Genomic DNA, 57,671 nt, shown 5'->3' on the forward strand with positions numbered 1-57,671 from the left:
ACGAGGAGCATCGTGCCGGACCGGGAATGGGATGCAGACACCCAGCCGCTGCCGCAGCAAGCACTGCAAGCGAAAAAAGGGCGCGGCGCGGTGTCGAACCTGCAGGGGCGTTACGAGCGGCAACTGCGCGAACGCTTCGACGACGGCTGGACAGGCGACGATACCGAGCCAGCCGAAGCTCCCGCGCTCAAAACCCAGGTCATCCACGAACAGGCAAAGAGCATCCTGAGCCGCAACGCATCCCCCGATGTGCCGTTCAGCGTGTCGCTCAACCCGTATCGCGGTTGTGAGCACGGCTGCATCTACTGCTTTGCGCGTCCGACGCACAGCTACCTCGGCCTGTCGCCGGGTTTCGATTTCGAAAGCAGGATCATTGCGAAGATGAATGCGCCGGATCTCTTGCGGCACGAACTCGCCAAGCCATCCTACCTGCCGGAATCAATCGCGCTCGGCGTCAACACCGACGCCTACCAGCCGTGCGAACGCACGCTGGGGCTGACGCGGCGCGTGCTGGAAGTGCTGCACGAATGCGAACACCCGGTCGCCGTCATCACCAAGACCTCGCTTATCGAGCGCGACATCGACCTGCTCGCGGCAATGGCTGCGAAGCAGCAGGCGATGGCATCGGTGACGATTACCACGCTCGATACGAACATCGCACGCACGCTGGAGCCGCGCGCCGCCGCACCGGCACGTCGCCTGCGCACGATCCGCACACTCACCGAGGCCGGCATCCCGGTCGGTGTGAGCGTCGCGCCGATCATCCCCTTCGTGACCGAACCGGACCTGGAACGCGTGCTCGCCGCTGCGGCCGACGCTGGCGCCGTCAGTGCAAGCTACATCGTGCTGCGCCTGCCGTGGGAAGTGAATCCGCTCTTCCAGCAGTGGCTGCAGGCACATTTTCCCGAGCGTGCGCAGCGCGTGATGAACCGCGTGCGCGATATGCGCGGCGGCAAGGATTACGACGCCGATTTCACCAGCTGCATGCATGGCGACGGCGTATGGGCTGACTTGATCCGGCAGCGCTTCGACAAGGCGGCCGAACGGCTTGGGCTGGGCGAGCGTGCGAACGGGTTTCGCGGATTGGATGCGTCGCGCTTTCGCCGGCCTGCGCCAGTGCGCGTGGCCGCGCCGGGGAACTTCAGCGGCCAGCTCGACCTGTTCCCGCGCTGACCGGGCGGTCGTGCCGGAAGGCGTGTTGTTCCTCGCCGCAGAAGTCAACGGTCCGGCGCCGGCAAGCGCCTTGTAAAGACCGAGCTTGGTGCCGAGACTGACCATCACGCTGCCGTAGTCGGCGGACAAGTTGCCGATGGCGCATCAGCTGGCGGTTATGAAGACCCAGCCTTCTTCCGCCGACTGTTCAAGCGCACGATCGGGTTGGCCCCAGGGGACTACCGCACGCGCTTTCGGATTCCGGATTTTGCGCGTGCCTGAATCCCTCAGCCGACGATGCGGGAAGAAGCGAGCCCGCACCGTTTGATCTGGCTGTGATGGTTACCCATCCGGGAATCTTTCCTACCATCTTCCTATTCCGCGACTCCGTATCAATCCGCGGACCTCTGGAGAAGTCCAAGAGAGTCTGCAAATTGTTGTCTCGCAATGACTCCTCCTCTTCTTGATGCTCTGCCTCGGTCCCGAAGCAGTGTTAAGGCTGGCGCGCGAGTTGGTGCAGCTGCGCTACGAGGTCACCATCGCCCATTACATCGCGCATGATCATGAAATCGATACGGGTGAAGCGAGCTTATTCCAGCAGCTGCGCCAGATACTGCATGCGCATGTCGCCGCACTCGATGGCCGCGTCCCCGGCAAAGGCGCAGCGGCTTGGCGTTTGACGATGCAGCCAGGTCTTCGCCACCGCTCGCAGTTCGCTTGCCGTGCATTGCAATACCCCCGCACGGAACTGATTGCGCATCTGGTCGGTGACGCCGAGGCGCTTGCGTGACCAGGATTGCATGGCCTGCCGGTAGGGCGACAGCGGTTTGTCCAGCTCCCGGACCACGCAAATAATCGCCTCTTCGATACTTTCCTGCGTCATGTCCGCTGCCACCGCCCGCTCGATTGCGGCCTCAAAATCGGCATAGGTGCCGAGCAGGCGCGGATCGCGCGTGGACATCATCCGCACAATTCCGGTCATCGCATCGTAGCTAGCGCCGGCGCCGTAAGCTCCGCCTTCTTCGCGTATCGCACGGTGCAATACTTCATTGGTCAGCCACTCCGCCAGCACCGCACCGGCGGGGGCATCGGGATGCCCGAGCCTGGGCGCGGGCCATGCCGCATAACAGTGATTAACCTGCGCCGCGGCGTGCAGCACGGTATTGGCACGCGCCTCCATGACGAAGGCTTGCGGCTCGGCCAGCGCACGCGGCATATGGTGGATGTGGCGGACGGCCGGCGCCAGCAATGCAGACAACGCCGATGCCGACGGTGCTTCTGCCGCGACAATGACATACGCCGGGCTGGCGGTGATTTTCGCGTGCAATGCCGCGAGCTTCTCCGCGATTACCTGCATGCCGCTGTCATCCTGACTGTGTTGCCGCAGCGAGCGGTAGAACGGAAGGCCTGCCGCGCCCTCCATCACATTCTTGAAGCGCTCCTGCATCGACAGCGGGGCGGTCGCGCCGAGCGATACATAGGTTTCTCCCCTTACCGCCAGCTCGCCGTGCACATCCTGCACATGACTATCGATCAGGAAGGCCATGCGCTCGAACTCATCGAAGCGAGGGGCGGCGATCGATTGCAGGAGCAGCGTCGCCAGCTTGTCCTGCTCCTCCTGCAGCCCCTTCGCGGTGAATTCGACAAAGATCTGCAGCGGCTTGTCCGCATCGACCGGCTGGCTGGCGGCAACATCGATGTTGAAGTCCGGCGCCATCTGCTGGCGCCAGGCGCTGCCTGCTTCATACCCCATCCCGGCGAAGCCCAACTGCGGCAACAATCCCGCATAGAGACTCAACCAAGGCCATTCCTGCTCGCTCAAGTCGGAGATGTCATACAGGATGGACGCATAGGAAATGCCGTTGGTGGCAACCTCCAGCACAACGACTTTTTCATTTGCAGGCGGCACCGGGAAATCCGGCTTCACCAGGGGCGCAACGGCGGACGGCACAATGCGCGGGAGTACATCCTTGTCGACGATCTTTCTTTGCTGCGCCAGCAAGTCTGCCGATTCCTGCTCGATGCGCGCGCGCTCGGCCGCAGTCAGGCTGGCGGCCAGCTCCGCCAGGCGGCGCTCTTCGCGCATTGCGCGCTGCGCAGCAAACCCCGCATCGGCATAGACCGTCGATTCGAGACGGGCCGGCGACGCGATCAATGCCTTGACCATGTCCTTGAAAAACTGTGGATCCTGGATCTCCGCATCGAGCTGGCGCAGGAATGGCTCGACGTCGAACGCAGCGACGATATCTCCGCCCAACATCGCTGCCGGCAGCGCCGACAGCAACAGGTGCAATCCATACGGAACATCGCCGCCATTGATTTCGCGCTGGTCAAAACGGATATTGCGCAATGCGGCCTGCAGCATCGCGGTTGGCACGCCGGTCTCTGCCGCTTGCTCCAGCGCGGACCAGATGTGTTTTCTCGCCTTGGCAACGGCGTTCTTTTTCAGTCCTTCCATGCCGACATGCAAAACCATTTGCCGGGCACCGGACTCCAGATGATTGAACGACGACGGATAACCAAAGCCGGCCGATTCCATCGCGCGCATGAGGGGCGACGAACTGTCGCCCAACAGGCCTGCTTCCAGCAGACTGGCGCGGAAATAAGACGGCGGGTCGACCGCCTCCCCCAGCAGCCACGAGAACTGAAACCCGTATTCGTTTTCCATGCCTTCCTGCGCCGGCGTGACGATGTGGGTCGTGCGCGGCGCAGTCCATGGCGTTGCCAGGTCCGGCCGCATTCTGGGGAAACGTCCGGGCAGATGTGCCAGCACCTGCTCCTCAATCATGCCTTGCACCGCCGCCACGTCGACGCGTCCGGACGTCATGAAAACCGCCTGCGACGGATGATAGTGGCTTGCGTGAAAGGCTTTCAGATCGGCATAAGTCAGATGGGGAATCTCCAGCGGATCCCCTCCGTATTCCACCGCATACGTGGTGCCCTGGAAAAGCTGCTGACTGATGCCGTGATCGAGCGCGCGCAGCGGATCCACAAAGGCATCTTTCATTTCGTTCAGCACGACACCCTGCAGCGACAACTTATCCTGCGCCCACACCAGGCGCCAGCCTTCCTGTTGAAAATCGCAGTAATTCAGCGTCGGGAAAAAGGCGGCATCCAGATATACGCTCAGCAAGTTGAAAAAATCTGTTTTGTCCTGGCTGGCGAATGGATAGACGGTGCGATCCGGGTAAGTGAACGCATTCATGAACGTGGCCATGGAGCGCTTGGCCATGGAGAAAAACGGATCTCGCACCGGATAGCGTACCGACCCGCACAAGGTCATATGCTCGAGAATGTGGGCACGGCCGTCGCTCGACTGGGGAATGGTGGGGAAGGCAACCAGAAACGCCATCTCGGAATCGTCGGTTTGCACATGGATATGGCGGGCACCGGAGCCGGGATCCTCATATTCTTCGATCACGGCATGAAGCTCGGGAACCGGATGGGCACGTTTTTTATGGAATGGCATTGCGAGGGTGTTCGGTATTCAACAATCAGGGAAACTTGGGCGTGATGGAAGGAATTTCCGGCAAGCCCAGACATGGCGCGAATCGTACGCGATTTCAAGAGCATGACAGAGAGCGGCCAGCCACTATACGTCATCAGATAAGCAGAAGGCGCTTCACGACGTGGAGTTGTGAGGTCGGCACTGATTTGTTGGACAACTGCTATACGGCAAGATGCGGTTGTAACGCCCGGGATAACCGGGAGTATATGGGGCAGATTCGGTTCGAAGCTTTGTCGAGTCTGCCTCCACATATTGCACATATTGTGGCAACCAATGTTCAAGGCCCGTCAGACAAAGCAGAATTCAGGATGCAGTGGAGTGGTGAATACAGCTTCCCTTCCAAACGTATCGATCACGACATCAACGAAACGCCCATTCACCGGATCTACCAGCGCGGTAACGCAGGCGCCTGTCGCGGCACGGACATTCGCGATACGGACAAGATAGTTGCCGTACACGGCAGCATCACCTGCGGCCGTGAGGCAGAAATCCCGGTTTTCCCGTCGCGTCTGGAAGTTGTAAAGGCAGCCGGTATCGGCATAGAAAGCGAAAACCTGGTTATCGGCATCCACCACCACATCGCCGTTGGAATTGCCTGTCCAGAAAATGAAAGGCGACTCGTCGTCGTCAAATGCAACTACGCCGACCGATACAGAGCCGCCGCCACAGCCCGTGAGCGCCGCCAGCACGAGCGCCGCCAATGCCTTTCCTGGTCGCATGGAATTTCCTTAACCGCCATAACCAAGGGATGCGAAGAGTGGCATTGTGGTGCTGCGTTCAGCATGGATGGCCATTCCCGCTTGCCAATCGTTTGGACTGCGCCTGCGCTTGCTGATTCAATTCCTGCATTGTTTCATGTCAATTGCGCGGAGGCTCAGCCTCACCGCGCAACAGTCCGAAACCTGCGCACACGTTAACGCATATGGCGCATGTGGGCTCAGCCTCGACAGACGTGAACAATTGTCTGGCTCCGCATATCTGCACGCGTTCATATGCATCGAAATGTGACTCATAGTCCGTAGACCTATAAGTCTCGACGACGGAATATCTTTCCGTCAATTTTTCGAGACTGAAAATGGAACACGAACAGCTCGCCGTATTCGGCTTACGGCTAAAAGAGCTGCGCACCGAGCGCGGACTCAGCCAAGAGGAACTCGGCTCACTTGCGGATCTGGATCGAACCTACATTAGCGGCATTGAACGCGGGACTCGAAATGTAGGGCTCATTAATGTCTTCCGAATCGCGAAAGCCCTCAACGTTTCTCCCGCCGAGCTGTTTAGCGAAACAAAGGCACGCTAATGGGAGTGCGCGCCTTCTATGTTGCAACCGTAAGCGATTTCCTTCAGGAGCCGACTGACTCCATCGTTGGAAAAATCAGCCAGCAGCACTCCCAAGACATTGTTCAGTTACAAATGGGAGCGTGGCTAAGGGAGATTGATCTGCTCAAGCATTGTTTACCTCCCTTCGCAGGCGGGCAAATTCTGTTTGAACTACAAATTCCCCGAATGGGGCGTCGTGCCGATGCGGTCTTGATCTACCAGGACGTCATCTATGTGCTGGAGTTTAAGGTCGGCGCAAAAGTATATTTCTCCCACGATTTGCGACAGACGCACGGTTACGCAATTGACCTTCACCATTTCCATGAAGGTAGCCATAACAAGACGATCGTTCCCATTCTCGTTGCAACCGATGCACCCGCAACGCAGTTCACGCTTTCCCCGCCGGTGGACCACGTCTATCCGCCGCTGCGCGTTTGCGCTAATAATCTCCAAGAGGCGCTTTCATACTGTGTTCACAATGCAGAAGAATCGGCCCCGATTGATTTTCAGAGTTGGTTCAAATCAGCCTACAAACCAACGCCGACCATCGTAGAAGCTGCACAAGCGCTCTACGCCAATCATGATGTATCCGACATTGCTCGAAATGACGCTGGCGCACAAAACCTCCATGTCACCTCGACCGAAATACTGCGAATCGTTCATAAAGCCCGCATAGAAAAGCAAAAGGCTATTTGCTTCGTCACGGGTGTGCCCGGCGCCGGTAAGACATTAGTCGGATTAAACATCGCAACCACAGGCGTCAACATCAAGGACGACGAGCATGCAGTTTTCCTGTCTGGGAATGGACCATTAGTCGAAGTATTGACGGAAGCACTAGCCAGAGACGCAAAAGAACGAAACCCAAACACCAGCAAAGACAAAGAACGACGGAAGGCAGAAGCAAGAATCCAAAACATTCATAGATTCAGAGACGAAGCACTCTCCAATCCAGATAAAGCACCTCCTGATCGCGTTGTGATTTTTGATGAGGCGCAGCGCGCCTGGGATGCGCAGAGCACCGCAAAGTTCATGACGCAAAAACGAGGACAAAAGAGCTTTGACCAGTCAGAGCCAGAGTTTCTTATTAGCGTCATGGACCGGCATCCTGATTGGTGCGTCATCATTGCATTGATCGGCGGTGGACAAGAAATCAATACCGGTGAAGCCGGCCTCAAGGGATGGGTAGACGCATTGCGCAGCGCGTTCAAGCATTGGCACGTCTATTACTCGGACAAGCTGAAGCAAGAAGAATATGCGGGTGGTGAAGTGGAATTCGACGGTATTCTTCAAGCCCGTTCGAGCCCAGCCTTGCACCTTGCGACTTCAATGCGCTCGTTTAAGGCTGAAAAGCTTTCGCATATGGTTCATTACTTAATTGAGAATCGGCCAGATCGAGCTGCAGAATGCTATGCGGCTTTCCGTGAACGTTTCCCGATCGTCGTCACACGCGATATTCAGAAAGCCCGCACTTGGATAACGAGCCGTGCACGTGCAAATGAAACCAAAGGTGTGATTGCATCATCAGGCGGACTCCGATTGAAACCGGATGGCCTCTTTGTGAAGAACAAGATATCTGCGGCTGACTGGTTTCTGAATGAGTCGGACGACGTGCGCTCGTGCCATTTCTTGGAAGACGTAGCTACTGAATTTGATATCCAAGGGCTCGAGCTTGATTGGTGCTTGATCGGCTGGGATGCAGATTACCGTTATATCGGCGGCGTGTTCGAGCATTGGAAATTTACTGGATCAAGCTGGAAGCAGCGAAACCGCGAAGAACAAAAACGGTATCTTGAAAACGCCTATCGCGTGTTACTCACTCGAGCACGTCAAGGGATGGCAATTTTTGTACCTCACGGAAATTCCGTCGATTCAACGAGAAAGCCTCAGTATTACGACGAAACCTATAAATATTTGGTTAGGTGCGGAGCGACGGTACTTGAATAGCCCTATTGCGCCCAATCGAGTTCGCACAAATAAAAACGCCGGTTTTGAACCGGCGTTTTCGCTATGACGACTCCGCAAACGGTCAATTATTAAACGTCAATATTCCCCGCCTGCAGCGCATTAGTTTCGATGAAGGCCCGACGTGGCTCCACATCGTCGCCCATCAGCGTGGTGAAGATCTGATCCGCAGCAATCGCATCCTCAATCTGTACCTTCAACAACCGGCGCACAGTTGGATCCATCGTAGTTTCCCACAGCTGTTCCGGATTCATTTCACCGAGACCCTTGTAGCGTTGCTTCGAGACGCCGCGCTCGGCTTCGTCGCGCAGCCAGTTCATCGCTTCGTGGAAGTCGCGGATCGCGATTTCCTTGGCCTTGTCGCCTTGGCCGCGGCGGACCATCGCGCCTTCGCCGATCAGGCCCTTGAAGGTAGCGGCGGCGGCGGAGAGTACCTGGTAGTCGGGGCCGCGTACGAATTCGGCGTCGATGGTGCTGATCTTCAGGTTGCCGAAGTGGCGGCGCTGCACGCGCAGCATGTGCTTGTCGGAGAGTTCGTCCGACTTCACGACGACTTCGACGCTCGGGTCGTTGATGGCGGCGGCGAGTGCCTTGGCGGATGCGTCTGCATTCTCGCCGTTGTCGAGGTTGAGCGTGACGCCGGTCATGATGGCCGACAGCGCGGCTTCGTCAATCGCCTTGGACAGGCGCATGATGATCGCGTTGGCGGTGTTGTACTGGCGGACCAGTTCGGACAGTGCTTCGCCGATGATCGGTTGCGCGCCTTCGGTCGGGATGATGGCGGCGTCGTGCAGCGCGATCTGCATCATGTAGCTCGCTTCTTCGACGTCGTCCTTGAGGTAGCGCTCGTCCTTGCCGTGCTTGACCTTGTACAGCGGCGGCTGCGCGATGTACACGTGGCCGCGCTCGACGAGTTGCGGCATCTGGCGATACAGCAGCGTGAGCAGCAGGGTGCGGATGTGGGCGCCGTCGACGTCCGCGTCGGTCATGATGATGATGCGGTGGTAGCGCAGCTTCTCGACGTTGAATTCGTCCGGGCCGATGGAAGTGCCGAGCGTGGCGATCAGCGTGGTGATCTGCTCGGAGGACAGCATCTTTTCGAAGCGTGCCTTCTCGACGTTGAGCACCTTGCCGCGCAGCGGGAGGATCGCCTGGAACTTGCGGTCGCGGCCTTGCTTGGCGGAGCCGCCTGCGGAGTCACCCTCGACGATGTACAGCTCGCATAGCGCCGGGTCTTTTTCCTGGCAGTCGGCCAGCTTGGCGGACAAGCCGAGGCCGTCCATCACGCCTTTGCGACGGGTCAGTTCGCGTGCCTTGCGGGCGGCTTCGCGCGCGCGGGCGGCTTCGACGATCTTGCCGCAGATGATCTTGGCGTCGTTGGGCTTTTCCATCAGGTAGTCGGTCAGCGTCTTGGCGACGATTTCCTCGACCGGACCGCGCACTTCGCTTGATACCAGCTTGTCCTTGGTCTGCGAGCTGAACTTCGGCTCCGGTACTTTGACGGACAGCACGCAGGTGAGACCTTCGCGCATGTCGTCGCCGGAGATTTCGACTTTCGCTTTCTTGGCGAAGTCGTTTTCTTCGATGTACTTGTTGATGACGCGTGTCATCGCGGCGCGCAGGCCGGTGAGGTGAGTACCGCCATCGCGCTGCGGGATGTTATTGGTGAAGCAGAGCACCTGCTCGTTGAACGCGTCGTTCCATTGCATGGAGACGTCGACACCGATCATCGTGCCTTGCTCGGAGACCTTTTCGCCGGTGGCCTGGAACACGGTCGGATGCAGGACGTTCTTGTTCTTGTTGATGTATTCGACGAAGCCGCGGGTGCCGCCTTCGAACGCGAAGTCTTCTTCCTTTCCGGTGCGCTGGTCGGTGAGCTTGATGTGCACGCCGTTGTTGAGGAAGGACAGTTCGCGGATGCGCTTGGCGAGGATGTCGTAGTGGAACTCGACGTGCGTGAAGATTTCTTCATCGGCCCAGAAGTGCACTTCGGTGCCGCGCTTGTCGGTTTCGCCCGTGACCTTGATGGGCGAAACTTGCACGCCTTCCTGGACTTCGAGTTCGCGATTCTGCACCACGCCCTTGGAGAATTCCATCTGGTGGACCTTGCCGTCGCGGCGAATGGTCAGGCGCAGCAGCTTGGACAGTGCGTTCACGCAGGACACGCCCACGCCGTGCAGGCCGCCTGAGACCTTGTAGGAGTTCTGGTCGAACTTGCCGCCGGCGTGCAGCTCGGTCATCACGATTTCTGCCGCGCTGCGCTTCGGGTCGTGCTTGTCGTCCCACTTGATGCCGGTCGGGATGCCGCGGCCGTTGTCGGTCACGGAGATCGAGTTGTCGGCATGGATGGTGACGTGGATCTCGGAGCAGTGGCCGGCGAGCGCTTCGTCGATGGAGTTGTCGAGCACCTCGAAGACGAGGTGGTGCAGGCCCGTGCCGTCAGAGGTGTCGCCGATGTACATGCCAGGGCGCTTGCGGACTGCTTCCAGACCTTCGAGGATCTGGATCGAGGATGCGCTGTATTGGCTGCTTTGTTGCGGCTGCGGGGTGTTTTCTTGAGGAATCGCGGACATGGCTGCCTTCTGAAAGAACGGTTACTGCAAAAACAAATCACCTGACAGGCTCCTTCCCCCTTTAAGGGGGAAGGTTGGGATGGGGGTTGAGTGGTTATGCCGAAGTCAGCGTTAAATCGACCTCACTACCCCCACCCTAACCCTCCCCCTGCAAGGGGGAGGGGACCCGTCAGTGGAAAAATTCAAGTTTTCTAAAATGTCGCAAGGGGGCTCGCCATATTCACGGCAGCCCCCTTGCTGTTTTACTTACTAATCCAATCAAATCCGCATCGGCATGACGACGTACTTGAAATCGGCGTTTTCCGGCACGGTGATCAGTGCCGATGAATTCGCGTCGCCGAGCGCGATGTTGATGCTTTCACCCTTGAGGTTGTTCAGGACGTCGAGTAGGTAAGTGACGTTGAAACCGATGTCGATGCTGTCGCCGCCGTAATCGATCTCAAGCTCTTCCACTGCCTCTTCCTGATCAGCGTTGGTGGAGCTGACCTTCAGGCTGCCGGGGCTGATGATGCAACGGACGCCCTTAAACTTGTCGCTCGTCATGATCGCCGCGCGCTGCAGCGCATGCAGCAAGGTCAGGCGATCGATGGTGAAGTTGTTCTTGTAGCCCTTCGGGATCACGCGGGTGTAATCCGGGAACTTGCCTTCGACCAGCTTGGAGATCAGCTCGATGTCGGCGAAGGTGAGCTTCACCTGGTTGTTGGCGATCTCGAGGTCGACCGGGTTGTCCTGGTCTTCCAGCAGGCGCTGCAGTTCGAGGATGGTCTTGCGCGGAATGATCACTTCCTGGCGCGCGAAATCCTGATCGGTCTCCACCTGGCAGAACGCGAGACGGTGTCCGTCTGTCGCGACTGCGATCACATTCTTGCCGTCGACGACGAGCAGCAGGCCGTTGAGGTAGTAGCGGATGTCCTGCTGCGCCATCGCGAAGTGCACCATGTTGAACAGGTGCTTCAGCGTCTTCTGCGGCAGCGTGACCTTGGCGTTGTAGTGCTCGGCTTGGGCGACGGTCGGAAATTCTTCGGCGGCCAACGTCTGCAGTGCGAAGCGCGATTTGCCGGACTGGATAGTCATGCGCTTGTTGGCCAGCGACAGCGACACGTCGCCGGAGTCGGGCAGTGCACGCAGGATGTCGAGCAGCTTGCGCGCCGCCACCGTGGTCGAAGCGATCTCCGCGCCGCTGCCGACACTGGCATTGGTCGTGATCTGCACTTCGATGTCGGTGGACAGGAACGACACTTTTTCGCCGTCCTTGCGAATGAGGATATTGGCCAGAATCGGCAGCGTATGCCGACGCTCGACAATACCACTCACGATCTGCAGCGGTCGGAGAAGCGTGTCACGTTGGGTTTTGACCAATTGCATGCTTTTGTCCTTGTATTAATAGTTAAGACGGAGCTGTTTTTCTGAAGAGCGGACCGGCCGGTAAAAAGCGGAGATCTGTCCGGTCAAACGAACGCAGAACATCCTCTATTTTGACAGAAAAGGGACATTCCCAAGAAACCAAAGTGATGCTTTTTTGCCTTCTTTATAAGGGGTTGCCGCGTCGGCCAATGGCCACTTCTCCTGACGGAAGAAGGCGGTGCTTCAATATTATGCAACCGCCCTTGCCAAGTTATCCACAAGCCGCTAGGCAGCTGTGATTAACCTTTCAGCGTCTGCTCCAACACATGCAGTTCGTGGTTGACTTCCGGATTCTTGCTGCGGTCGGCGGCGATCTTGCGGACTGCATGCAGGACGGTCGTATGGTCGCGGCCGCCGAACAGCTCGCCGATTTCCGGCAGGCTTTTCTGCGTTAGCTCCTTGGCAAGATACATTGCAATCTGGCGCGGACGGGCGATGTTGGCCGGGCGCTTCTTGGAGTACATGTCGGCCACTTTGATATTGAAAAAATCGGCCACGGTCTTCTGGATGTTCTCCACCGAGATCTGACGGTTTTGCACCGACAGCAGGTCCTTCAGTGCATCTTTGACAACATCGATCGTGATGTCTTTGCCATGGAAGCGCGAGTACGCAAGGATCTTGCGCAACGCGCCTTCGAGTTCGCGCACGTTGGAGCGCAGGTGCTTGGCGACGAAAAACGCCACGTCATCGGACAGCACGGCGCCTTCCTGTGCCGCTTTTTTCAGCAGAATCGCCACGCGCATTTCCAGTTCCGGTGGTTCGACGGCGACCGTCAGGCCGGAGTCGAAGCGCGAGATCAGGCGGTCATCCATGCCGCTGATTTCCTTCGGATAGGTGTCGCTGGTGATGATGATTTGTTTCTTGGCTGCAATCAACGCCTCGAACGCGTAGAAGAATTCTTCCTGCGTGCGGCTCTTGCCGGCGAAGAACTGAATATCGTCGATCAGCAGCATGTCTAGCGAATGGTAATACCGCTTGAAGTCGTCGAAACCCTTGCGCTGGTAAGCAGTCACTACGTCGCGCACATACTGTTCTGCATGGATATAGCGGATGCGTACGTTGGGTTTGTCGGCCAGCAGCTGGTTGCCGATTGCATGGATCAGGTGGGTCTTGCCAAGGCCGACGCCGCCGTACAGGAACAGCGGGTTGTACGAAACACCGGGATTGTTCGCGACCTGGATGGCAGCGGCACGCGCCAGCTGGTTGGCCTTACCGGTCACGAAACTCTCGAAGGTGAGCGCCGGGTTGATCTTGCTCTGGTCGCGCTTCTTTGTTTCCTCCATGACAATATCGGCCCGTTCGATCGGGTCGGGGATCTCGGAGGAAAGGTCGAACCCAGCGTTTGCTGCAGCGCTTGCGGCAGCTAGCATAGGCGCGGGTGCTGGCTTCTTCGCACCGTTGAGGCGCGGGTCGAGCACGAACTGCACCTCGATCGGCGCTTCCCAGTATTCGGAGGCGAGCGTTGTAATTCGGTTGGCGAACTGGGTCTTTACCCAGTCGAGCTTGAAGCGGTTAGGAGCAGCGATCCGCAGGCGGCCATCCTCAAAGTCGAGCGGCACCAGCGGCTTGATCCACGCACTATATTGTTGCGGCGTGAGTTCCTGCTCCAGCATCGCGGAGCAAGTCTGCCAAAAATTTTCCATGAATTTTTCTGAATGAGAGGGCGCTGGGTTGAACGACGACCTTCGCATGCTTCCCTGTCCGGCCGCTCGCGCGGCAGGTCGATCCAGCTTTCTGGAGGCTGCGGCAGGGAGCGCCGAAACGGCACGCGCACGCGAAGGGCGTTCGGCGCGGGACGGCTATTCTATACCCGCAACAACAAGTTATCCACAGGACGCATCACATTTCCCAATTAAAAAACTGCTTGCCAATGTGGATAATTTGGGCGTAGACAAGCGACCTGCTTGTTCACGGCTCGTCCGAAGAGCCATGCCTTGCCAAATGAACTATCACTGCCCCGGGCGCTGCCGTCCGAAAGCTAAGTGATTGACAGGTAAGCAGAAATTAATGTCTAATTGCGGGTTCACTGCCTGTTGCGTTTTGTGTCTACCACACAAGAACACAAGACAAGAATGGGCTGCGTGATGATCCAACCCATTTTTGCTGATTAGCGAGACCAACATGAAACGTACTTACCAACCTTCCGTCGTTCGCCGCAAGCGCACCCATGGCTTCCGCGTTCGCATGGCTACCCGTGGCGGTCGTGCTGTGCTGAATGCACGTCGCGCCAAAGGCCGCAAGCGCCTGGCTGTATAAGCCCGGCCGCACCAGCTGCTAGCGTGAGCGAAGATTATTCACGCGATCGGCGTATCGTTAAAACGGATGATTTTTCATCCGTTTTTCGTTTGCGGCCCGTGCAGCGCACTGCGCACTTTGTTCTCTATGCGCGGCCAAACCATCTGAGCCATGCTCGCCTGGGCATCGTGGCCGCCAAACGCTTCGCGCCGCGCGCCGTCACGCGCAATACGATCAAGCGGGTCGCGCGCGAGCTGTTCCGCCAGTCGGCCTTGCCGGCCATCGACTGCATCGTCCGCCTGTCCAAGCCTGTGAATTCCCGTGCCGAACCGGCAACCAGCACGCAACTGAAAACCTTGCTGCGCAAGGAACTGATGCAACTGCTGCAATCACAGAACTCGGCGGAAGCACGGCGATGAAACGTCTTTTACTGCTACTATTGCGCGCGTACCAACTGGGCATCAGCCCGTTTTTGGGCCGAAATTGCCGTTTTTACCCGAGTTGTTCCGAGTACGCGACCGAAGCAATCCGCGAGCACGGCGCGGCGCGGGGCAGCCTGCTGACCGCCAAGCGCCTGTGCAAATGCCATCCATGGCATCCCGGCGGGCTCGATCCGGTGCCAAAGAAGTCGACAGATAAACCGGCGGCAGCATGCGACTGCGGCCACCACTGAATTCCTGATTATTCAAGCTAAATCACTTATGGATATCCAACGTACCGTCCTGTGGGTTGTGTTCTCGTTGTCCCTGGTACTGCTGTGGGACAACTGGATGCGCTATAACGGCAAGCCGTCAATGTTCTTCCCGACGGCGACGCAGCAGGCAGCCAAGCCCACCGCGGGCGGCGCACCCGCTCCAGCATCGGACGTGCCGCAGGCAAGCGCACCGGCCGCCGCACCCTCCGCCGTTCCTGCCGGCCCGGCACCGGTCAAGAGCGAGATCGTGACGATCACGACGGACGTCATCAAGGCCGACATCGACACCATCGGCGGCGAGCTCAAGCGCCTGGAACTGCTCAAGCACAAGGACACGATCGACCCGACCAAGAACATGGTGCTGTTCGATTCCGGCGCCAACGCCAAGCACACCTATGTGGCCCAGACCGGCCTGATCGGTGCCGCGGCCAATCCGCTCCCGAACCACAAGTCGAACTACGCGGTTCAACCCGGTCCGCGCGCGCTCGACGGCAACAACGAGCTGCAACTGGTGCTCGAGGCGGAGCAGGGCGGCGTGAAGCTGGTGAAGACGTACACCTTCAAGCGTGGCGACTACACCATCGGCATCAAGCATGACGTGGTCAACAACTCCGGCGCACCGATCAGTCCGTCGCTCTATCTGCAATTGGTCCGCGACGGCAACAAACCGGAAGGCGAGTCGCAGTTCTACAGCACCTTCACCGGTCCCGCGGTCTACACCGACGCTGACAAATTCCAGAAGATCGACTTCGAGGATATCGCTGACGGCAGCGCCAAACATGCGACCAAGGCAGACAACGGCTGGACCGCACTGGTGCAGCACTACTTCGTCTCCGCCTTCCTGCCGCCGGAAAAAGTGTCGCGCGAGATCTATACGAAGAAAATCGATAACAACCTGTTTGCCGTCGGCCAGATCCTGCCGATGGGCAGCATCGCTCCCGGCGCGACCGGCTCCATGGAAACGCGCCTGTATTCCGGCCCGCAGGAATCCGCAACGCTGGAAAAACTGGCACCCGGTCTGGAACTGGTGAAGGACTACGGCTGGCTCACGATTGTCGCGGCGCCAATCTTCTGGCTGATGGACCAGATCCACAAGGTGCTCGGCAACTGGGGCTGGACGATCATCGTGCTGACCGTACTGATCAAGCTGGCATTCTTCCCGCTGTCCGCCGCAAGCTATCGCAGCATGGCGAAAATGAAGACCGTCACGCCGAAGATGCAGTCGATCCGCGAGCGCTACAAGAGTGATCCGCAGAAGATGAACCAGGCGATGATGGAGCTCTACCGCACGGAGAAGATCAACCCGCTCGGCGGCTGCCTGCCGATCCTGGTGCAGATTCCGGTGTTTATCGCGCTGTACTGGGTGCTGCTGGCGTCGGTAGAGATGCGCAACGCGCCGTGGCTCGGCTGGATCCAGGACCTGTCCGCGCCGGATCCGTGGTACATCCTGCCGGTCGTGATGGCGGTGTCGATGTTCATCCAGACCAAGCTGAACCCGACCCCGCCGGATCCGATCCAGGCGAAGGTGATGATGTTCATGCCGATCGTGTTCTCGGTGATGTTCTTCTTCTTCCCTGCCGGCCTCGTGCTGTACTGGGTCGTGAACAACGTCCTGTCGATCGCGCAGCAATGGGTGATCACGAAGAAGATCGAGAGCGGCGAAGCGGCATAAGCTGCACACCGCTCCCGGCAAAAGGCCCGTGCGTTGCGCGGGCTTTTTCATTTCGGGACTTGCTCTTCATGCTCCGACTGGCAATCCACTCCAACGCACTTGTCACGGCGTGTTGTAATAAGCGGCGGTGCACCTCATATGCATTGTTTCTATTGCCCGGTGGCATATAGCGAACCTACAATCGATTCATGAACTACGACTCTTCTCCCATCGCTGCGATTGCCACTGCACCCGGGCGCGGCGGCATCGGTGTGGTGCGCATCTCCGGCAAGAACCTTTCCTGCGTGATGAAAGCAGTGTTCGGCACCGACCGGCTACAGCCGCGTCATGCGACTTACCTGCCTTTCCGGAATGCTGATGGCAGCGCCATCGACCAAGGCATTGCGATTTACTTCAAGGCGCCGCATTCCTATACCGGCGAGGACGTGCTGGAGCTGCAGGGGCATGGCGGGCCGGTCGTGATGCAGATGCTGCTGTCGCGATGCCTGGAAGCCGGTGAGGAAATCGACCTGCGGTTGGCGCAACCGGGCGAGTTCACGCATCGCGCGTTCCTGAACAACAAGCTCGACCTGGCGCAAGCCGAAGCGGTGGCAGACCTGATCGAAGCCTCGACCGAGGCGGCTGCGAAGTCGGCATCGCAGTCCTTGTCAGGCGTGTTCTCCAAGACCATCCATGAGCTGGTCGACAAGGTCATCCATCTGCGCATGCTGGTGGAGGCGACGCTGGATTTCCCGGAGGAGGAAATCGACTTCCTGGAGAAATCTGACGCACGCGGCCAGCTCGAGCGGATCCGTGCGAACCTGAACGAGATCTTCGAGCAAGCAGCGCAAGGTGCGCTGCTGCGCGACGGACTGAACGTCGTTCTTGCTGGCCAGCCGAACGTCGGCAAGTCCTCGCTGCTGAATGCACTGGCCGGCGCGGAAGTGGCGATCGTGACGCCGATTGCCGGCACCACGCGCGACAAGGTGACCGAGACGATCCAGATGGAGGGCATCCCGCTCAACATCATCGATACCGCCGGCATCCGCGACGCCGGCGACGAGGTGGAACGTATCGGCATCGAAAGGACCTGGGGCGAAGTACGCAAGGCGGATGTGATCGTGCATCTGCTCGACGCCAGCCGCGGGCCGACGCGCGACGACGAAGACATCGTCGAGCGCTTTCCGCCCAACGTGCCGGTGCTGCGCGTGTGGAACAAGATTGACCTGTCCGGCCACAAGCCGGCCGTTGACCGCATGCCGGATGCGACGCATGTATACCTGTCGGCGACGGACCGGCGCGGCATCGACCTGTTGCGCACCGAGTTGCTGCGCGTGGCGGGCTGGCAGCAGACCGGCGAGTCGCGGTTCCTGGCGCGGGAACGTCATCTGCTTGCGCTGAAGGCCGCGCGCGATCATCTCGACATGGCCGCAGAATACGTCGCCAGGGAAAACCAGCTCAACGACCAGGCACTGGACCTGCTGGCCGAGGAACTGCGTATCGCGCAGGACCGCCTGAACAGCATCACCGGAGAATTTACGTCAGATGATCTGCTAGGCGTGATTTTCAGCCGCTTTTGTATCGGAAAATGAGCACGCAGAAATAATTTGTTTTGCGTGAGCGAGCCATCGCCAAAGAAAAATCAAGGGCCGCGTCAAAATGTGCTCCCGTTTGTCTTTTATTTTCAGGAAAAGCGGGGTAGTATTTGGCCACATTAAAGAAAATCCGATTTAGGATCGAAGGAGACAAAAAAGGCCCACGCGGTGAAAACCGGGTGGGCTTTTCGTTTCAGAACGTTTAAAACAGATTCAGGGGACAGGTGTTATGCATTTTTTGTATACCTGTCATCACGAGAATAAAGCGGCGACAGTTGTTGCGCCGCAGTATTATTGCTCCTGTCTCCTCCAACTCTCCTTGAATTGGATTTCGCCCGCAAACCGAAAGGTCTGCGGGCTTTTTTCTGCGCGCTCGGTTTGTGGAAATTCCGTCCTGGAAATGAGGAAGCTCAATATTGCGCTCTCACCCGATGTTGTAATACCGCATAACGAAAAACCGAGGGAGACACATGTTGACTGCAATCATTTCATTGCTTGGCCTGATCACGGCAGGGCTCATCGTCGGGGCGTGCATCAATGTGCTGCTGCAGCTGGATGAAGTGGATCGCTGATTTCCTTGCGTCCCCGCATGCCCCCTTCCCATCTGGCTTGACTCGCCACAAAATGTAAAAACATCAACGGGTTATATCTGTCTAATCACTTTGACAGGAGCCCGATCATGACAATCCGCCTTCCGGATTTTGATGTGCTGGCAGCGCTTCACCGGCAGGATCCGGAAGCGCTGGAGACCTTCCGCAAACATGTGCTCAGGGAAGCGGTGGACTCCGCGCCGCCCGTGCATCGCCCCTCGCTTGAACAGCTGCTTACCCAGATCGAATCCGCGCGGGAAGCCGCAGAGACGCCGATCGAGGCCGCCACTGTCGCCTTTCGCATGATGTGCGACTCGGTCGAGCGGCTGCAACACGGATGGGAGCAGGCTTTGGATGCAGTAGCAGACCTGCAGGCCGCAGTGATCATCGAGCGTGTGCGGGCAAGGAGCGCATTTCCTGCCGACGGAAGGGCGTAAGCCATCACATGGAGGATGGTTCATCACGCGAGCCAGAGAACCAACCTCAACCCGCTACCGTTTCGTTCTGCCCTGATTTTAATCAAAGGCAAAAATGCCTTACGGATCATGGACATGCGTGAGCTTGTACCGTGTTATCCACAATATTGTCCACGGTAAATGTGTTTAACCCGTGGAGCAGGGCATAACCGGCCTTTGCCCGGTGATTCTGGTGTCGATTGCACGCACATCCGAAGTCGCCGACACACACTTCCTTTGCGGTGCGGCTCGCTCCTTGCGAATGCGTCAGTCGACGTTCGCCAGGATGCGGTGCGCCAATGCCTTTGCCTGCTCGAGCGCCTCTTCCGGACTGTCGGATGCGGCCTCGACGGTATGTTGCGCTTCTTCACTGTCGTCGCCATGTTCATGGCTAATCAAGACCACGCCCTGGAACTTTCCATCCTCGCGTGTCTGGATATCGGCTTGGGCGACCCAATCCGCCTTGGTGTATTTGACGGCTGCCATGGCAGTCTCCTTCACACATATCCCCCTAGGACTATGGTCGGCGTGACTTGTTCTGCCGTTCGTGATCGAGATGCGTTGGAACTGCATTGATTTTCATCAACCACAAAAAGCGACGAAAAATCAGAAACTTACCCATCGTTATTCTTGCTTATCCACAGATTTGACCACAAGAAATGTGGGTAAGGCGCGATGGCAGGAAGCAGCTGACGAGGAATTCCGACACGGCATCGGCATGGTGCCGGGGCAAAGCAGAAGACTACGACTACGCCTGCGTCGGACTGGGCCGACACATCAACGCCTCGATACGTCGACGCGCGTTCTGCCTAAGCGGCCCGTGCCGGTCGCCCCTTCGGCAGCACACTGTCGATTGCAACGCATAGCGCGCCCATCGTGGCGTCGAGTTGCTGAAGCAGAGGTTCCAATGCGTCGAGCTGGGCACCGGCGCGAATTGCTGATTCGATCTCATCCGAGGTCTGCCGCACATTGCCCGCACCAAGCAGCGCGGCAGCCCCCTTGACCGAGTGCACCATCCGCTCGGCCTGCACCCGGTCAGCCTCCAACGCCTTGCGGACGCGATCAGCGACATCAGACTGGCTGTCGCGGAAGCGTCCGAGCATCTGCAGGTAGAAATCGCGGTTCCCGAGTGCGCGCGACAGCCCTTCCTGCACATCGATCCCCTCGATCACGAGATCAGATTCCGGCTGGCTGGCGGCCGGGGGAAGCGGAGGCGGTAAAGCCGATACGGCTTCCTGGTCTGCCGGCACGACGTACTGCGGGCACCAGCGGGCCACGGTGCGGTACAGCTCGGCGGGGTTGACCGGTTTGGCGAGATGTCCGTCCATGCCGGATGCGAAGCAACGCTCCCGCTCCTCCACCATCGCATGAGCGGTCATTGCGATGATGGGCAAGCCCTGGAAGCGGGAATCCGCACGGATGCGACGCGTCGCCTCGTGGCCGTCCATTTCCGGCATCTGAACGTCCATGAACACCAGGCCGTAATGCCTCGCCTCTACTGCCATCAGCATGTCGAGCGCGATGCGCCCGTTGGCTGCGATGTCGACATGGATGCCCGCGGCTTGCAGCAGTTCGGCGGATATCTGCTGGTTGATGTCGTTGTCTTCCACCAGCAGGATCGAGAGGTCGCGGAAATGCGGCATCGATTCTTTTGCCGCATGCATCGCCTCGCGCATTTGCGGCGCAAACAGTTCGAGCATCATGTCCGCCAGTGCCGATGCACTGACAGGCTTGGTCAGGACGGCATCGGCACCGGCACGCTCAATGCGATAGCGCGCACCTTCGCTGCTGTGCGCGCTGAGAAGAACCATGCGCGGCGGCGCGCTCAGCGTGCCGTCACCTTTGATCGCGCAGATGAGGTCAACGCCATCCATGCCCGGCATTGCGAGATCGGTGAAGACGACGTCATACGGGCTATGGGCATCGGCAGCGTGAATCATGTCCAGCGCCTCACCTGCTGTGCAGGCAAGGTCGACCTGCACCGGCAGCGCGGCCAGGCTGCCAGCCAGCACGGTGCGCGCACTCGGGTTGTCCTCGACGAGCAGCACACGCATGCTGTCGATGACTGCAGGCATGTCGGGCATCTGGCGCGCTGCCTCGGCGAGCCCGAACCATGCAGTAAAGCGTACGGTAGTGCCGACGCCGACCTCACTCTCGAGGTCTATTACGCCATCCATCAGCTCTACCAGGCGCTTGGAAATCGACAGGCCAAGCCCGCTGCCGCCGTAGCGTCGCGTCGTCGATTCATCCGCCTGACTGAATGCGCGGAACAGGCGCGATGTTTCTTCCCGGCTCATACCGATACCGGTATCGCGCACCGTGAACTGAAGCTGGATCTTGTCGCCACGCGTCTCCAGCCGGCGGCAGCCGACAAAGATCTCTCCACGTTCGGTGAATTTGATGGCGTTGTTGATCAGATTGATCAGCACCTGGCCGAGCCGCAGCGGGTCGCCCACCAGGCCGCGCGGGATATCAAGCGGGAACTGAAAGATATATTCCAGCCGCTTCTCATGCGCGCGCGCGCCGGTAACGGTGGACACATTGTTGAGCACATCGTCGAGATCGAAGCCGACCCGCTCCATGTGGAGCTTGCCGGCTTCGATCTTGGAGAAGTCGAGGATGTCGTTGATGATGCCCAGCAGCGACAGGCTCGCGTTGCGCATCTTCTCGATGTAGTCGCGCTGCTTGGGATCGAGCTCCGTGCGCAGCGCAAGATGCGCCATGCCGATGATGGCGTTCATCGGGGTGCGGATCTCATGGCTCATGTTGGCGAGGAACATCGACTTTGCGCGCGAGGTTTCTTCGGCATGGCGGCGCGCGAGCTCGGCTTCCTTCAGTTCGCCCTGGATGCGCAGGCGCTCTAGTCGCAGACGCTCGACCATGCTTTGCTTGAGGCTGTCCTCCAGCAGCTTGCGCTCGGTAATGTCGGTCATGAAGGACAGCGTCGCCGGCCGGCCTTCCCATTCAATCATGACCGCCGACAGTTGCACCCAGATGGTTTCGCTGGTCTGGTGATTGACGATGCGGAAGTTGTAGTACTGCTCGACATCCTCGCCATGCAAACGCCGCATGTGATGGTCGGTCACCAGCGCACGGTCGTCCGGGTGAATCGCTGTGTCGAAAGGCAGCGCAAGCAGCTCTTCCTGCGAAAAGCCGGTAAGCTGCAGCACGCGCGGATTGGCGAACACGATATGGCCGCCCTGCACGACGAGGATGCATTCGGTCGCATTATCGACCACCTGCCGGTGGTGCTCTTCGGAGACGACAAGGGCCTGCTGCTGGCGGCGGAGTTCGGCTTCCTGGGCGGCCTTGCGCTCCTCGATGTCGGTCAGCGTCACGACCAGGCGGCGCGCACCGCTTGAAAGCGTGATCGGCTTGAAACTGACGAGGGCGGTCAGCAGGGAACCGTCGCAGCGCCGTATCTTCCATTCATCCGGAAGACGGGGAGATTCGGAGAACAACTGGGACAGGAAACGGTCGCCGAGGTCGGCGATTTCCGGCGGCGCCGCCAGCGACCAGTGGCGGCCGACGACCTCTTTCGCGGGGTAACCCAGCATGCGGCAGAACGCGGAGTTCGCCCGCAGGAACAGGCCTTCTTCATCGACGAAACAAATGCCCGTACCGGTGGCCTCGAACGCTGAGCTCAGCAGTTCATGGTCCTCCCGTGCTGGTGATGTTGTTATTGATTTTTCGTTCATCGCGCCACCCTGTTACGCGCACGATAGCAGATTCGTGCGCGACAGGGCTAGCCCGCGGAACCCGGTAGGCGGGCTCAATGCGGGCTCCAGCGGGCTCAAACGGGCACTATCGCGTCGTAAACGACCAGGAGCGGTTCACGAGCTTCGTCAGTACCGGGCAGCCGAAGGTGGCGGGATAAGTGACGGTGCCGACAAACTGCACGTCGTAAGTCGTATTGGCCGCGAGCACCGACGTCGGGACGATTGCCGCGGCGGTCGTCGGGGTGTACTGCGGGTCTTGCGCCGCGGTCAGCGTGCGCACACTGAGGGGCGATCCGCCGCGCGGACTGACGGTGAAGGTCTGCACGCTGACGTTGGCAATGATGTCCGCATGGACGCTGATCGGATAACCGACCTGGTTCTGCCCGGGCACCGGGTCCGGTACCTCAGCGTCGCTGTAGAAGTCACGCTGCACGCGCTGCTGGTTATCAAACGGATAGTTGATCAGGTAATTGATCGATTCTCCGCGTGTCGCGCAGTTCACTGCAATGCCATCGGCAACGAAGTTGGTCGTGAAGTAAGTCATGTTCTGCGCATCGACCGCCATGCCGATACCCGCCTGCCTGAACATCGGCTCGAAGATGACGAAACGATGGTAAATCGCGCCGATCAGGCCTTCTGCCGCATCGAATCCGGATGGATTCGACGTCTTCGAAATGACTTCGCCGTAGGCGTAGCTGCCCTGCGTGAAGGCATAGTTCGCCGCTTCCAGACGACTGACTTTGGCGCTCGGACAACGCGGGTCGTTATTGTTGTCATACACGCATTCGCCGGTAAATCCGGTGCGCCCTTCCTCCTGATAGTGCGTGATTCCCCACAGCTTCTGGTAATCGGAATGCCCCTGCGCGGCAATGTCGACCGTCGTGTTGCGGGTGACGGCAGGCAGGCCGAGCTGCTGGCGGCGAAAATTGAACCAGGTCAGCCCGTCGCTTGCGGTATTGCCGGTGGCCGCCGGGGCGGCGGGTTCGAGCGAAGCGATCGACGCGTTGGTGTTCAACGATGCTCTCGTCGAATCGTCACCGCCGCCTCCACCACCACCGCAGGAAACCAGTAACAGCACTGCCAACAGCGGCGGGAGGACAGGACGGAGGGAGCGAACCATGTATGTTCCTTTAACAAGAAGGGCTCGCCGAATCGAGGAACCCGCAACAGAAAAACCGGGCATTAGATGCCGGTTTAGATGTTCGGTTGCATCGCTACAAGGGAATTTGATGTAACGCAGAAAGTTGCTGTAAAGAACACGAAAATCCGGCTCTGCGGATGATCGGTTGCTGCCGTAGCGTTTTGTTCACGAAGCGCACGTCGCAGACAAGGGAAAGCCATGAGAGGAAGGTCGGGTCCGGGCGCTTGGAGTGCAAACCGATTCCAAGCGAAGGGTTCGTTTTCCAGGCTGGTTCGAACGACGCTGCGTCCACAACAGGCACGCGAGGCGCGAGCAAGCGGATTACGGACATTAATGATCCACATCAAGGCGGAGGCATGGTGCTTGCACAGAGAATTGCCGTGTGGAAATAATTTGTTCAGCCGTCTGCGCCACACGCGCCGTCAGGCATGGCAGATGAACAGGAATCAAAAGGTCCCCCTATGTCTTTATTACAGAACCGGCTTTATCTCTGGCAGAAGTTTGTCGTTTTGGCCGTGCTTGCGGCAGTGCTTACCGCCGTCCCCCTTGTGATGTATCAGAACGAAGCCAGCAAAGCGATCGACGTGGCGCGGGAAGAAGTGGCCGGAATGCCAACAGTGCGCGCGGTGCTCGATACGGTTCTGCTCGTGCAACAACACCGCGGCCTGTCCGCAATGTACCTTTCCGGGAATGACAGCGTCCAGGCACAGCGAGCCGCCAAGCAGGACGAGATCGTCAAATCGATTTCCGCAGCCGACTCGGCGGTTGCGCGCGCCGGCAGTTCTGTCATTGCCGCGCGCTGGCAAGAAGCCAAGGCAACCTGGCTCCCGTTGCAGGAAAAGGTCGCGCAGCGCCAGTTGAGCAGCAAGGAGAGTTTTGCCGCGCACACCTCGCTGGTCGGTCAAATGATGAAAGTCTCCGAGTTGCTCATTGATCACTATGGCCTCAGCATGGATGCACAGCCGGCCACGAAGTACTTGATCGACGCAGCCATCATTCAGTCGCCCGACCTGATCGAAACGCTCGGTCGTCTGCGGGCACGCGGCGCGGCAGTGCTGACAGCCAAGAGCGCTTCCATCGAAGAACGCGCCGCATTGGCGGCCCTGATTGAAAAGGCCAGAGAGCGCTACGCCAGCATCGGAAATGCGCTGGAGAAGTCGTCCGCGCATGAGCCTTCCGTGAAGGGGAAAACGGCAGCACAGCTGCAGGCGGCGCTGGCACAGGGTGACGAGGTGCTGCGCCTGGCCACTGAGCAGATCGTCAACGCAGAGGAAATCAGCTACGCAGGACCGGAGTTCTTTGCCAAGGTGACAGCGGCCATTGGCGAGCAAGTGAAACTCTATGATGCGGCGATGGCGGTGTTGAGCGAATTGCTGGCCGACCGGCAGACATCGCTCCAGACCAGGCTCTATCTGCTCGCTGGCACGGTAGTGGCAATGGCCACGCTTGCTTGCGTGATCGGCCTGCTCATCATCCGTTCCATCACTCGCCCGCTCAAGCAAGCGATTGCGGTCGCGAGGCAGGTCGCATCAGGCAACCTGACCGCACAGATCGACGTGCAGAGCAATACCGAGACGGGTCAGCTTCTGCAGGCGCTCAAGGACATGAACCATGGCCTGTCGAACATCGTGACTGAAGTGCGTATCGGAACCGAAACGATCGCCTCTGCTGCCGGCCAGATTGCAAGCAGTAACCTGGACCTGTCCACACGCACGGATCAGGAAGCCAGCTCTCTTCAGGAGACTGCGGCCACCATGGAGCAGCTCACCGCCACGGTCAGACAGAATGCGGATAACGCGCGCCAGGCCAACCAGCTGGCATTGTCTGCTTCCCGTGTTGCGAGCGAGGGCGGTGAAATGGTTGAGCATGTCGTCGAGACGATGAGCTCCATTAATGCGTCGTCGAAGAAGGTCGTCGACATCATCGGCGTCATCGATGGCATCGCGTTCCAGACCAACATCCTTGCCCTGAATGCCGCCGTCGAGGCTGCCCGCGCGGGCGAGCAGGGACGCGGCTTTGCCGTCGTCGCCTCGGAAGTGCGCAGCCTGGCACAACGCTCCGCAGCCGCCGCCAAGGAGATCAAGGACTTGATCAATGCTTCGGTCGAAAAAGTCGATGCAGGGACCCGGCTCGTTGACCAGACGGGCGCTACCATGGGCGAAATCGTTAACAGTATCAAGCGCGTGGCGGATATCGTTTCAGAGATTGCCGCCGCCAGCGGAGAGCAACGTACCGGTATCGAGCAGGTGAATGTCGCCATCACTCAGATGGAACAGGTCACGCAACAGAACGCAGCGCTAGTGGAGGAAGAAGCCGCCGCAGCCTCGGCATTGCATGAGCTCGCGGGCAAGCTGTCAAACGTGGTCAGCATCTTCCATCTGGAGGGCGAGCCATCTTCGGACCGGCCTGCGAGCGCAGCGCCGCAGAACGTGATGCCGCTTCCCGTACGGGCTGAGCCCCAACTGTTGCGGGCATGATTACTCCGCTTCCTGGTCAGCTTCGGGCGCCCGGGAAGCGGCGCAACAGGCCTCGCTCTCCCACTGCTCGATAGCGGCAGGGCCGCAACATCAGCATCGGCGTCCGCATCAATTCCACGATGACGCAAACCGAAGCCATTGCCTGAACAAGCAGGGCGGGCGTATGGCACCACAGCTGCCGCCGGCTGGTGCTGCGCGACCATGCCGCCCCGCGATTGGTTCATGCAAGACAATGGATATTCCGCCATTCAGGCCGGATCTTCGCGTCAGCCGCAACCTCGCCGCCTGATTCATTGAACAAATTGCTTTTACGGCTGTCCGAGTCCATCGACAGGGAGCGTTCCTTCACCGCGAATGCCGCGCACGATCCGTGGGCTGCGCTGGGCGCCATCAAAGTACAAGTTGAAGTTGCGCCGGCAGGCAAATGCAATACAGCCACGTCCAGCGACTGCGCAGGCCGTTGCCAGCAACAGCCAACCCGGGCACGTTGTTCTGCCGACCTGCATGAGCCATGCCGATAGTCTGCGGTCAAGAACTTCAGGCTTGAAAAGATCCGGCGACACCGCCGCGCGCTGCGCCACGGGCGTTGCTGCGGCCTGATGCGGTTACCGATGCAGGGAATTTTCCACTCTGCAACAAGGCGTCCGTTTCTGTCGCGGCACGACGGCAGCGCTGTAATGATTTGTCGCCGCGATTCGTTTACAGTGTGTTGAATGCATATCGACCTGCCGCATGCGAAAGCGCAGCCGCAGCAGGATGTGTGTTCTGTGTTTTCATCAGCTTGGCTGACTTGCTTATTGGTTCGATTTCATGAAACCCGTTGCACCCGGTACCGTCATCTTCCATCGCCATCGCGGCTATGGCGTCATTACTGCGGTCAACCTGCTGACCGGGTGGGTCTCCGCGCGCTTCGGCGATGAAGTGCGCACTCTCGACCTCAACCTGTCGCATGACGAGTTGCAGCATGCAGACGGGGAACCGATCCGCTTTCGGCGGGATGCGCCCGATCGCATGCCGCATGCGCGGCTGATGGCGATGGTGCGCGACCTGCATCGCGCCGGGTACGAACGCCTTTATCTCTACAGCTGGCCCAAGCCATCGGGACTGCACTGGCGCTGGCATTTGTTTACCGGGCAGCGCAACTGGGTGGATCGCGCATGGCGTGAAGGCTGGTACGGTTCCGGTGCGGACTACAACTTCAATCCCGTGCTCGGCTGGGGTGACCAGCCTGGGGCAACAGCGCAGGAACTTGTGCGCGCATTTGCACAGTTCGATCCGCACGGGCTGGCGCAGGCGTTGCGCCGTGATGAAGACCACACCGCCTGGTTCGAACAAGTGTGCGAGGCGCTGCTGCCGAACTATGCGTACACGTTGGGCTGGGACTTGCGCGACGGACCGGTGCCGGAGCATCTGCCTGTCATTGCGGTGCGGCGCGGAGTTCCCGCATATGCCGGACCACCGCTGCCCTGGCCGCCAGGCTGGGCCAGGATCTGGACCGGCGGGCGTGCGCTGGTCCAGACCAGCTTCAGAACAAGTCCCGCTGGCGCCCCTTCCGACGCCGTTCGTTAACCTGCGCGATGGAAGTGGTGCGCGGGCCGGCAACCAGGGTGATCGCATCACCCGCCGCCAGCTGCCCGGTCTGCACGACCCGCAGGTAGAAGCCGCTGTTGCCCGCCTGCACCATCATCTTTGCGGCGTGACCAAATCCCATCTTCGCATTGAACTTGAAGCAGGGCTGGCGCGGCTCGGTCACTTCGAGGATCGCGCTGCCAATGTGCAGGCGGTCGCCGACCCACACGTCGTTTTCCAGCAGTCCGTACAAAGTCAGGTTCTCGCCCATTGAACCGTGCGGCAACGGCTCCTCGCGCTTGAGCGCCGCAAGACGCTGCGCAGCCCAGAACGCATAGTGCTCCGACGGATACGCATACACGGCCTTGTTCAGCCCGCCGTGCACGCTCGGGTCTGCCTGCTCGTCGCCATCGAGCCCCAGTTTGTTGACCGTTACCGCGCCTTGCACCGGCTGCTTGTGGATGCCGGTGGCGATGCGGTACAGATGCGTCGACTGCTCGATGAACAACGCACCGACGGTGGCGACATTTACGCTGAGAACTTGCATGGTTTCCTTCTTTGGCAGTTGCAAGCTGCGTGATGCTGGCTGCACGCAGCGGTTGATTTCTGTGTGGCGCGTCTTACCGTTGCGCGGTGGCGAGCCGGATGGCAAGTCCAGCAAACGCGAGGCCGGATAGTTTGTTCAGCACAAGCTGCGCGCGCGGGGAGCGGTTCAGCACCTCCCCAAACGCTCCCGAGAAGTACGCGATCGCGCCGAATACCAGTAATGTGGCGACGATGAAGATCGCGCCGAGCGACAGCATCTGCAGCACAAGGCTGCCGTTCCGCGGATTGGCGAATTGCGGCAGGAAGGCAAGGAAGAAGATCGCGACCTTGGGATTGGTCAGGTTCATGATGATGCCGCGGGTGTACATCTGCCTGCTGCTGATGCGCTCGACCTTGTCGGCCGATGCCACCCCGGCAGGTGCGCGGAATGCCTGCCATGCGAGGTAGAGCAGGTAGCCGGCACCGATGAACTTGAGGATGGAGAATGCCGTGGCCGACGCCGCAAACACTGCCGCAAGACCAAGCGCAACGCCGGTCGTATGCACCAGCAGCCCGGTGCACAGGCCGAGCACGACCAGCATGCCGGCGGCGCGTCCGCGCATCGCGGACTGCAACAGCACAAACACATTGTCGGGACCGGGTGTCAGCGCAAGCAGGACCGACACGGAAAAGAAGGCGAGGGTGGTTTCCAGGGAAATCATGGGTTGAGTGCGTACAGATTAATGTTTGTGGCGTGGCGGGTTGTAGGGCGGACCGGTTATTTCGGTTCCAGCGCTTCCGGGTTCAGCACATTTGTCGGTGTGCCGTTAGCAAAGTCGATAATGTTCTGGAATGCCGAGCGGAAGTAAAGCTCGTAACTGTCCTTCTCCACGTAGCCGATATGCGGCGTCAACAGCACGTTAGCGTAGCGCAACAGTGGCGAATCGGACGGGAGCGGCTCGGCTTCGAATACGTCAAGCGCCGCGTAGCCCGGCCGACCGGCGCGCAAGGCTTCGTCGAGCGCACCCGGCGCCACGAGTTCCGCGCGGCTGGTGTTGACGAACAGGGCGCTGCGCTTCATCCGCATCAGGTCGCGTGCCGTCACGATGCCGCGCGTCGCATCGTCCAGGCGCAGGTGCAGCGACAGCACATCGGCCTCTTCAAAGAGCGCTTCCCGCGTTGCAGCCGCGCGATAACCGTCGCGCGCTGCCACCGCGCGGCTGGCATCACTGCCCCAGACGGCGACATCCATGCCGAACGCCTTGCCATAGCCTGCGACCATCCGGCCAATGCGGCCATAACCCCAGATGCCGAGCGTCCTGCCTTTCAGCACACTGCCCAAGGTATTGAGTTCCGGGTTGACTGACGCGGTCTGCCACAAGCCGTCCCGCAGGTTCGCGGCGTACTGCGGCACTTTACGCGAAGCCGCCATGATCAGCGCCCAGGTCAGCTCCGCCGGTGCCGTGGGATCGCCGACCCCTTCAGTAATCACGATGCCGCGTTCCGTTGCAGCTGCGACGTCGATGTGGCCGCTGACCTTGCCTGTCTGGGAAATCAGTTTCAGGTTCGGCAGCCGCGCCAGCAACGGTCGCATTAAGGCCGTCCGCTCGCGGATCAATACCAGTGCATCGAACTCCGCCAGCCGAACCGCGAGCTGCCCCACACCACGGGCGCTGCTGTTAAAGATCTTGACCTCATGACCTTCCAGCATGCCAAAGCAGCTGAGGCCGCGCACACAGTCCTGATAGTCGTCAAGAATTGCAATTTTCATACGCGTTGCATGTCTAACATCTATTTCCGTAAGAAAGATACGAGTATGCAGAAAAGCGCTAATTCCCTACTACAAAACTCAACAATTCTTCCTACAATTTTGTTGTAAATCATTGAGCAGAGATATTGCGCCGTGTACAATCATCCCCTTATTTTCGCCGCGCCCGCGTGGAGCAACCGGGAGCGCGAACCCACCAGCCCGGGCATTATTCCATTTTTTTCGGGCTGCACGGTCACCAACCAGATGACCGCTTTCGACAAGACCGCCGTACCGCTAGACCTCATTGCCCTAGCCGAGCCAAAAGCTGACGACGATCCTGCCGTGCCGGGACAAGACAGATTTCTTTATTGGCATTGGAGGTAGTTTTTTATGAACCAGCCCGTTATGGGAGGCATTGCAGCATTGAATGCGCCAACTTACGTTAAACAACAGAAGCTGATCAACTGGGTTGCGGAAATCGCCGCACTCACCAAGCCGGACCGCATCTACTGGTGCGACGGCTCGCAGGAAGAATACGATCGCCTCTGTGCAGAGATGGTTGCCGCCGGCACCCTGAAGAAGCTGAACGAAGCCAAGCGCCCGAACAGCTACCTTGCCTGCTCCGACCCATCCGATGTGGCGCGCGTCGAAGACCGCACCTTCATCTGCTCCGCAAAACAGGAAGACGCCGGCCCCACCAACAACTGGATGGCTCCGGCAGAAATGCGCGCCACCCTCAACGGCCTGTTCGATGGCTGCATGCGCGGCCGCACGATGTACGTCGTGCCGTTCTCGATGGGTCCGCTCGGATCGCACATTTCCCACATCGGCGTGGAACTGTCCGACTCGCCGTACGTTGCCGTCAACATGCGCATCATGACCCGCATGGGCAAGGCCGTGTATGACGTGCTCGGCACCGACGGCACCTTCGTGCCGTGCGTGCACACCGTCGGCAAGCCGCTGGCCAAGGGTGAAAAAGACGTTGCATGGCCGTGCAACCAGACCAAGTACATCGTGCACTACCCGGAAACCCGCGAAATCTGGTCGTTCGGCTCCGGCTACGGCGGCAACGCACTGCTGGGCAAGAAGTGCTTCGCGCTGCGCATCGCGTCCACCATGGGCCGCGACCAGGGCTGGCTCGCCGAACACATGCTGATCCTCGGCGTCGAGTCACCGGAAGGCAAGAAGCACTACGTCGCAGCAGCGTTCCCGTCCGCCTGCGGCAAGACCAACTTTGCGATGCTGATTCCGCCGAAGGCCTTCAACGGCTGGAAAGTCACCACCATCGGCGACGACATCGCATGGATCAAGCCGCACAGCGACGGCCGCCTGTACGCGATCAATCCGGAAGCCGGCTATTTCGGCGTGGCACCGGGTACCAACACCGCGACCAACTCCAACTGCATGTCCTCGCTGACCGCGAACACCATCTTCACCAACGTCGCACTGACCGACGACGGCGACGTCTGGTGGGAAGGCATGACCAAGGAACCGCCGGCTCATGCGATCGACTGGCAGGGCAAGGACTGGACGCCGGAAATCGCCAAGGAAACCGGCCGCAAGGCTGCCCATCCGAATGCGCGCTTCACCGTTGCCGCAACCCAGAACCCGGTGATCGACCCGGCATGGGACGATCCGAACGGCGTGCCGATTTCGGCCTTCATTTTCGGCGGCCGCCGCTCCACGACCGTGCCGCTGGTGACCGAAGCCCGCAACTGGGTGGAAGGCGTGTACATGGCTGCGACCATGGGTTCGGAAACCACCGCTGCAGCCGCCGGCCAGCAGGGCGTGGTGCGCCGCGATCCGTTCGCGATGCTGCCGTTCATGGGCTACAACATGAGCGACTACTTCCAGCACTGGCTCGACATGGGCAAGAAGATTGCAGCATCGCCGGCTGAACTGCCGAAGATCTTCTGCGTGAACTGGTTCCGCACCGATGAAAACGGCAAGTTTGTGTGGCCGGGCTTCGGCGACAACATGCGCGTGCTGAAGTGGATGCTCGACCGCATTGAAGGCAATGCCGGCGGCAGCGAGAACATCTTTGGTGTCACGCCGCGCTACGAAGACCTGAAGTGGGACGGCATCGACTTCACCAAGGAACAGTTCGAGAAGATCACCTCGATCGACAAGGCGGCATGGGAAGCAGAGCTGAAGCTGCATACCGAACTGTTCGACAAGCTGAAGTACCACCTGCCGGCAGAGCTTGAAACGACCAAGGCGCAGCTGGAAAAGCGCCTGGCGGCATAACACTGCCCCAGCACGCCATCTCCCGTCCAGCGGGAGATGGTGACAGCAGCACCATACAAAAGGCGCGACAGGGCAACTTGATCGCGCTTTTTGTCTTTCCAAAGTTGCCGCTTCCGGGCATTGGCTGCCCCTCCTTCCTGCACCAGTCCGCATCGCGTTGGCAATACCGGTTTATCTGGCCGTAAATCGCCCCGGCCGCCATGCACGCGCGGCCGGATACCTGTTCACCTGCTCGTACGTGGTGCCACCGGGACACGGCGGCATATGTAACGGAGTGCACTCCTTTCTGCTTCGGTGTCGAAGCGGGCGCATTGCCGGAGGCGGCGTCTTCTTGCTCATTCCAGCGCAACGCTGTGACGGAATTAGAAGCTTTCTTCACCTGCATTTCCAGCGGTACGGATGACCCATAGCATTGTTATTTTTATAACAATGCAAGGCGCTGCTGCGACGCCCGTTCGCCCGCACCGCGCACAAGGAGGCAATCATCAACGCGCTCAAGGTCCTCACCGCGGCCCTTCTCTGGCTGCTTTCCCCGCTCAGCCGGGCAGAGCTGGTCGCCACCAGCGTGTCACTGGCGGAAAACACGCTCCAGACCAGCAACCAGCGGCTGTTTGCGTCCTCGGACGGCGCGTTCTATGAACTGGTGCTGGGTGCTGGCAGCTGGCGCAGGCTGACCGTGCCGGTATTGTTCAAGGACGGTCGCACCAGGCGCTGCTATTTCCTCGGCATTACCGAGTCAGCCGGGATGGTTTACACGGCGTGTACCGAGAACGCGCTCAATCCGCTTGCCAAAAAATACCTGCTGGCGCTCGACATGTACCAGCCTGCAGTGCGGTTGCAAGAAGTCGGCGAGCTGCGCGACATGGCGCTGCCGAACGGATTGGCCGCCGACAGCAGCGGCAACCTGTACATCGCGGACAGCGGCATGCCTTTCCTGCCCGGCACCATCCAAAAGGTCACGCTGGCGGCTCCTTTCGCGATTGCGACGCAGACCGTGTTGCACCATTTCGCCGCGTACAAGCCCAACGGGCTGCGTTATGCCAGCGGCAAGCTGTACGTTACGGTCAATCCCTTCAGTTATGTCGGCATGTCGCAGTTGCTGCGCTACGATCTTGGCACCAATGGCTTGAGCAACCCGGCACCCATCTACAGTTCGCTCGCCTTCCTGGACGATTTCGCGCTGGTTGATAGCGGAGCGGTGGTATCCGAATTTCTGGCCGGGCGCATCGTGCATGTCGACGAGCGCGGCAGCGAGCTGCATCACGCCGTTTTTTCACAGCCGACGTCGGTCAGCCTGTTGACGGCGGCCACCTATGGCGCCGGCAACCTTCTGGTTACCGAACGAAACCGGGGCAGCGTGCATCGCTTCATCAATAACTGGGGCCTTCGGCCGCGCTAAAACCATGGAATAAACAGGGATTTTGCGAGGTGTTGCCTTCATGCACAAAAATAACATTTGATTACAACTCAACCATTGCCTTGAAGAAATGGTGTGTGAGAATGGCGCTAATCTCCCGAAATCCCTCGGCGTTATTCGCGCCAAGGCTATGTAAGCAGCAAGGCTATGGCCCCCGATCCCTCCGATGGCGTGCATGCACCCGGTCCTGTTTCCGCAGAAGTGCGGGGCGAGATCATGCAGGAGCTCGTCGAATCCGTCTCGTCCGCAGTCAATACGCAGTTTGATTCATTCACGTCGCGCCTGGCCGATGCGCTGTTGCGAGCGACGACAAGTACGTCCGATCCAGCCGAAGCCAAACGCTACTCCGATTCGGCGGCCCTGCTGAAGAAGAACCGGTACCCGTTCTACTACGCCGCATGCGAGCGGCTGGTCGCAACGCTGGAACGGGAAATCCAGCTGGCTGAAGATCCGTCAAGCGCGTCCACCATCCCCAGCGCTGCGAAGAAAGCCTTGCCGGCCGACATGGAAGTCGACCGGAAGCTGACGATGCTCAAGGTCAGCCGCGCGATCGAGGAGGAACACCGCGAGCGCCTGTCTGTCCTGAACCTGCGACTGGGCTACCTGTACGGCGTCGAGGAACTGGAGATGGCACGCAACCCATTCCGGCCCCAGATATTCCTGGATGTGATTCATGACACCTGGTGTGCCCTCCATCCTGACCCGAATTCGCATCATCTGGCGTTCCGGTTGCTCAAACCCAGCCTGTCGCTGGACATGGCAGCCATTCTCCATGCGGCAAATTCCACACTGGTGCGGCGCGGGATCCTACCACGGCTGGCGGAACCAAGCCAGGTCGTTCCCCTAACCATGGATATCACGCCGGCGGCACAAGGAAAGGCCAGCGCTGACCCGGCGAATACCGTTGCGCAGCAGCTGCGACAAATGTTCCCCGAATCGCAGAAGCCGGCGCCGGTAAAGAGCGGTACGCGTTCATCCTTGAACGATGCCTTCCCCGCATTGTTCGCGCAGGACGTGCTGAATGCTGCGGCTGGCCGCAATGAATTGCTCAATTACCTGGCCAAGGTCCGCAAGCACACCTCTCATGCATCACTGCTTGAGCAGATCAGGCAGCAGGCACCGCAAGGACTGTTGACGCCGGAGGACGAGCAGGCATTCGAGCTGCTGGGAAAGGTCTTCGCTGCGGTATTCCGTGACACGAACCTGCCTGCGGAGATCCGCGAACTGATCGGCTCGCTGCAGGTGCCGGTGCTGGAAGCGGCGCTGACGAACAAGAATTTCTTCTTCAGCGAATCGCATCCGGCGCGCCGCGTGATCGCGCTGCTCGCCAATCTGGGCGTCGACTGGGACCGCAACAAGGAAGCGGACGATCCGCTGTACCAGACGATCTTGCGCAACGTGAAACGCATCCAGTCGGACCAGCGTCTTGGTGCGTTTACGGAAGCACTTGCCGACATCGAGGCATTCCTTTCCAAGGAAGAGCGCGCATCCCACGTCGTGTTGTCGGAGCCGATTGCCAAGGCCTTGAAGAAAGACAAGCGCCTGCAGGCAGCCAAGGCCGCCAGGCACGACGTGGCGCAGCGCATCGACACGGGCGAGGTCATCGCCTTCGTCGAGGACTTCCTGGAAGACAAATGGGTTTCGGTGCTGACGCTGGCCTACAGCGTCAAGGACAGCAAGCCGCAGGCCGTCACCAGTGCCGTACGCACCATGGACGAGCTGGTATGGAGCGTCAAGCCGAAGTTCACGATGGAGGAGCGCGAAGACCTGCTCGGTCGCCTGCCGCCGCTTCTGGCGATGCTGAACAAGTGGCTGGATCTCATCAAATGGGATGACGAAGGGCGCACGCAGTTCTTTGCCGAACTGGCTGAATGCCATGCGTCCATCGTACGCGCGCCGCTGGATCTGACACCGAAACGCCAGGTGGAGCTTGCGCTGGAAGCGGCACAGCAGGCGGCAGAACGGCGCCAGCAAAGGCTGTCGAAAGTTGAGCCGGAACCGGTTACCGACATGTTCACGGAGCGTGTGCAAAAACTCGAGTGCGGCTCCTGGATTACCTTCACACCGAAGAAGGGCACGCCGCTCAAGGTGAAGCTGGCCTGGATCAGCCCTTCACGCTCCTACTTCGTGTTTTCGACACGCGGCAAGCAGGAGGCCTTGTCCCTGTCTGCCGAAGCGCTCGCCAAGGCCCTGCGCGAGCAACGAGCGCACATCCTGTCCACCAGCGGACTGGTCGAGCGGGCACTGGCCGAAGCGCTTGGCCTCGACGATGCCGGCCACGACATGCTCACTCACCGGCCTGCCGCCTGAACCGGCAGCCGCGCTACCAATCCAATCCTGCATCACGCCACCTGTGCCCAATTGGCCACAGGTGGCTGCCGTCGTTTGTCCGCCCCGGCGCTGCCTGCGCCCACCGCGGCAGGCGGTTCATGATTAAATACCAAGCTTTACGCAACTTCTACTCAAGGACTTCCCGATATGGCCGGATCCAGCCTCTTAGCCCTGATTGACGACATTGCCACGATACTCGACGACGTTTCCGTCATGACGAAAGTCGCCGCAAAGAAAACGGCAGGCGTCCTTGGCGACGATCTGGCGCTCAATGCGCAGCAGGTGGCCGGTGTGCAGGCGGACCGGGAACTGCCGGTAGTGTGGGCAGTCGCGAAAGGTTCACTGATCAACAAGGTCATCCTTGTCCCGGCGGCGCTCGCCATCAGTGCCTTTGCGCCTTGGGCGGTGACGCCATTGCTGATGGTGGGCGGCGCCTTCCTGTGCTACGAGGGTTTCGAGAAGCTCGCGCACAAGGTGATGCACAGCGCAGGCGAAGACAGCGCGGAACATGCAGAACGGATGGAAGCGCTCGCCAACCCGGCGGTGGATATGGTGGCCTACGAGAAAGAAAAGGTGAAAGGTGCCGTGCGCACCGATTTCATCCTTTCGGCTGAAATCATTGCCATCACGCTCGGTACCGTGGCGACGGCGTCGTTCACGCAGCAGGTTGCCGTGCTGTCGGGCATCGCGGTGATCATGACGGTTGGCGTCTATGGGCTGGTGGCGGGCATCGTGAAGCTCGACGATGGCGGCCTGTATCTCACCAGCAAGAGCGGTGAAGGTGCAATGCGCCGGTCGCAGCGCGCGTTAGGACGCCTGATCCTGCGTGCCGCGCCGCACATGATGAAGAGCCTGTCGGTGATCGGCACGGCGGCCATGTTCATGGTCGGCGGCGGCATCCTGATGCACGGCTTGCCCGGTGCGGAAGAACTGAGCCATGGCGTGGCACACGCCGCTGGCGGCATACCGGTGATCGGTGGTGTGCTGGAAGTATTGACGCCGACCTTGCTGAGTGCGCTGGCCGGCATCGTTGCCGGTGCAGTGGTGCTGGCCGGCGTCACTGTGATCGGCCGCCTGTTCCGCAAGGCGAAGCCGCAGTCCTGACCCTCCCGATTCCAGTGCGCGGGCGGTGCTGGATGCACTGCCCCGACACGGCAGGGCGCGCTCCTGCCGCTCTTCCGGATTTCCTATGCCTTGCGCACCGTCAGTAGGTGCGCTTGAAGGCCGTTCCCTCATCGAACCGGCTCTGCCAGTGGCGCAGGTATGCAGCGGCCAGCTCCGCGTTGTGCCAGACCACGATGACGTTCTCGCTGTTGGATTTTGCCGCTGCCTGCGAATAATTGTATGAGCCGGTCTGCACATGCAGTCCATCCGACACGATGTACTTGTCGTGGTGGATCGCGTACTCGCCGTTGCGCCGCGCCGGAATGCCGGCGCCGGCAAGCAGGTTCAGCGCGGCCGTGCCCGCCTTCGACTGGGTGCCCTTGTCATCCACCACCACCCGCACGTCCACGCCGCGCCGTTTTGCGTCCACCAGTGCCCGCACGATGAGAGGGGAGGTGAACGAATAGGCGCCAAGCCGGATGCTCTTCTGCGAGGTGTTGATCACCTTCAGGATCAGCCGCTCTGCGCTACCGTTCGGGGAAAACCCTGCCTCGATCTGCGCACTGGGCGGAGCCTTGTCGGTGCGGGCCTGTAGCGTGCGCGACAACTCCTCGACGAGTGTAGGCGGTTTCGCAAAGACGCTGCTCGCGCAAAGGAACGCTGCGGGAAGCAGAGCAAGAAAGCGTTTTTTCATGTGAAGCATTCGTTGGGAAAGGCAGGATGCGGCGATCGGGTTGAGCCGCAGAGTACTGGAGCCGACTCGGCTTGGGGAGTTCCGCCATCACGCGGAAGTGATCAATCATTTTTCCATCCAGAAATATACGCGAATGTCTTAAGCCCTGCCGCGCTGTGTGTCCGATAGACGGGCACGAAGAGTAGCGAAAGTGCGTGGACAAGCGCGCCCGCTTTACTTTGTGAATGTGGAGGTTTACAGCGGGAATTTTCTGGCGGTAGTATTGTTGAACAATTAACAACAACCCGCCCGGAGGCAATTGTGCGTGCTCTCCTGCCATTTCCCATTTCCATCGCAGCACTGGTCACCCTGATCGGAGGACTGGCGGCCAGCGGCGTGGTCTCGGCATGGCTGAGCAGCGCGGAGCACGACGAGGAATTGCACTACCTGGAGCACATCGCGGATGTGCGGATGAGCGCCTTCCAGAACGGCCTGAACGAGGCATTGAATGCACTGGTCACGGTGAACCAGTTGTTCATGACGGTCGATTCCGTGAGCCGCACACAATTTCGCACGTTTACCCAACCCTTGCTCAAGCGTCATCCGTACGTGCATGCATTTGCCTTCCAGCGTGCCGATCCGGCAGCGCAACCGGCGACCGATGCAGACGAGCGCAACAGCCATCGCAGGCCACCGGCAAAGTTCAATGCCGTTGATTTCTGGACCGGAAGGCCGGCGCCAGCTTCCGGCACCCTGAACTACTATCTGGTCGATTACATCGAACCGAGCCGCAACCGCGATGTTCTTTTCGGCATCAATGCGGCCGCCACGCCCCATCTGGACGAGGCAATCGACACTGCCACCGCCCGCGGGAAAGCAACGGCCACACGCCTGTTCCGCCTTCTGCAGGATACCGGCTCGCAAAACGGCTTCGTGGTGGTCATGCCCGTCTTCAGGCACGATGCCAGCCCGACCAATGCAGCCTCGCGCAAAGCCGCCGTGCTCGGCCACACCTCCGCGGTCTTCCGCGCCAACGACCTGGTGGCGCTGACATTGGGCAGGACCGGGCTGCTTAATACGGAAGGCATCGACATCCGTGTCTATGCGGGTGGCCCGCCGCTGGAGAAAAACCTCACTTTCCGCAATGACGCTCGCGCCGCGTGTGAACCGGCATTTTTCGTGCCGCGCTGGCTGTTCCAGTGGTTCGAACGCGAGGATGTGACGGTCTCGCGCTCGGCAGAGGTGGCTGGCATGCAATGGCATATGCTCATCTCCAGCCCGTCCGGCGCGATCGCCGGCTCGCATACGCGCTCCTGGCTCGTGCTGCTGGCAGGCAGCCTGTTCTCGCTGCTGGCTGCCGCTCACCTGCAGTCGCTGACCCGGCGCGCGGCGGAACTGTCGCGCGCCAATACCCTGCTGAGCGAAGACATCATCGCGCGCGAACGCGTGGAACGCGCATTGCGCGAGAGCGAGGAACGTTTTCACCGCCTGGCCGACCTGTCGTCCGACTGGTACTGGGAACAGGATGCCAGCCAGCGGCTGACGGTGGTCAGCGGCCGGAAGATCATCGGCTTTGCGCCCAAGGAACCGCACAACAATGCACTGTGGGATCTGCCGTTCGACGCGGATGAGTCGCACTGGGAAATGCACCGGGAACTGGTGGCTTCACGCCGCCCGTTCAAGGACGTCGAGTACAAGGTGCTGGACTCCAGCGGCCGCTACCGCTGGATCGTGGTCAACGGTGAACCGGTATTCGATGAACTCGACAATTACATCGGTTACCGCGGTACCGCCAAGGACCTGACCGCGCGCAAGGAAGCGGAACTGGCGCTGCGCCAGTCACAGGGTGAACTGCGGGAACTGACCGCACACCAGGAACGCGTGAAGGAAGACGAGCGCAAGCGCATCGCACGCGAGATCCACGATGACCTCGGACAGAACCTGCTGGCCTTGCGTATTGACGTCTCCATGCTCGATACGGCCACCGCCGCCGCGCATCCCGCATTGAACAAGAAGATCCGCGCGGTGCTGGCGCAGATCGACAGCACGATGAAATCGGTGCGTGCGATCATCAACAACCTGAGGCCTTCGGTGCTCGATCTCGGGCTGACGGCGGCCATCGAATGGCAGGTGCAGCAGTTCAGGACCCGCAATGAGATACCGTGCGACCTGATCATGGACAGCGATGACTTCGATGCCTTGCTGGATGAAGAAAGCGCGACTTCCGTTTTCCGCATCGTGCAGGAATCGCTCACCAACATCAGTCGCCATGCGTATGCGAGCCGCGCCGAGATCGCCATGCACCGCGCCGGTGACATGCTGGTGATCACGATCCGCGACGATGGCGTTGGCACCTTCTCCGGCAACCAGCGCCATGCGCGCTCGTTCGGCCTGATCGGCATTCGCGAACGCATCCATCGCATGAACGGCGAGTTCAGCGTTGACAGCCGCCCCGGCCATGGAACGCTGCTGACAGTGTCGGTACCGATCAGGCAGACGTGCGTAAACGGGGAGCAGGCCAGCCTGGCACTCAACATGCCGGATTGAGTTTGCTCACGCGCGGTATCAGGCAGATCGACTATGCTTGCCGGCGGAGCAAGGTGACGACCACAACAGGCATGACCGAAATAACTTGGGGAGAGCGATCATGGCAATCTTGATCTTGGGGCTGGTGCTGTTTCTCGGCATCCATCTTTTGCCCGCGATGACGGGCGTGCGCACCCGCCTGTTCAACAGGTTTGGCGAGAAACGTTACAAGGGCGTTTTCTCTCTTGTCTCCGCCGTGGGTCTGGTACTGATCGTGGTCGGCTATGGACGCGCCCCATCGGAGCCCCGGCTGTTCGATCCTTTTCCGCTGGCGATCAAACTCGCACCGCTGACGATGATCGTCAGTTTCGTGCTGCTCGCAGCAGCCAACATGCGCACCCACATCCGCAGCACGCTGCGACATCCGATGCTGCTCGGTGTAGGGCTATGGGCGGCAGTCCATCTGCTGGCCAATGGAGAAGCGCGGGCCACCTTGCTGTTCGGTGCATTCCTCGCGTATGTGGTGATCGATTTCCTGTCCGCGGTGCAGCGTGGCGCGACGAAGAAATTCACGCCCGTGCTTGGCCAGGACGTGATGGCGATTGGCGCGGGTGTCGGGCTGGCGCTCGTCGTCATGGCCTTCCATCGTCCCTTGTTCGGCGTCATGGCAGTGCCGTGGGGCAGGTAAGCCGACCTTGCCCGGAACCCCGTCCTACTGAGAATGTCAGAGTAACAACGGCGCGCCGCGCCGGACCATTCGCATGACATTTGGCCTATTCTGGGGGAGCGGTGACCAAACGCGCGTTACTGATCGTCAACCGCAAGAGCCGCAACGGCACCGCTGACATTGAATCCGCCATCGCCCATCTCAGCCAGCACGGCATCGAGATCCTGGAGCGACCTATGGACCGTCCGGAACAGATCGCTGCACTGGTGCGGCAGCACAGCAGCGAGGTCGATTGCGTGATCATCGGCGGTGGTGACGGCTCGATGAATGCGGCCGCGCCAGCGCTGGTCGAAACACGTCTGCCGCTCGGCGTGCTGCCAATGGGAACGGCGAATGACCTCGCACGCACGCTGTGCATACCGGTCGATATTGCTCAGGCATGTGAAGTGATCACCGGCGGCATCCTGCACCGCATCGATCTCGGCCGCGTCAACGGGCATTATTTTTTCAATGTGGCGCATATCGGACTTGGCGTGCAGGTGGCACACCAGATGTCGCCGGACATGAAGCAACGCTGGGGCGTGCTGTCGTATGCGCGCGGATTGGCCAAGGCCTTTGCCTCGTTCCGCCCCTTTGTGGCGGACATAGTGTGCGATGGGCGCCGCCGGCGGGTGCGCTCGATCCAGATCGCGGTCGGTAACGGCCGGCATTACGGCGGCGGGATGACGGTGGCAACCGATGCGAGCATTGATGATCACCGGTTCTTCCTGTACAGCATCGAGCCGCTGGAGGCGTGGGATTTGCTCCGCTATGCGCCGGCTTTTCGCGCGGGCAAGTTTGAGCCGCACCATCCGGTCGACATCGACCATGGCCGCCACGTGACCGTCACCACGAGCAGGACCATGACGGTCAGCGCCGACGGCGAGGTGCTGACCCGCACGCCGGCATCGTTCGACATGGTGGCCGGTGCTGTCAGCGTCTTTGTGCCGGCAAGTTACTTCGATCAACAACAGGAGTTGCATCATGCTGCTCAGAGATGACAGGCAAATGGCGATCAGCGAAGTGGAAACGCTTTGCATGGAAGCTGCAGAACGCTACGCGGCGGCGGCAGACAAGGCGGACGACGCCGCGCTGAAGGCGCTGTTTTCCGAACTGGCAGAACAGCACCAGCAGTTTGCCGCCGCGCTCGCACGGCATATCCGTGCGGACGACGACCTGCCGCAACCGCCCGACCCTGACCGGGAAGCGGTCAAGGAAGTCCTCACCGGTATCAAGAGCCTGCTGCAAGGCGGTGTACGCGACACCCTGCTGGATGAACGCGTGCAAGGAGAAGATGCGCTCGCCAACGCAGTGCGCAATGCGCTGAAGCTCGAAAACCAGGATGAAGAGCGCCATCTGCTGCAGGAAATCCTGGCACACGCCGAAGCGGCAAAGGGCCGACTGGCCGCGGCACGCGGAACGTGATCAGCGCAGGCTCTTGATGCCCAGCACGGCGGCCGATACCAGCCGCGCCATGAAGCTGTTTTCGCGCCGTGCCTGCCGCAACCACATGCGCAGCCGCCGTGCCCAGGCACCGGACAGATTGCGCAACACTTCCGGGATGTGGCGCAGGACATGCAGGCGCGACCGATAGATGACGACATGGTCGAGATCGCGTTGTACGCCAAGAAGCCGTGACTTGTACTCATCCTGCCCCCACAGGAAGTGGTATTCCTTGCCGCCCCGGGCGATGCATTCGCAAATCGTCAGGTAGCAACACAGCGTGCCGATCCGATAGTCGTTGTAGACCGGATCGTGCGCGAGCACTTCCAGGAAATAGTTGTCGCCGACGCGATAGTTGATGGTGCCGGCGCAGATGCGGCCGTCGATCATGATCGCGCCGATGAAGCCGCATTGCTGGGAAAGGCGGAGGATGCGCTGCGCTGTCTTCTCGTCATTGATGGACACCTTGCCCTTGCCCTGCATCCGGCTGCGGTTGAGTTCGATGATTTCATGGACCTGCTGCGGCTGGATCTGCACGGCCTCGAACGCCTGGAAGCGGAAGCCGGGAAAGTCCCGCTTGAGCTTGTTGAGGTAGCGGTTCACATAACTGCGCGTGGATTTGCCCAGGCTGGCGAGGTAGTCCGCTGCCGTGCGCGGCATCTGCAGCACCATGTCTTCGAGGCAGTGGTACTGCTGGCTGGGATACGGCAGCTGCCAGCGCTGTGCCTGTATGGCATGGAAGGCGATCATGTGCGCCGACGGATAGCTGGCGAAGACCGTGCTGGCGAAGCGCATCACTTCATCGCGGTCGGGCCGCATGCCTTCGTTGATCACACGAACGACGTTTCCCTCGTGCCGGAACAGCCAGACGCAGACGATCTCCTCGCCGTCGCGCACGACATAGGTGCTGGCATTCTCCGCCCCGCCAAAGACCTTGTTGTAGGCGAGCGAGGAAAACAGGTTTCCATACAGCTGCCGCAGCGCCTCGTCGGCGAACGGCGGGATCTCGTTGTCATGGCACCGTATCGATAGCCTGCGCAACCGCGCCCCGGGCGAACCGTATTCGGCGGGCGAATTGGCGACAATGCTGCTCTCCAGCGGACTGCTCGTATTCAAATGCATGCTCCATGGATCGATGCCCATCCTTGCTGCCTGTTGCGTTGGCAGCCCGCCTGTCGTGCCAGGCAATGCGTCCGGACAAAATCCCTCCCTGCCGCAAGGCGGCGCCAGGATGTGCTCAGTCGGGAGGGTTTATGCAATCCACACATCGTTGATCGTGCTCCCAGGAGAGGGATGCCAGCACCAGAGTGCTGGCCAACGTGGTGTCGCGCTGCCGGTGCCAGTTGCCGTGACTAATCGTTGTGGCTCATACAGTTTGGATGAAAGCGTGAAGAATGGTTCATCCTACGATGACGCTCACGGACGCTTCTTTGTGTGAGCGCAAGGAGCGACTGCAATTGGTGCGGCGCGGCGGGCCGGCAGCGCACATATTTGATGCGCGTCGTACGAATGGCGGTTAGTACCCTGCGTTCTGTGTGTTCTATGAGACATGCACGCAAGGCATTGTGGTGCCATGCCGGCCAACTCTGTTGCAGAGGGAATGTGGCTTGGGAGGAGCCTGTCGGCGACGCAACAAATGATAGCGGCACTCAAGCAACGCCTCTTCATGCTCCTCGCAACCGATCCGACTTTCCGGGACACCGGACGAGAATCGTTGGCCAAGGGGGATAGCGTGGCTGGATAAAACTTGCGCTACAGAAATGATGTAAAAATAGCGGGGTCCGCTGTCCATGCCGCCTTAGCAGGTTGTTGAAAAACGTAGCGAGCGGGCTGAGGTTTGGGTTGAGGAGCGCAAGCGTACGAGCGATACGCCGAGCACCGCAGACCCAAAAATCGGTTCGCGCAGTAGTTTTTCAACAGCCTGCTAGGGCTTGCCCGCCGCTCTGGCAGCATGCAGCGGACGGACCGGCAATGTCGTACGACGAAGGGACGGAGGTACTTACTGGCCCTTCGTTGATGTAGATCATAGGAAATTGTCCTACCGGAAATTACGCTGGATACGACCTCTACCGGTCCACGCCGACGTCGGCCCGTCGCAGCAAACCGTAGCGCCGGACGCCGATGCCACTCGAACCAGACAATGAAGGAAAGCAGCATGGGATACAAAACAATTCTGGTACACGCGGACGAATCCCGTCATACCCCCAAGCGCATCAAACTTGCCGCCCGGCTCGCCATGGAAAGCGACGCTCACCTGATCGGCGCCGCAGCCACGGCATTGCCCGGCACGTTCTACCTGCCGGGCGTGGTCGGCGAAAGCGCAGTGACCGTAACGGCTTATCTGGACTACCTGCGCGAGCGCGCCAACGGCACATTGATGGAATTCGAATCGATCGCGCAAAAGACGGGCCTGACCGCGTACGAGAAACGGATCGTCAGCGACGAGGCCGGCGCCGGCCTGTGCCTGCAGGCACGCTACAGTGACCTGGTCGTGGTCGGCCAGACCGATCCGGAAGAGGCGCTGCCGGCACTGCGTGCCGGTTTCCCGGAATACGTGGTGATGAATTCCGGCCGCCCGGTGCTGGTCGTGCCGTATGCGGGAGAATTCCAGCAGGTCGGCAAGCGCGTGCTGGTTGCGTGGGATGCGAGCATGGAAGCCACGCGCGCCGTCACGGCGGCGATCCCCTTCCTGCGCAAGTCGGAACTGGTGCAGGTCGTCGTCTTCGATTCGAAATCCCGCCCGGACGCCCATGGCGAGCAGCCCGGTGCGGACATTGCACTGTGGCTGTCGCGGCACGGCATCAAGGTGGAAGTGTCACAACAGACCACCGGAAACGACATCGATATCGGCAATGCACTGTTGTCCTATGTCACGGACTTCAACGCCGACATGCTGGTGATGGGTGGTTACGGTCATTCCCGCTTCCGCGAGATCTTGCTTGGCGGCGTCACCAAGACGATCCTGCAGTCGATGACCGTGCCGGTATTGATGGCACATTGAGCAGGAATCCGGTGAAGCGCGGTGTGGTCATTGCTTGGGTTATTACCAGGACGCGCGCGCCGCAACGGGAGAAACGCCCCGCCTGCGGGGCGTTTCAACATCAAGGTCCCAGTAGAGATTGCTTGAGTGCAACTGCATTGAACTGGGCGTAAAATTTGACGCAGGCTGCGTCCCTCGGCATACAGTGCCATCCCCGGACGCATTGGAACGGAACCACCGCAAGTTCTTTCCGACGCCACCGGTTTGCCAAGCAGCACAATCCCAGGAAAGCTCATGCCGGAAGCAAGCACTCTCCAATCCGTGCCCAGCCACGAAATTTCACAGGAACGGCTGGATCGCCTCGTGCGCCATGCACAACGCGCGAGCGGAGCATCGATTGCCTTTCTCGCCATGGGCCGCGCCGACGAACCGCATGTCGTCGCACAACAAGAGTTGGGCGCGGCCGAGCTTCAATATTGCAGGACCTTCTGTGCATGCACACCGGATGGCGAGGCGCCGCTGATTGTCGAGAACGCCGCCGACGATCCGCGTTTCTCCTCCCTGCCGCATGCAACCGGTGCCGCGCGGCTGTGCTTTTACGCGGGCTGGCCGCTCATGGACCGCGACGGCCGCCGGCTCGGCACGCTCGCCGTGCTCGATCCTTCCCCGCGCACGCTCGACGCTGGCGAGCGCGAGGCGCTGCATGACCTGGCATTGTGGGCATCGTCGGAACTCGACCGCCAGGCACTGCGGCGCAGTCTCACCGCGGCGCGCGAACATCAGTCGCGGCTGCATACGGTGATCCACAACATGGCCGAAGGCATCATCACGCTCAACGGGCACGGCCAGATCGTCAGCATGAACCGCGCCGCGATGCGCATCTTCGGTTACGAGCCGGAGGAAGTGATCGGCCTGAGCATCAACAAGCTCATGCCCAGCAAATACCATATGACGCATGACGGCTATCTGCAGAAATTCCGCGATACCGGCAAGACACGCGTGATCGGCCTCGACCGCGAAGTCACCGGCCGCCGCAAGGACGGTTCGGAATTCGCGATGGCCATCACCGTCAACGAGATGTGGCTCAACGGGCAGCGCGGCTTTGCCGGCATCGTGCGCGACGTCAGCGAGCACCGCGACAATCAGCGCAAGCTGCGCGAAACCAGCGCGCTGCTGCAGGCCGTGATGAGCAGCACCGCCGCCTTTGTGTATGTGCGCGACCTGGAAGGGCGCTTCATGTTCATCAACAAGGAATATGAGCGCGTGTTCAATGTCACCTCGGAACAGGTGCTCGGCAAGACGCTCGACGAAGTGTTTCCTGCGGCGGTGGCGCAGCACAACCGGGAGAAAGACCACGCCGTGCTCGAAGGCGGTGACAGCTCGCGCCTGGAGGACGAGCTGCGGCTGGAAAACGGCCGCCATACCTTCCTCGTGGTGCGCAAGCCGCTGGTCAACGAAAGGGGAGAGGTGTACGGCGTATGCGGCGCCGGCACCGACATCACCTTGCGCAAACAGGCAGAACAGTTCAAGAACGAGTTTATCTCCACCGTATCGCACGAGCTGCGCACGCCATTGACGTCGATCCGCGGCTCGCTCGGGCTGCTCATCGGCGGTGTCGCCGGCGCCATGCCGGAACGCGCAAAAACCCTGATCGACATTGCGCACAACAATTGCGAGCGCCTGGTGCGCCTGATCAACGACATCCTCGATATCGAGAAGATCGAGTCGGGCCACATGCGTTTTGACATGTCCAGACAACACCTGCTGCCGCTGGTAGAGCAGGCGATGGCGGCAACGCGCGACTACGCCGCGCAATTCGACGTCACGTTCGCGCTGCAAGCCGATGCGGCGGATGCCGTCGTCAACGCCGATGGCGACCGGATCGTGCAGGTCATCGTCAACCTGCTGTCGAACGCGGCAAAGTTTTCGCCGCAGGGCGCCTGCGTGCAGTTGCAGCTGGCACACCATGCGGGTGGTGTACGGCTGTCCGTCATCGACCGCGGCCCGGGCATCGCAGAGGAGTTCCGTCCGCGCATCTTCCAGAAATTCGCGCAGGCCGATTCGTCCAATACCCGGCAGAAGGGAGGCACCGGCCTGGGCCTCAGCATTTCGCGCGCGATCATCGAACGGCACCGCGGCAGCATCGGCTTTCGCAGCATGCCGGGCGAGGGCACCGCGTTCCATTTCGACCTGCCCTTGTCAGCCACCGGTGACAGCAGCGCACCGCAACCCGGTTGCGTGCTGGTGTGCGAAGACGACCCGGACATCGCACGGCTGCTGGCGATGATGCTGCAGCAGGCCGGGATGCGCAGCGACATCGTGCATGACGCCGTGCAGGCGCGACGCCGGCTGACAGAGGGCGATTACGCTGCGATGACGCTGGACCTGTCGCTGCCGCGCGAAGACGGCCTGTCGCTGCTGCGCTGGATCCGCGAACAGGACAAGACGCGCGACCTGCCGGTGGTCGTGGTCTCGGCGCGCGCCGAAGAGGGCCGCAAGACGTTGACGGGCGGCGCGGTAGGCATCGTCGACTGGATACCGAAGCCGATCGACGAAGGGCGGCTGGTGTCTGCCCTGCATAACGCCATCCGCAGCGCCAGGGACGGCGCTCCGCGCGTGCTGTACGTGGAGGACGATCACGACCTGAAGCAGGTGGTGGCGGCGCTGCTGGAGCCGGCTTACTCGCTTGAGCATGCGTCGACGCTGGCCGAAGCGCAGGAGAAGCTCTCGGTCGAATGCTTCAGCCTGATCCTGCTCGACCTGCACCTGGCGGACGGCGATGGCCTGGAACTGCTGGGTTCGCTGCCGGCACGCAATGCCGCGACACCGGTGGTCGTGTTTTCTGCGGAGGAAGCCGATCGGGCAACGATTGACCAGGTGCGTGCCGTGCTGGTGAAATCCCGCACGTCCAACGAACAATTGCTGGCGGTGCTGCAGGAACTGATGCATCCTGTGCCGAAGGAAAGATAAGGAAGAACAATGAGCCGTGCTCCGCTTCAACACATTCTGTATGTGGAAGACGACCCCGATATCCGCACCGTAGCGCAGCTTGCGCTGGAAGCGGTCGGCGGTTTCCGGCTGCGCGCCTGCGCGTCCGGCCGGGAGGCGCTCGATGCGGTCGCTACGGGCTACGTGCCGGACATGATCCTGCTCGATGTGATGATGCCAGAGATGGACGGCCCGACGACGCTGGCACGCTTGCGGGCGATGGAAGCCGCCGCGCACCAGCCGGCGGTATTCATGACCGCCAAGGTGCAGCCGGCAGAGATTGCGTATTACACATCGCTCGGCGCAAAGGGCGTGCTGGCAAAGCCTTTCGACCCGATGCAGCTGCCGCAACAGGTGCTGCAACTGTGGGAGCAGGGCGACGAACAAGGCCGGGAGATGCGCCATGCCGAATAGCATCGACCTCGGCAAGGACCTGGATGCCACGCTGCTGGAGATCCAGGCCGCCTACACCGCGCAGTTGCCGGAACGCCTGCGCGAGATCGGCACCTTCCTGCAGCATTGCCTGAGCGAGCCGCATATCGACACGCATTTCCAGCAGTTGCTGATGCGCCTGCACAAGCTTGCCGGCTCGGCCGGTACATTCGGCTTCGCGGAGCTGGGCCAACGGGCGACGGAACTGGAAATCCTGCTCGACAGTTATCTGAAGGGAATGTCACGGGGCGGCGATGATTCTGGCGACGTCTCTGGCGATGGTGCAGGCGCTTTTGCGGACATTGCCGCCGGCGTGCGGGACATGCTGGCATCGGCCGGTGACCAAAATTCCTCGCAACTCGCTCCGCAGGACGCGCTCTAAATACCATTTGCTTTTCGTGTCTTGCGAACCGGCACACTGATGCTTGACGGATCGCGAGGGAGGAGCTGGCGATGGTACAACCCGCACACGACATCCAGGCTGTCCGGATTGCTCCGCATGGTCTTGAAGGCTTTCTTGGCACCGGTTCAACACCGACCGGACTGGTCATCTTTGCGCACGGCAGCGGCAGCGGCCGGCACAGCCCACGCAACAACTTTGTTGCCGCCGGCCTGCGCCAACGCGGCCTGGCAACGCTGCTGATCGACCTGCTCCTGCCGCAGGAGGAGGCAGACCGCGCCAATGTGTTCGATATCCCACTGCTCGCGTCGCGTCTGCAGGAAGCGACGCATTGGGCGCGCGGCCAGCCTTCGCTGGCCCGGCTTCCTGTTGCGTATTTTGGTGCCAGCACCGGCGGCGCAGCGGCGCTCGTTGCAGCGGCCCAGGATCACCGGATTGCGGCCGTCGTCTCGCGCGGCGGGCGGCCGGACCTTGCGGGCGCGGCACTGGCCGAAGTACGCGCACCGACGCTGCTGATTGTCGGCGGCTTCGACACGCAAGTGATTGGACTGAACCGCGAAGCGATGGCGCAACTGCAGTGCAGGAAGGAACTCGTCATCGTGCCTGGCGCGACCCATCTGTTTGAAGAGCCCGGTACCCTGGACCAGGTACTGGCATTGGCCGGCGACTGGTTCGTGCAGCATTGCGCGCACGCTGCCGGCGAGGAGCACGGACATGCTGTTTGATCATCCGCCATTCCGTGACCGGCGGGACGCCGGCCGCCAACTTGCCGCTGCGTTGATGCATCTGAAGGCCGACAAGCCGGTGGTGCTTGCATTGCCGCGCGGCGGCGTACCTGTCGCCTATGAAGTGGCACTGGCGCTGGACGCACCGCTAGATGTGCTTATCGTGCGCAAGATCGGCGCCCCCGGCCATCCCGAACTCGGCCTTGGTGCCGTCGTCGACGGCGCGCACCCGCAGCGCGTGCTGAACGATGCCGTGGTACAGCAGGTGCACGCCTCGCCGGAATACATCGAGGCGGAACAGCATCGCCAGCTTGCGGAGATCGAACGGCGCAGGCAACTCTATTGCGGCGACCGCCCTCCCGTACCGGTCGCGGGTCGCACGGTGATTGTGGTGGACGATGGCATCGCCACCGGCGGCACGATCAAGACCGCACTCATGGCACTGTCGCAGGCCGATGTGCAGCACCTCACCTTTGCCGTGCCGGTGGCGCCGGCAGAAGTCGTGAACGAACTGCAGCGTGATTTTCCCGATGGACTGTGCCTGCAGACGCCGAACTTCTTCCGCGCCGTCAGCCTGTATTACAAGGACTTTGCGCAGACAACCGACGAGGAAGTAGTCGCGCTGCTTGATTCCGCCGCTCAAAGGCAACCAGCCGAGGATGCCGTGGACGACCTCGGCCCAGGCTCGGAATTGGATGCGGTTCCGCCTGACGCCAGCCGCGACCGCATGCCGCCGGACGCCGGATTGCCGCGCCAAGGCAGGCCATAGTGCCTGTTGCAGCCTGCCGCAAATACGCTCACCGCTGCCGGATGATCCACTCCGTGAGTTCGGCGGCGTTGGCAAACGGCGCCGCGCAGGAGTAGGGCGCCAGTGCAGCCGGATCGGTATAGCCCCAGCCGACCGCAGCAAAATCCAGTCCGGCTTCGCTCGCCGCCTGCCCGTCGCGGATCTCGTCTCCGACGCACAGGATGTGCTCTGGCGCGATGCCGACGGCTTTCATGACCTTCCTGAACTTGGCCTTCTTGCCGAACATCGACGCGCCGCATTCGAAATGCCGCACCAGCGGCACATGACTGTCGCCAAGGATGGTCCGCACGTTGTCCTCGGTGTTCGATGTCACCACCCCCAGCGCGATGCCGCTTGCCGACAGCTGCTCCAGCATGCCGCGCACACCGCCGAACAAGGAGATCGCCGTTGCGCTTGCCGTCATCAGTCGCCGCATGTCGCTGGTCACGGCGGGCAGCTTCCACAACGGCAGGCCGAGATGCGCCATCAGGTCCCGGCTGCTGAGGCGGCGCAATTCGTCCACTTCATCCTGCGCAATGCGCTTGAAGCCGTGTTTGTCGGCGAGCGAGTTGATCGTCTTCAGGAACCACGGAAACGAGTCGGCCAGCGTGCCGTCGAAATCGAACAGGACCAGGTGGTAGGACATGCACTTCCTTCATGAATTGCGCGGCACGGAGGGTGCCGCAGGCGCTTGAGAAGACGCCGGATCGGTCGCCGGATTGTATACAATCCGCATCTGCAATCATCACGACAAGGCTTGAAAGGGAGGCTATGAAGTACAGTTTGAGCATTCTGATGTCGGCAATGGTACTGGCCGGCTGCATCACCAATCCGATCAACAAGCAAAGCGCGGCGGAACCAGCCACAACTACCGCGCCGGCGGCATCCGCTGCACAGGCTGCTCCTGCGGGAACGACGGCAGCACCCGCCACGACCAACGCCGATGCACCCTGCACACCGGCTGCATCAACCAAGGCTTCCACCACCGGCAAGAAAAAATCCGCGAAGACCAGCAAGAGCAAGTCCAAATCGGCGGCGGCGCCCGCAACCGCTCCTTGCGCAGCTGCGGCAAGCCCGGCGAACGCAGCCAGTGCAGCACCGGACAGCAAAGAGCAGGCGCCAGGCCAGGCGAACGCCAACCGCAAGGAAGTCAAAGGCATCAATGACTGGACCGGCTATGTGCAAGGCACACCTGTACGCAACAGCAAGTTCGGGAAGCTGAAGATCGGCATGGGAGAGAAGGAAGTGATCGACCTGATCGGCGCACCGACCGACCAGAGCATGCACATGACCGGCAAGGCGTGGATCCCGTTCTATGTGGGTTCCGGCAAGCGTGAGGTGTGGTTCCACTACAAGGGCGTCGGCCGACTGCTCTTTGCGGACAATGCCGGCTTCACCACCGATACCGGCCTGATCGGTATCGAGCACGACGCCAGCGAGCGCGGCTACAAGTAGTCTTCCACCCTACCTCCGGACAGGCTCGCAGTGCTTTTGCGGCCCTGTCCGTAACATCCTTCTCGATCCGATGTTCCGGCGTGCGGAACATGTCGCCGCCAAACCACATTGCATGAATTGCAATACCGGCCAATCTAATGCCCTGCACCAAATATGCTCATCGTAGCGTGCGTGTAAGGCAGATTACTGCTCCCCGGCATTTTTCCTTCTCCTCCAGATCCATACCCTTTTCACGAAAAGCCCCATTCTGGAATAGTATTGAGGCAATTCGCTTTCGCTCATTCAAACAACGACGCTGCATGACTGCACAGCCCACCATCGACGCGCTGCTCGAAGACAGCTTCCACACACTTCCCCAGCTGATCTGCCTGCACGCGCGCAACGCGCCTTCGCAACCGGCGCTGATCCAGGACGAGGAAGCGGTCAGCTATGCGCAACTCGATGGATTGATGGACCGTGTTGCAGCCGCGCTACAGCGAGACGGCGTGCAACCGGGCGAAACGGTGGCGATCTGCGCCGCCACTTCCATCGCTTATGCGGTGCTGTTCCTTGGCAGCCTGCGCGCCGGAGTCGCCGTTGCTCCGCTTGCGCCGTCCTCGTCGCCGGAAAGCATTGCGTCGATGGCAGCCGATGCGGATGCGCGACTGCTTTTTGTCGATGCGGCGGTGGCAACGGCGCTGGCGCCGGTGCGCGGCAAACTGCCGGCCCAGATCGTGACACTCGACGACACCGCGCCGGGACGAACCTTCAACGACTGGCTTGCAGCACACGGCAGCGCGCCGCAAGCCGTCGCGATCCAGCCCGACTGGCCTTTCAACATCATTTACTCGTCCGGCACCACAGGCGCACCGAAAGGCATCGTGCAGCCGCACGGGATGCGCTGGACGCATGTGCAGCGCGGTCGCGCCAACGGTTATGACGCCAGCGCCGTGTCGCTGATCTCCACGCCGCTGTATTCGAACACCACGCTGGTGTGCTTTTTCCCGACCATTGCGCTTGGCGGCACGGTGGTGCTGATGGCGAAGTTCGAGGCCGGCGCGTACCTCGCGCTGGCCCAGAAGCATCGCGTCACGCACACGATGCTGGTGCCGGTGCAATACCAGCGCATCATGGCGCGCGAGGATTTCGCGCGTTACGACCTGTCCGCGTTCCGCATGAAGTTCTGCACCAGCGCGCCGTTCTCCGCCGCGCTGAAGGCTGATGTCGTTAAGCGCTGGCCGGGCGGCCTGATCGAGTATTACGGCATGACGGAAGGCGGCGGCACCTGCATGCTCGCCGCGCACGAACATCCGGACAAGCTGCACACGGTCGGCCAGCCGGTGCCGGGCCACGACATCCGCCTGATCGACGAGCAGGGCCGCGATGTGGCGCAGGGTGAACTCGGCGAAGTGGTCGGCCATTCCGCAGGCATGATGGCCGGCTACCACAAGCAGCCGGCCAAGACCGCCGAAGCGGAATGGTACGACCCGAGCGGCAAGCGCTTCATCCGTACCGGCGACATCGGCCGCTTCGATGCCGATGGCTTCCTGACGCTGATGGACCGCAAAAAGGACATGATCATCTCGGGCGGCTTCAATATCTATCCGAGCGACCTGGAAGCGGTGCTGGCGCAACATCCGCAGGTGTTGGAAGCCGCCGTCGTCGGCGTGCCGTCCGAACGCTGGGGCGAGACGCCGGTTGCTTTCGTGGTGCCGAAGCAGGATGACACGCTTGATGCACAGGCACTCATGCAGTGGGCGAATGCGCGCCTCGGCAAGACGCAGCGGCTGGCCGCGGTGCAAGTCACGGCGCAGCTGCCGCGCAGCGCGATCGGCAAGGTCTTGAAACGCGAGCTGCGCGACAGCTTCACTGCGCAACCCTCAACCCTTTAGCTCTTTTCTCGCCGTCAAAAAATATACGGCGGCATCCAATATCCGATTTTCTTTTCTCAGGCAAGACAACCATGCTGGACCAATCTCTCTACAACACCGAAGAAATCCTGCAGCTGCTGAAGCTGGAACAGATCGACAACGACCACTACCGCGGCCAGAGCCATTTCATGGGCAGCCCCAATGTGTTCGGCGGCCAGGTGCTCGGACAGTCGCTGTACGCGGCGGCGCAAACGGTAGAAGGGCGGCGCGTGCATTCGTTGCATTCGCTCTTCATCCTGCCGGGCAATCTCCGCCTGCCGATCGAATACGAAGTCGAGCGCGTACGCGATGGCGGCTCCTTCACGACGCGGCGCGTGGTCGCGTACCAGGAGGGGCGGCGCATTTTCGTCACTGCCGTGTCATTCCAGCAGGAAGAAGACGGCCTGTCACACCAGAAGGAGATGCCGGAAGCTGCCGACCCGGAATCGATCCCATCGAGCATCGTCGCATGGAAAAAACTGAGCGACGCGGGCAAGCGCCCGTTCATGCCGGTGCCGGTCGATTTCCGCGCCGACCATGAAGGCGACATCTACGGCGGCCATATCGGCAAGCCGAGCAAACTGGTATGGACGCGCGCGCCCATGGCGCTGCCCGACGACAGGCTGACGCACGAGACGCTGTTTTCCTATGTGTCCGACTACGGCCTGCTGTGGACATCGCTGCAGCCGCATGGCGTGAAGATGGGCGACCCGCGCCTGCAGATCGCCAGCCTCGACCACACGATCTGGTTCCACCGGCCGTTCCGCATGGATGAATGGCTGCTGTTTGCGATGGAAAGCCCGAATGCCTCCGGCGGCCGCGGACTGTGCTTTGCGCACGTGTACAACCAGAAGGGCGAGCTGGTGGCGACGCTGGCGCAGGAAGGCCTGATCCGCATGCGGGACAAGAAGCCGGCATGATGTGCGCGTTGCACGTCGCGTACGTCGTGCAACGCTCCCGAGGGCACGGCGACCTGCGGCGCTGCCGTTCACTGCGCCGCTCTTCTCTGCATTGATACAGGATTGGATATGGATTTGGTGTTATCGCCGGAAGTGCTGGCGATGTTGTTTGCCGCGGCTGCCATTGCCGGCTTTGTGGATGCGATTGCCGGGGGCGGCGGCCTGATCACGATTCCGGTGCTGCTGCTGGCGCAGGTGCCGCCGCTGCAGGCGCTGGCAACCAACAAGTTCCAGGCCAGCTCGGGTTCACTGACGGCCTCGCTGATGGTGATCCGGCGCGGCCTTGTCCGCATTCCGGAGGTACGACCGCTGTTCATCTGTTCCCTGATCGGCTCCGCGATCGGCACCGTGGCCGTGCAGTTCATGAACGCGAAAACGCTCGACGTGGTGATCCCGTTCGTCCTGGTGACGATCGCACTTTACTTCCTGCTGGCGCCGGGGGCCGGCGCGGTGGAACGCCAGCCGCGCCTCAACAGCGCTGCCTATCAAGGGGTGGTCGTACCGGGCATCGGCTTTTACGACGGCATGTTCGGCCCCGGCACCGGCTCGTTCTTTTCTCTCGCAGGCGTCGCATTGCGCGGCCAGAACCTGATCACCGCCACCGCCAATGCCAAGGTGCTCAACTTCGCCAGCAACATCGCTTCGCTGGCGGTGTTCATCGCCGGCGGCAAAGTGCTGTGGACGGCGGGCGCGGCGATGATCTGCGGCCAGGTGATCGGCGCCTGGGGCGGGTCGCATGCCATGGTGCGCGGCGGCACGCGGCTCATTCGTCCGATGATCGTGACGGTATGCATGGTGATGCTTGGGCGCTATCTCTGGCAGAAAGGCTTGCTCGGCTTTTAGGCCACTGTGTAGGAAACGCAACCGCAAGCATACGGTCGAACCGATATGTTCCGCCGCGGCATAATGGCTTGTTTGCCGTTACTTGTACTCATTGCACACATTGCACTCGCTCACCCCGCCGATGAAGCAGCTAAAAGACATTCCCCTTTCCATCCTTGACCTGGCGCCCATTCAGCGCGGCGGCACGGCGGCCGAAGCCTTCCACCGCACGCTCGACCTGGCGCAGCACGCGGAGCAATGGGGCTACCAGCGCTACTGGCTGGCGGAACACCATGGGATGCCGGGCATTGCCAGCGCAGCAACCGCGGTCGTGATCGGCTATGTCGCCGCAGGAACCAGCAGGATCCGCGTCGGCTCGGGCGGCGTCATGCTGTCCAACCATGCGCCACTGGTGATTGCGGAACAGTTCGGCACGCTGGCGTCGATGTATCCGGGACGCATCGACCTCGGACTGGGCCGCGCACCGGGTTCCAACCAGTTGACCGCCCGTGCACTGCGCCGCTCGCTGGATGTCCGGGGCGAGGAGTTCCCGGAACAACTGGCGGAACTGCGTTCCTACCTGCAAGCGCGCGACGACGGCGCTGCTACGCCACGGGTACGCGCCGTGCCGGGCGAAGGACTCGACATCCCGATCTGGCTGCTCGGCTCCAGCGATTTCAGCGCGCAGCTCGCCGCCCATCTCGGACTGCCCTTCGCATTCGCCGGCCAGTTTTCCCCGGCGCACATGCAGACCGCGCTGTCGCTGTACCGGCAACTGTTCCGGCCATCGAAGGTGCTGGACAAACCGTATGCGATGGTGGGCGTGAACGTGATTGCCGCCGACACTGCGGAGCAGGCGGCAATCCTGTCGACCACGCAGCAGCAGATGCATGTGAGCCTGATCCGCGGCATGCCGGACACGATGCCACCGCCGGTCGCGAGCATGGACGGACTGTGGACGCCGCTGGAACAGGCATCGGTGGAGGCAACGCTGCGCGCCTCGATCGTCGGCGACCCGGCGACGGTGAGGGAGCAGCTGCAGGCCTTTGTCTTGACCACCCAGGCCGACGAGCTGATCATCAACACCATGGTCTACGACCATGCCGCCCGGCTGCGCTCCTCCGAGATCGTCGCGCAGGCATGGCGCGGCTGAACGCAAACACGGGAGCAGTGCGATGTACATGGTGTACTGGACCCAAGTCGACAACGGCACGCCCCGTCCGCATGGCCGCGCATTCGACACCAATGAAATGAGCACGGCGCTGCAATTCATGGAAGCGCTGCGCACCCGGCAGCGCGCCGGCGAGGCGATCAGTTTCGTCACGATGTCGTCGGAGCATCCGCATTCCGTCGGCCACCCAGGCGCGTCCGATCCGGATCCCGACTACAACTGGAAGAAGCGCCGGAAATAATCCAGGTCAAGAACGGCAGAGGGGCGTGCTCCCGTATGCACGCCTACGACAAAAA

General features: G+C 60.7%; 46 protein-coding genes. 32 read left to right on the forward strand and 14 right to left on the reverse strand.

All coding sequences use genetic code 11. The annotated features are described in order from the left end of the window. Positions 1–12 precede the first annotated feature (12 nt). Positions 13–1,173: a PA0069 family radical SAM protein gene (locus ACYVIA_RS07100; protein WP_460839296.1), complete on the forward strand. Its 1,161-nt coding sequence runs from the start codon at positions 13–15 to the stop codon at positions 1,171–1,173. Positions 1,174–1,741: 568 nt separating this feature from the next. On the opposite strand, the gene ACYVIA_RS07105 is transcribed toward ACYVIA_RS07100, so the two are convergent. Together ACYVIA_RS07105 and ACYVIA_RS07110 are read right to left on the reverse strand one after the other, a co-directional pair. Then, a complete protein-coding gene (locus tag ACYVIA_RS07105) occupies positions 1,742–4,621 on the reverse strand; it encodes an insulinase family protein (protein WP_460839298.1) in 2,880 nt (959 codons plus the stop codon). A 326-nt stretch (positions 4,622–4,947) separates the two neighbouring features. Further along, positions 4,948–5,379, reverse strand: a complete 432-nt coding sequence (locus ACYVIA_RS07110) for a hypothetical protein (protein ID WP_460839301.1) — start codon at positions 5,377–5,379, stop codon at positions 4,948–4,950. A gap of 356 nt (positions 5,380–5,735) precedes the next feature. On the opposite strand from ACYVIA_RS07110, the gene ACYVIA_RS07115 reads away from it, so the two are divergent. Together ACYVIA_RS07115 and ACYVIA_RS07120 are read left to right on the forward strand one after the other, a co-directional pair. Then, the gene (locus ACYVIA_RS07115) at positions 5,736–5,960 is read left to right on the forward strand and encodes a helix-turn-helix domain-containing protein (RefSeq protein WP_460839302.1); all 225 of its coding nucleotides are present in this window, start codon (positions 5,736–5,738) and stop codon (positions 5,958–5,960) included. Beyond that, positions 5,960–7,924, forward strand: coding sequence for a DUF2075 domain-containing protein (locus ACYVIA_RS07120; RefSeq protein WP_460839304.1), 1,965 nt, complete (start codon positions 5,960–5,962; stop codon positions 7,922–7,924). Before ACYVIA_RS07115 ends, ACYVIA_RS07120 begins: the two co-directional genes overlap by 1 nt. 89 nt (positions 7,925–8,013) lie before the next feature. Here the strand turns inward: ACYVIA_RS07120 and gyrB are convergent, their stop codons facing one another. The 3 genes from gyrB to dnaA form a co-directional block, all read right to left on the reverse strand. Beyond that, complete coding sequence (gyrB, locus tag ACYVIA_RS07125) at positions 8,014–10,515, reverse strand: DNA topoisomerase (ATP-hydrolyzing) subunit B (protein WP_460839306.1); 2,502 nt, start codon at positions 10,513–10,515, stop codon at positions 8,014–8,016. Positions 10,516–10,773: 258 nt separating this feature from the next. Next, positions 10,774–11,880, reverse strand: a complete 1,107-nt coding sequence (gene dnaN / locus ACYVIA_RS07130; RefSeq protein ID WP_460839307.1) for a DNA polymerase III subunit beta — start codon at positions 11,878–11,880, stop codon at positions 10,774–10,776. A gap of 278 nt (positions 11,881–12,158) precedes the next feature. Continuing rightward, the gene (dnaA, locus tag ACYVIA_RS07135) at positions 12,159–13,562 is read right to left on the reverse strand and encodes a chromosomal replication initiator protein DnaA (protein ID WP_460839309.1); all 1,404 of its coding nucleotides are present in this window, start codon (positions 13,560–13,562) and stop codon (positions 12,159–12,161) included. Between the two features lie 478 nt (positions 13,563–14,040). On the opposite strand from dnaA, the gene rpmH reads away from it, so the two are divergent. From rpmH to ACYVIA_RS07165, 6 genes are all read left to right on the forward strand, one after another. Then, complete coding sequence (gene rpmH / locus ACYVIA_RS07140) at positions 14,041–14,175, forward strand: 50S ribosomal protein L34 (protein ID WP_040041456.1); 135 nt, start codon at positions 14,041–14,043, stop codon at positions 14,173–14,175. Positions 14,176–14,198: 23 nt separating this feature from the next. Then, positions 14,199–14,573, forward strand: coding sequence for a ribonuclease P protein component (gene rnpA / locus ACYVIA_RS07145; protein WP_460839311.1), 375 nt, complete (start codon positions 14,199–14,201; stop codon positions 14,571–14,573). Continuing rightward, positions 14,570–14,827: a membrane protein insertion efficiency factor YidD gene (gene yidD, locus ACYVIA_RS07150; RefSeq protein WP_460839312.1), complete on the forward strand. Its 258-nt coding sequence runs from the start codon at positions 14,570–14,572 to the stop codon at positions 14,825–14,827. The genes rnpA and yidD overlap by 4 nt, the downstream gene beginning before the upstream one ends. A gap of 28 nt (positions 14,828–14,855) precedes the next feature. Then, on the forward strand, positions 14,856–16,520 hold the full coding sequence (yidC, locus tag ACYVIA_RS07155; RefSeq protein ID WP_460839315.1) for a membrane protein insertase YidC: 1,665 nt from the start codon (positions 14,856–14,858) through the stop codon (positions 16,518–16,520). Positions 16,521–16,708: 188 nt separating this feature from the next. Next, positions 16,709–18,091, forward strand: coding sequence for a tRNA uridine-5-carboxymethylaminomethyl(34) synthesis GTPase MnmE (gene mnmE, locus ACYVIA_RS07160; RefSeq protein WP_460839318.1), 1,383 nt, complete (start codon positions 16,709–16,711; stop codon positions 18,089–18,091). 682 nt (positions 18,092–18,773) lie between these two features. Further along, positions 18,774–19,121 (forward strand): DUF3135 domain-containing protein, encoded by a 348-nt coding sequence (locus tag ACYVIA_RS07165; protein ID WP_460839320.1) that lies wholly within the window; start codon positions 18,774–18,776, stop codon positions 19,119–19,121. A 285-nt stretch (positions 19,122–19,406) separates the two neighbouring features. Here ACYVIA_RS07165 and ACYVIA_RS07170 read toward each other — a convergent pair whose 3' ends face one another. From ACYVIA_RS07170 to ACYVIA_RS07180, 3 genes are all read right to left on the reverse strand, one after another. Continuing rightward, positions 19,407–19,625: a hypothetical protein gene (locus tag ACYVIA_RS07170; RefSeq protein ID WP_460839322.1), complete on the reverse strand. Its 219-nt coding sequence runs from the start codon at positions 19,623–19,625 to the stop codon at positions 19,407–19,409. Positions 19,626–19,948: 323 nt separating this feature from the next. After that, a complete protein-coding gene (locus tag ACYVIA_RS07175; protein WP_460839324.1) occupies positions 19,949–22,837 on the reverse strand; it encodes a response regulator in 2,889 nt (962 codons plus the stop codon). A gap of 106 nt (positions 22,838–22,943) precedes the next feature. Continuing rightward, positions 22,944–23,978, reverse strand: coding sequence for a CAP domain-containing protein (locus ACYVIA_RS07180; protein ID WP_460839327.1), 1,035 nt, complete (start codon positions 23,976–23,978; stop codon positions 22,944–22,946). A gap of 482 nt (positions 23,979–24,460) precedes the next feature. Here ACYVIA_RS07180 and ACYVIA_RS07185 point away from each other — a divergent pair, with 482 nt between their 5' ends. Continuing rightward, entirely contained in the window at positions 24,461–26,476 is a 2,016-nt protein-coding gene (locus ACYVIA_RS07185; protein ID WP_460839329.1) for a methyl-accepting chemotaxis protein, read from the forward strand. Positions 26,477–27,286: 810 nt separating this feature from the next. Then, a complete protein-coding gene (locus tag ACYVIA_RS07190; protein ID WP_460839330.1) occupies positions 27,287–28,045 on the forward strand; it encodes an L-asparaginase in 759 nt (252 codons plus the stop codon). Here the strand turns inward: ACYVIA_RS07190 and ACYVIA_RS07195 are convergent. From ACYVIA_RS07195 to ACYVIA_RS07205, 3 genes are all read right to left on the reverse strand, one after another. Further along, the gene (locus tag ACYVIA_RS07195; RefSeq protein WP_460839332.1) at positions 28,002–28,592 is read right to left on the reverse strand and encodes an MOSC domain-containing protein; all 591 of its coding nucleotides are present in this window, start codon (positions 28,590–28,592) and stop codon (positions 28,002–28,004) included. The genes ACYVIA_RS07190 and ACYVIA_RS07195 overlap by 44 nt on opposite strands. A 73-nt stretch (positions 28,593–28,665) precedes the next feature. Continuing rightward, a complete protein-coding gene (locus ACYVIA_RS07200; protein ID WP_460839334.1) occupies positions 28,666–29,292 on the reverse strand; it encodes a LysE family translocator in 627 nt (208 codons plus the stop codon). 56 nt (positions 29,293–29,348) lie between these two features. Beyond that, complete coding sequence (locus ACYVIA_RS07205) at positions 29,349–30,341, reverse strand: D-2-hydroxyacid dehydrogenase family protein (RefSeq protein WP_460839336.1); 993 nt, start codon at positions 30,339–30,341, stop codon at positions 29,349–29,351. A gap of 132 nt (positions 30,342–30,473) precedes the next feature. On the opposite strand from ACYVIA_RS07205, the gene ACYVIA_RS07210 reads away from it, so the two are divergent. From ACYVIA_RS07210 to ACYVIA_RS07230, 5 genes are all read left to right on the forward strand, one after another. Then, on the forward strand, positions 30,474–30,704 hold the full coding sequence (locus tag ACYVIA_RS07210; RefSeq protein WP_460839338.1) for a hypothetical protein: 231 nt from the start codon (positions 30,474–30,476) through the stop codon (positions 30,702–30,704). A 6-nt stretch (positions 30,705–30,710) separates the two neighbouring features. Next, positions 30,711–32,567 (forward strand): phosphoenolpyruvate carboxykinase (GTP), encoded by a 1,857-nt coding sequence (locus tag ACYVIA_RS07215; RefSeq protein WP_460839340.1) that lies wholly within the window; start codon positions 30,711–30,713, stop codon positions 32,565–32,567. Between the two features lie 565 nt (positions 32,568–33,132). After that, positions 33,133–33,966 (forward strand): NHL repeat-containing protein, encoded by an 834-nt coding sequence (locus ACYVIA_RS07220; RefSeq protein WP_460839341.1) that lies wholly within the window; start codon positions 33,133–33,135, stop codon positions 33,964–33,966. Positions 33,967–34,131: 165 nt separating this feature from the next. Then, positions 34,132–36,294: a DUF1631 family protein gene (locus ACYVIA_RS07225; protein ID WP_460839343.1), complete on the forward strand. Its 2,163-nt coding sequence runs from the start codon at positions 34,132–34,134 to the stop codon at positions 36,292–36,294. A gap of 168 nt (positions 36,295–36,462) precedes the next feature. Continuing rightward, positions 36,463–37,419, forward strand: a complete 957-nt coding sequence (locus tag ACYVIA_RS07230) for a DUF808 domain-containing protein (protein ID WP_460839345.1) — start codon at positions 36,463–36,465, stop codon at positions 37,417–37,419. A gap of 100 nt (positions 37,420–37,519) precedes the next feature. Here the strand turns inward: ACYVIA_RS07230 and ACYVIA_RS07235 are convergent, their stop codons facing one another. Then, on the reverse strand, positions 37,520–38,122 hold the full coding sequence (locus tag ACYVIA_RS07235) for a phospholipase D family nuclease (RefSeq protein WP_460839347.1): 603 nt from the start codon (positions 38,120–38,122) through the stop codon (positions 37,520–37,522). A 291-nt stretch (positions 38,123–38,413) separates the two neighbouring features. Between ACYVIA_RS07235 and ACYVIA_RS07240 the strand changes: the two genes are divergently transcribed. The 4 genes from ACYVIA_RS07240 to ACYVIA_RS07255 all read left to right on the forward strand — a co-directional run bounded on the left by ACYVIA_RS07240 (position 38,414) and on the right by ACYVIA_RS07255 (position 42,749). Further along, positions 38,414–40,639 (forward strand): sensor histidine kinase, encoded by a 2,226-nt coding sequence (locus ACYVIA_RS07240; protein ID WP_460839348.1) that lies wholly within the window; start codon positions 38,414–38,416, stop codon positions 40,637–40,639. Between the two features lie 100 nt (positions 40,640–40,739). Then, positions 40,740–41,306: an NnrU family protein gene (locus tag ACYVIA_RS07245; protein WP_460839350.1), complete on the forward strand. Its 567-nt coding sequence runs from the start codon at positions 40,740–40,742 to the stop codon at positions 41,304–41,306. Positions 41,307–41,407: 101 nt separating this feature from the next. Then, positions 41,408–42,325, forward strand: coding sequence for a lipid kinase (locus ACYVIA_RS07250; protein ID WP_460839352.1), 918 nt, complete (start codon positions 41,408–41,410; stop codon positions 42,323–42,325). Then, positions 42,309–42,749 (forward strand): DUF2383 domain-containing protein, encoded by a 441-nt coding sequence (locus ACYVIA_RS07255; protein ID WP_460839354.1) that lies wholly within the window; start codon positions 42,309–42,311, stop codon positions 42,747–42,749. The genes ACYVIA_RS07250 and ACYVIA_RS07255 overlap by 17 nt, the downstream gene beginning before the upstream one ends. Here ACYVIA_RS07255 and ACYVIA_RS07260 read toward each other — a convergent pair whose 3' ends face one another. Beyond that, on the reverse strand, positions 42,750–43,883 hold the full coding sequence (locus ACYVIA_RS07260; protein ID WP_460839355.1) for a GNAT family N-acetyltransferase: 1,134 nt from the start codon (positions 43,881–43,883) through the stop codon (positions 42,750–42,752). A 1,039-nt stretch (positions 43,884–44,922) separates the two neighbouring features. Between ACYVIA_RS07260 and ACYVIA_RS07265 the strand changes: the two genes are divergently transcribed. The 6 genes from ACYVIA_RS07265 to ACYVIA_RS07290 all read left to right on the forward strand — a co-directional run bounded on the left by ACYVIA_RS07265 (position 44,923) and on the right by ACYVIA_RS07290 (position 51,061). Beyond that, entirely contained in the window at positions 44,923–45,768 is an 846-nt protein-coding gene (locus tag ACYVIA_RS07265) for a universal stress protein (protein WP_460839357.1), read from the forward strand. 273 nt (positions 45,769–46,041) lie between these two features. After that, complete coding sequence (locus ACYVIA_RS07270; protein ID WP_460839359.1) at positions 46,042–48,717, forward strand: PAS domain S-box protein; 2,676 nt, start codon at positions 46,042–46,044, stop codon at positions 48,715–48,717. A 9-nt stretch (positions 48,718–48,726) separates the two neighbouring features. Beyond that, positions 48,727–49,149: a response regulator gene (locus ACYVIA_RS07275; RefSeq protein WP_460839361.1), complete on the forward strand. Its 423-nt coding sequence runs from the start codon at positions 48,727–48,729 to the stop codon at positions 49,147–49,149. Further along, the gene (locus ACYVIA_RS07280; protein ID WP_460839362.1) at positions 49,139–49,549 is read left to right on the forward strand and encodes an Hpt domain-containing protein; all 411 of its coding nucleotides are present in this window, start codon (positions 49,139–49,141) and stop codon (positions 49,547–49,549) included. Before ACYVIA_RS07275 ends, ACYVIA_RS07280 begins: the two co-directional genes overlap by 11 nt. 71 nt (positions 49,550–49,620) lie before the next feature. Beyond that, complete coding sequence (locus ACYVIA_RS07285) at positions 49,621–50,292, forward strand: dienelactone hydrolase family protein (RefSeq protein WP_460839364.1); 672 nt, start codon at positions 49,621–49,623, stop codon at positions 50,290–50,292. Beyond that, positions 50,282–51,061: a phosphoribosyltransferase gene (locus ACYVIA_RS07290; protein ID WP_460839366.1), complete on the forward strand. Its 780-nt coding sequence runs from the start codon at positions 50,282–50,284 to the stop codon at positions 51,059–51,061. The genes ACYVIA_RS07285 and ACYVIA_RS07290 overlap by 11 nt, the downstream gene beginning before the upstream one ends. Before the next feature lie 28 nt (positions 51,062–51,089). On the opposite strand, the gene ACYVIA_RS07295 is transcribed toward ACYVIA_RS07290, so the two are convergent. Then, complete coding sequence (locus ACYVIA_RS07295; protein WP_460839368.1) at positions 51,090–51,725, reverse strand: HAD hydrolase-like protein; 636 nt, start codon at positions 51,723–51,725, stop codon at positions 51,090–51,092. 125 nt (positions 51,726–51,850) lie between these two features. Between ACYVIA_RS07295 and ACYVIA_RS07300 the strand changes: the two genes are divergently transcribed. The 6 genes from ACYVIA_RS07300 to ACYVIA_RS07325 all read left to right on the forward strand — a co-directional run bounded on the left by ACYVIA_RS07300 (position 51,851) and on the right by ACYVIA_RS07325 (position 57,616). Further along, the gene (locus ACYVIA_RS07300; RefSeq protein ID WP_460839370.1) at positions 51,851–52,534 is read left to right on the forward strand and encodes a hypothetical protein; all 684 of its coding nucleotides are present in this window, start codon (positions 51,851–51,853) and stop codon (positions 52,532–52,534) included. 299 nt (positions 52,535–52,833) lie between these two features. Next, on the forward strand, positions 52,834–54,405 hold the full coding sequence (locus ACYVIA_RS07305; RefSeq protein ID WP_460839372.1) for a class I adenylate-forming enzyme family protein: 1,572 nt from the start codon (positions 52,834–52,836) through the stop codon (positions 54,403–54,405). A gap of 71 nt (positions 54,406–54,476) precedes the next feature. Continuing rightward, a complete protein-coding gene (locus ACYVIA_RS07310; protein ID WP_460839374.1) occupies positions 54,477–55,343 on the forward strand; it encodes an acyl-CoA thioesterase in 867 nt (288 codons plus the stop codon). A 108-nt stretch (positions 55,344–55,451) separates the two neighbouring features. Beyond that, positions 55,452–56,225: a TSUP family transporter gene (locus ACYVIA_RS07315; RefSeq protein ID WP_460839375.1), complete on the forward strand. Its 774-nt coding sequence runs from the start codon at positions 55,452–55,454 to the stop codon at positions 56,223–56,225. A 121-nt stretch (positions 56,226–56,346) separates the two neighbouring features. Beyond that, a complete protein-coding gene (locus tag ACYVIA_RS07320) occupies positions 56,347–57,357 on the forward strand; it encodes an LLM class flavin-dependent oxidoreductase (RefSeq protein ID WP_460839377.1) in 1,011 nt (336 codons plus the stop codon). Between the two features lie 22 nt (positions 57,358–57,379). Further along, positions 57,380–57,616: a hypothetical protein gene (locus ACYVIA_RS07325; protein ID WP_460839379.1), complete on the forward strand. Its 237-nt coding sequence runs from the start codon at positions 57,380–57,382 to the stop codon at positions 57,614–57,616. Positions 57,617–57,671 lie beyond the last annotated feature (55 nt).

This window comes from Noviherbaspirillum agri (genome assembly GCF_054780595.1).

Excerpts from the sequence above, each read along its gene's own strand:
- yidC (WP_460839315.1), top strand. The coding sequence starts at position 14,856 with ATGGATATCCAACGTACCGTCCTGTGGGTTGTGTTCTCGTTGTCCCTG.
- ACYVIA_RS07310 (WP_460839374.1), top strand. The coding sequence starts at position 54,477 with ATGCTGGACCAATCTCTCTACAACACCGAAGAAATCCTGCAGCTGCTG.
- ACYVIA_RS07175 (WP_460839324.1), bottom strand. The coding sequence starts at position 22,837 with ATGAACGAAAAATCAATAACAACATCACCAGCACGGGAGGACCATGAA.
- ACYVIA_RS07280 (WP_460839362.1), top strand. The coding sequence starts at position 49,139 with ATGCCGAATAGCATCGACCTCGGCAAGGACCTGGATGCCACGCTGCTG.
- ACYVIA_RS07115 (WP_460839302.1), top strand. The coding sequence starts at position 5,736 with ATGGAACACGAACAGCTCGCCGTATTCGGCTTACGGCTAAAAGAGCTG.
- ACYVIA_RS07225 (WP_460839343.1), top strand. The coding sequence starts at position 34,132 with ATGGCCCCCGATCCCTCCGATGGCGTGCATGCACCCGGTCCTGTTTCC.
- ACYVIA_RS07180 (WP_460839327.1), bottom strand. The coding sequence starts at position 23,978 with ATGGTTCGCTCCCTCCGTCCTGTCCTCCCGCCGCTGTTGGCAGTGCTG.
- ACYVIA_RS07195 (WP_460839332.1), bottom strand. The coding sequence starts at position 28,592 with ATGCAAGTTCTCAGCGTAAATGTCGCCACCGTCGGTGCGTTGTTCATC.
- yidD (WP_460839312.1), top strand. The coding sequence starts at position 14,570 with ATGAAACGTCTTTTACTGCTACTATTGCGCGCGTACCAACTGGGCATC.
- ACYVIA_RS07275 (WP_460839361.1), top strand. The coding sequence starts at position 48,727 with ATGAGCCGTGCTCCGCTTCAACACATTCTGTATGTGGAAGACGACCCC.
- ACYVIA_RS07320 (WP_460839377.1), top strand. The coding sequence starts at position 56,347 with ATGAAGCAGCTAAAAGACATTCCCCTTTCCATCCTTGACCTGGCGCCC.
- ACYVIA_RS07120 (WP_460839304.1), top strand. The coding sequence starts at position 5,960 with ATGGGAGTGCGCGCCTTCTATGTTGCAACCGTAAGCGATTTCCTTCAG.
- rpmH (WP_040041456.1), top strand. The coding sequence starts at position 14,041 with ATGAAACGTACTTACCAACCTTCCGTCGTTCGCCGCAAGCGCACCCAT.
- ACYVIA_RS07245 (WP_460839350.1), top strand. The coding sequence starts at position 40,740 with ATGGCAATCTTGATCTTGGGGCTGGTGCTGTTTCTCGGCATCCATCTT.
- ACYVIA_RS07300 (WP_460839370.1), top strand. The coding sequence starts at position 51,851 with ATGAAGTACAGTTTGAGCATTCTGATGTCGGCAATGGTACTGGCCGGC.
- ACYVIA_RS07170 (WP_460839322.1), bottom strand. The coding sequence starts at position 19,625 with ATGGCAGCCGTCAAATACACCAAGGCGGATTGGGTCGCCCAAGCCGAT.
- dnaA (WP_460839309.1), bottom strand. The coding sequence starts at position 13,562 with ATGGAAAATTTTTGGCAGACTTGCTCCGCGATGCTGGAGCAGGAACTC.
- ACYVIA_RS07285 (WP_460839364.1), top strand. The coding sequence starts at position 49,621 with ATGGTACAACCCGCACACGACATCCAGGCTGTCCGGATTGCTCCGCAT.
- ACYVIA_RS07305 (WP_460839372.1), top strand. The coding sequence starts at position 52,834 with ATGACTGCACAGCCCACCATCGACGCGCTGCTCGAAGACAGCTTCCAC.
- dnaN (WP_460839307.1), bottom strand. The coding sequence starts at position 11,880 with ATGCAATTGGTCAAAACCCAACGTGACACGCTTCTCCGACCGCTGCAG.
- gyrB (WP_460839306.1), bottom strand. The coding sequence starts at position 10,515 with ATGTCCGCGATTCCTCAAGAAAACACCCCGCAGCCGCAACAAAGCAGC.
- ACYVIA_RS07315 (WP_460839375.1), top strand. The coding sequence starts at position 55,452 with ATGGATTTGGTGTTATCGCCGGAAGTGCTGGCGATGTTGTTTGCCGCG.
- ACYVIA_RS07255 (WP_460839354.1), top strand. The coding sequence starts at position 42,309 with ATGCTGCTCAGAGATGACAGGCAAATGGCGATCAGCGAAGTGGAAACG.
- ACYVIA_RS07190 (WP_460839330.1), top strand. The coding sequence starts at position 27,287 with ATGAAACCCGTTGCACCCGGTACCGTCATCTTCCATCGCCATCGCGGC.
- mnmE (WP_460839318.1), top strand. The coding sequence starts at position 16,709 with ATGAACTACGACTCTTCTCCCATCGCTGCGATTGCCACTGCACCCGGG.
- ACYVIA_RS07290 (WP_460839366.1), top strand. The coding sequence starts at position 50,282 with ATGCTGTTTGATCATCCGCCATTCCGTGACCGGCGGGACGCCGGCCGC.
- ACYVIA_RS07325 (WP_460839379.1), top strand. The coding sequence starts at position 57,380 with ATGTACATGGTGTACTGGACCCAAGTCGACAACGGCACGCCCCGTCCG.
- ACYVIA_RS07165 (WP_460839320.1), top strand. The coding sequence starts at position 18,774 with ATGACAATCCGCCTTCCGGATTTTGATGTGCTGGCAGCGCTTCACCGG.
- ACYVIA_RS07185 (WP_460839329.1), top strand. The coding sequence starts at position 24,461 with ATGTCTTTATTACAGAACCGGCTTTATCTCTGGCAGAAGTTTGTCGTT.
- ACYVIA_RS07205 (WP_460839336.1), bottom strand. The coding sequence starts at position 30,341 with ATGAAAATTGCAATTCTTGACGACTATCAGGACTGTGTGCGCGGCCTC.
- ACYVIA_RS07105 (WP_460839298.1), bottom strand. The coding sequence starts at position 4,621 with ATGCCATTCCATAAAAAACGTGCCCATCCGGTTCCCGAGCTTCATGCC.
- ACYVIA_RS07295 (WP_460839368.1), bottom strand. The coding sequence starts at position 51,725 with ATGTCCTACCACCTGGTCCTGTTCGATTTCGACGGCACGCTGGCCGAC.
- ACYVIA_RS07110 (WP_460839301.1), bottom strand. The coding sequence starts at position 5,379 with ATGCGACCAGGAAAGGCATTGGCGGCGCTCGTGCTGGCGGCGCTCACG.
- ACYVIA_RS07265 (WP_460839357.1), top strand. The coding sequence starts at position 44,923 with ATGGGATACAAAACAATTCTGGTACACGCGGACGAATCCCGTCATACC.
- ACYVIA_RS07200 (WP_460839334.1), bottom strand. The coding sequence starts at position 29,292 with ATGATTTCCCTGGAAACCACCCTCGCCTTCTTTTCCGTGTCGGTCCTG.
- ACYVIA_RS07235 (WP_460839347.1), bottom strand. The coding sequence starts at position 38,122 with ATGCTTCACATGAAAAAACGCTTTCTTGCTCTGCTTCCCGCAGCGTTC.
- ACYVIA_RS07270 (WP_460839359.1), top strand. The coding sequence starts at position 46,042 with ATGCCGGAAGCAAGCACTCTCCAATCCGTGCCCAGCCACGAAATTTCA.
- ACYVIA_RS07230 (WP_460839345.1), top strand. The coding sequence starts at position 36,463 with ATGGCCGGATCCAGCCTCTTAGCCCTGATTGACGACATTGCCACGATA.
- ACYVIA_RS07215 (WP_460839340.1), top strand. The coding sequence starts at position 30,711 with ATGAACCAGCCCGTTATGGGAGGCATTGCAGCATTGAATGCGCCAACT.